The following is a 55,128-nucleotide window of genomic DNA, read 5'->3' on the forward strand; positions in this document are numbered from 1 at the left end:
CCCACGTCCGCGTCAGCTGCGGACCGTATGCTCCCGCGGGCACCGCTCCCGGCCGGCGGCTCGCAGCGCTCGCCGAACCCCCCGGCCGTCCACTGCCGGCTCCGCGGGACAAGCCCGAACGGGTCTATACGGCCCCACCTGACGCCCATCCTGACGCAACGTAACCAGCCAAACGGGCCAGACTTCGAGATCTAGCAGACTTAGGGTTGAAATAGCGCCCAAACTCTCCTAGATCTCGAACCTCGCGCCGCTCACACCCTCGTGGCGGTTACACGCAGCGACGACAACCCCATTGCATTCCCGGATCGCCGATCCGAGAACGGGCATTGTGGACAAACGTGGACCACCGCCTGGCGCGAGCCCCGTCACCCCGCCCCCCTTTTCCTGCCGGCCGGTTGCGCGCAGGGGTGAGCGCGACCAACGGCGGACGGGTGAGGCCGCGGGAGCACAGCAGCTCCGTCCACAGCGCCGAAGTCGACAGGCCATCGGCCGCGAACCCGGGGACGTGGGCTGGCGGCGCGGACCTGGCAGCGGAGGCCGGGGGTTTCGGCGAGCCCCGCGAGCCGCCGGCCGCAGCGGTCTCCGGCGGGAGCAACGGTCCGCCGCTGACCCGGACCCGGGAGACCTGGTTCGAGGAGAACCCCTGACTCCGCAAGGTGTCTAGTGCTGACGCGGAAGGGGCAAATCGCTGTGAAAGGGTCTAGATCCAGCCTTGTTGCCAGGCGTGGTGGGCGGCGGCGTGGCGGGAGCTGGCGCCGAGCTTGGTCATGGCCGACGAGAGGTAGTTGCGGACGGTGCCGGGGGCGAGGTGCACCTGGGCGGCGATCTCCCGCACCGACGCGCCCGTACGGGAGGCGCGGAGGACCTCAAGCTCGCGTTCGCTGAGCGGGCAGGCGTCTTCGGTGAGGGCGGAGGCGGCGATCTCCGGGTCGACGTAGCGCCGGCCGGCCGCGACGTCGCGGATGATCTCGGCGAGGCGGGTGGCCTCGGTGGTCTTCGGCACGAAGCCGCTCACCCCCGCGGCGAGTGCCCGCCGCAGCACGGCCGGCCGGGCGTGGCGGGTGACCAGCACGATCCGGGTGGGCAGCGCGGCCCGGATCTCCTCGGCGGCGCGCAGGCCGTCGGTGGGCGGCATCTCCAGGTCGAGTACCGCGATGTCCGGCCGGTGCTCGGCGGCCAGCCGCACCGCGTCGGTGGAGGTGGACGCCTCCGCGACCACCTCGATGTCGTCTTCCAGGCCGAGCAGTGCGGCCAGCGCGCCGCGCAGCAGGTCTTCGTCGTCGGCGAGCAGCAGGCGGATCACGGCGCACCCACCGGCAGTGTCGCCGCCACCTCGAAGCGGTCGCCCTCGTGCCGCCAGGTCAGGTCGCCGCCGGCCGCGGCCAGCCGGTCGGCGAGGGCCGCGAGGCCGGACGCCTTCCCGGCGGGCGCCACCGCGCCGTCGTTGCGCACGCTGAGCCGCGCGCGGTCGCCGTCCACGCGGTACTCCACGTCGGCGCGTGCCGCCCGGCTGTGCCGCAGCACGTTGGTCGTGGCCTCGCGCATCACCAGCCCCAGCAGGTGGCGGCCGGCGGCGGAGAGGCCGGGCGCGGGCGCGAGGTCCATCCGCGCGTCGATGTCGGCGGCGGCGAGCACCCGGGTGGCATTGGAGATCTCCTCCTCCAGCGTCGTACGGCGATAGCCCTGCACCAGCGCCCGCGTCTCGCGCAGCGCGTCGGCCGCGATCCGCCGCACGTCGCGCATCTCGCCGGCGGCGCGGGCCGGGTCGGCCTCGGCGAGGCGGGCGGCGAGCTCGCTCTTCAGCGCGATGACCTGGAGGTGGTGGCCCTGGACGTCGTGCAGGTCGGCGGCGAAGCGGAGCCGCTCGTCCTTGACCGCCAGCTCGGCTTCGAGCCGCCGCGCCGCGTGCAGCCGGCCGGCCACGTCCCACGCCCACAGCGGCCCGAGCACCGTCCACCCGCTGAAGAGCACCAGGCCCGCGGGGAAGAGCGCCGCGTAGAGCGTGCCGCCGTCGCCGGTCGCCCAGGACACCACCCATCCGGGTACCGCCGCGGCGGCGGCCGCCCCGGCCATCAGCCACCACTGGCCGCGCGGGGGCAGGAACATCGCGCCGATCGCCATCATGACCGCGGGGGCGACGACCCAGCGGCCGTACTCGCCGAAGCCGAGCTCGACCGCGCCCAGCAGCGCCGCGCCCGCTCCCCCGGCGGCCAGCCAGCCGCGCGGCACCGGGGCGGGTGTCGCGGCCAGGCGGCGGTGGAGCAGCACCACGCTCGCGGCGACCGCCACGCCCAGCGCGGCACCGCCGGCGAGTCGCGCCCAGGCCGGCGTGCCCGCCGCCACGAGCCACGCCCCGGCGAAGAGGACGAGCGCGGTCACGACCGCGGCGGCCAGCGTCCACCACGTGTACCGGCGGAGGCTCACCAACCCCGTCCCGTCCACCACGCGGCCATTGTCGCAGCTGGGCGACATGACAAGTGTCATGAGATCACGTGCGGAGAAGCCACTGGACCGGGCGGCCGATGTGCTCCAGTATGGACGGCAGGAGATATACCCCCACGGGGTACCAGTATCTGAAGGAGTCGCTCCGATGAAACGCTTCCTCTGGCACTACGTCGAAATGATCATCGCGATGGCCGCCGGCATGCTCGTGCTGGGCCTGGCCCGCGCCGGCCTCCTGGGGCTGCTTGACGTCGAGCTCTCCAGCGCGACGCAGCCCGAGCTCGCCGCCCTGCTGATGGCCTTCGACATGTCGGTCGGCATGGTCGTCTGGATGCGCTACCGGGGCCACGGCTGGCCCGGCACGCTGGAGATGGTCGCCGTCATGTTCGCGCCGGTGGTGCTCCTCGCGCCATTCACGCTCGCCGGCCTGATGTCCGGCCACGCGCTGATGATGGTCATGCACATCGCGATGCTGCCGCTCATGCTCGCCGTCATGCTCCGCCGCCGCGCCGAGTACACGCACGGCCGCGAGCACGCGGAGCTGGCCCGATGACCGCCGCGACGATCCCGGTTCCGCGACACCGGATGATCCGCGCCCTGGGCCGGCGGTGGCCGACGGCGCTGGGCGTCCTGACGGCCGTGGTGACCCTGGGCGGCGACGTGGCCGACCAGGTGACCGGCCTCGGCGAGACGCTGCTGTTCCTGCCCTGGATCTACCTGGTCGTGGCCCGCTCCGGCCGGCGCGGCCTCTCCTGGCCCGTGCTGATCGCGGTGTTCCCGCTGAGCGTCGTGCTGCGCGTCCTCGACGTGCCGGTGGTCGCGGTGGCGGTGCCGCTCGCGGCGGCGGCCCTCGCGTGGAGCGTCATCGGGCACGTGCCACGCCCCGCCACCGTACGCGTCCAGGCGCTGGGCATGATCGGCTTCGGCGCTCTCGCGCTTGTCGCGCTGGCCGTCGACACCGACCTCGGGCTCTACCTCGTGGCGGCGGGCTGGTTACTCCACGGCGTGTGGGACTTCGTCCACCTCAAGCTCGACCGGGCGGTGGCCCGCTCGTACGCCGAGTGGTGCGGCGTGCTCGACGTGCTGACCGCCGCCTACCTGCTACTGCTGGTCTAGCTCGTGCGCCAGCAACCGCTCCAGGCCGTCGAGGATTCGGGCATCGGCTCTACTTCCGCTCGAGCGCCCCGCACGGACGATGCCGTCGATCGATAAGCATCTCTACGATTCATCGACATGAGACTCTCCACCGCTCCCCTCTCCCGGATCGCCGGCCTCGCCGCGGCGGTCGTCGTGGGTCTGGGAGCGATCACCGTCCTGCCCGCACCGGCACACGCGGCGACCGCGACGTTCGCCAAGGAAAGCCAGTGGTCCACCGGCTACATCGGCAAGATGACCGTCCTCAACAACACCGGCAGCGCGATCACCTCCTGGCGGGTCGAGTTCGACCTGCCGGCCGGCACCACGGTCTGGTCGCACTGGAGCGCCCGCCTGACCCGCTCCGGCGACCGGTACGTCTTCACCAACGAGGCGTGGAACGGCACGCTCGCCGCCGGCGCCTCGACGAGCTTCGGCTGGATGGCGCGGGGCAGCGGCGAGCCGCAGGGCTGCACGGTCAACGGCGCACCCTGCTCCGGCCAGCCGCCCGCCGCCGACGTGACCCCACCCTCCGCCCCCACGAACATCCGCGTCACCGGCAGCAGCCTGCTCACGCTCACCTGGGACCCGTCCACTGACGACACCGGCGTGGTCGGCTACCAGATCTTCCACCGCACCACCCAGGTGGCCACCACGACCACACCGAGCTGGACGACGCCGGTCCCGCCGCCGATGGTCACGACCTACGGGATCCGCGCGGTGGACGCGGCCGGCAACCTCTCGCCGTTCCTGCCGTACCACTTCGGACGGCTGCCGGACACGACACCGCCGACCGCTCCCGCCAACCTGCGCATCACCGGCACCCTGCACCAGAACAACCTCGTCGTGCGGTGGGACCCCGCGACGGACGAGACCTTCCTGACCGGGTACGAGGTCTACCTCAACGGCGCGCTGATCACCAAGACCAGCGGCACCACCGCATACGTGCCGTACCGCGGCTTCGGGACGTACATCGTGCGAGTGCGCGCGTGGGACAGCTCGGACAACTTCGGCCCGTTCGCACAGTCGGGCATCGCGATCGACCCGCCCCCACCCACGACCCCGCCGGTGTCGCCACCGGCCCGCTGACGCGGCTTGACGGACGTGGCGTTCACCCTCCGGCGGTGGACGCCACGTCCGAGTAGCCTTCCTCCCCGTGCACGACGACGAGCCGACGCTCCACATGCCCTCCCCTGGCTCTGCCCCTCAGCGGGCGTCGATCAGGCCCGCGGCGCGCAGGTCGGACCAGACGGCCGGCGGCACCGGCGCGGCGAACGACGCGAGGTTGTGCCGCACCTCGTCGGCCGAGCGCATGCCCACCACGACCCCGGCCACCGACGGATGGGTCAGCGGAAACGCCATCGCCGCCTGGGGCAGCGTCACCCCGTGCGCCTCGCAGACGTCGGCGATGAGGTTGGCCCGCCGCAGCAGGTCGGCTGACGCCGGCGAGTAGTCGAAGCGCGCGCCCTCGGCCGGCCGCGGCGTGGCGAGTACACCGGAGTTGAAGATGGCGGCGGCGAGCAGCGACACCCCGCGCTCGGCGCAGGCCGGCAGCAGGGTGTCGAGGGCGGACTGGTCGAGCAGCGTGTACCGCCCGGCCAGCATGACCACGTCGACGTCGGTCTCGCGGACCAGCGTGGTCAGCTTCGCGGTGTCGTGCATGCCGGCGCCGATCGCGCGCACCACACCCTCGGCACGCAGCTCGGCCAGCGCCGGATAGCCGTCACGGAGCGCCTCGTCGAAGTGGGACTCGGCGTCGTGCAGGTACAGCACATCGACGCGGTCGAGGCCCATCCGGCCGAGCGACTCTTCGAGGCTGCGCCGCACGCCGTCGCGGCTGAAGTCCCAGACCCGGCGGTGGGTGGCCGGCACCGCGAAGTCGTCGTCCTGGCGCCCCGCCGGATCCTGCGGCACCAGCAGCCGCCCGACCTTGGTGGAGACGGTGAACTCCCCGGGCGGGCAGCCGCGCAGGAACGCGCCGATCCGCCGCTCGGAGTGGCCGATGCCGTAGTGCGGGGCGGTGTCGAAGTAGCGGACACCGCCCTCCCACGCGGCGGCGAGCGCACCGGCGGCCGTCTCGTCGTCCAACGGCGCGAACAGCCCGCCGAGCGGCCCGCCGCCGAAGCCGAGCGGTGAGAACACCTAACCTCAGCCCTGTGACGCGGTGATGTTGACGAGCCAGGAGATGCCGAACTTGTCGATGCACTGGCCGAACTCGTCGCCCCACACCTGCTTTTCCATCGGCATGGTGATCGTGCCGCCGTCGGAGAGCTTGTTCCAGTACCCGTGCAGGTCGTCACCGTCGTCGCCGCTGACGCTGATCGTGATGTTGTTGCCGGCGTCGACCTGCCACTCGGGCGTGGTGTCGGCGGCCATCAGCGTGAACCCGCGCGGGGTCTCCAGCTGGCCGTGCATGATCTTGTCGGCGACGGCCGCGTCGCCGCCGAACTCGCCGAACGTGTTGATCCGCAGCTCGCCGCCGAAGACGTCCTTGTAGAACTCCAGCGCCTGCCGCGCGGTGCCGTCGAAGTTGATGTACGGGTTGAGCCGAGAAGCCATCGTTCGCTCCAATGCGAAGGAGGACTGGACCTGTGCAGGCTAGCCCCGATCGTCCGACGACGGGAATGAACCGCCGTATCGTGACCATGTGTCGGCACGTTGGTGGCTGTTGCACGTCGACCTCGACCAGTTCGTGGCGGCGGTCGAGCTGTTGCGCCGCCCGGAGCTGCGCGGTCGCCCGGTGGTCGTCGGTGGCGGCGGCGACCCCACCCAGCCGCGGCAGGTCGTCGCGACCGCGTCCTACGAGGCGCGGGCACACGGCGTCCACTCCGGCATGCCGTTGCGCGCGGCGGCCCGCCGCTGCCCCGACGCGGTCTTCCTCCCCTCCGACCCGCCCGCGTACGAGGCGGCGTCCGCGCGGGTGATGGCGGCGCTGCGCGGCTTCCCGGTGCGGGTCGAGGTGTACGGCTGGGACGAGGCGTTCGTCGGCGCCGAGGTGGACGACCCGCTGGCGCTCGCCGCCGAGCTCCAGAAAGCCGTCTTCGACGCCACCGGCCTGACCTGCGCCATCGGCGTGGGCGACAACAAGAACACCGCCAAGATCGCGGCGCGCTTCGGCAAGCCGGGCGGCGTCTTCCAGCTGACGTCCGCCAACTGGATGGCGGTGATGGGCGAGCGCCCGGCCGCCGAGCTGTGGGGCGTCGGCCCGAAGACCGCGAAGAAACTCACCGAGCTGGGCCTGCACACCGTCGCCGACCTGGCCGCCGCCGACCCGGAGCCGCTGCTCGCGCGGTTCGGGCCGCGGATCGCCACCTGGTTGCGCGTGATCGCGCGGGGCGGCGGCGACACCGAGGTCGTGACCGAGCCGTGGGTGGCCCGCTCGCGCAGCCGGGAGACCACGTTTCCGCGCGACCTCACCGACCCCGACCAGATCGCCGGCAACGTGGCGGCGCTCGCCCGCGAGCTCGGCGCCGACGTGGTGGCCGACGGGCGGCGGGTCACGCACGTGGCGGTGAAGGTGCGGTTCGCGTCGTTCTACACCCCGACCCGGGAGATGAAGCTGCGCGACGGCGCTACGACCGACCTCGACGTCATCGAACGGGCCGCGCTCACGGTGCTGGAGAAGTTTCGCCTGGACCGACCGGTGCGCCTGCTCGGCGTGCGCGCCGACCTCGAAATGGACCCGTAGGTTCGGGCTACGGCGCGGCACCCGCCTGCGCGGCCAGGATCTCCCACGTGGCGTCGTCGTCCGCGTCGCCCGCGTGCGGCGCCCGAAAGCGGCTCGCCGCCGCGGCCAGGTCGGCCACCTCCCACCGCAGCCGGAAGAGCTCGACCATGCGCGGCCGCGGCACCACGCCGGTCGCCTCCGCGTACGCGGCCAGGATCGACCCGTCGCCCGGGTCGAGGTGCCACAGGTCGCGTTCGGGCGCCGCGCGCAGCACCGTGTCCCAGTCGATCAGCCGCCACCCGCGCGGCGTGCGGATCGTGTTGCCCGGGTGCGGCTCGCCGTGGGTGAGCACCGCCCGCGCCGGGTCGGCCTCGGCGGCCAGCGCGTCGTAGCGCGCGAGCATGTCGCGCACCCGGTGCGGGCGCGCGGCCAGCAGGTCGCGCATCGGCCGCGCGTACGGGCCGCCGTCGGGCACGTCACCCGCCAGCGCCGCCTCCAGGTCGGCACGGCCGGGCACGCGCAGGTCGTCCACCGCCGCCACCTCACCCGCCGCCGGCGGCGCGCCGTGAAGAGCCACCACCATTTCGAGTACCGACTGGCGGTGCCCGACCGCCCCGAACTCCCCCCACCCGAAACTCTGCCCGTCGACGAACTCGTAGAGCGCCACGGAAAACCGGCTGTCCACCCGCGACAGCGGTGCACCCTCCACTGTGGCCACCGGCGCGACCACGAAGTCCAGCCCGTGCGCGCGCAACGCGACCGCGGTGGCGAGTGAGGCGCGGAGCCGCGCGTACGCCCGGTCCAGTGGCTCGCCCGGCGCGGCCCGCTTGGTGTGCAGGTCGTCCACCGTCACGAACCACCGGGTGCCGCCGCCGTCGACGAGCTCCCAGTGGTGGCTGCCGAAGCCGACCGGCCGGTATACGAGCGAGCCGGCCGCCAGCCCCCAGCCCGCCGCGAGCGCGTACGCGAGCCGCTCCTCGGGCAGCTCCCGCGGCGGCGTGTTCACTCCGGCTCTCCCATCGGGCCGCGACGGTACAACGCCGGCCGCCGGTCGCGCATCCGAGTTCCGCGGGAACCGCCGGCGGTCGGGCGGCCTCTTCCCGATGTGAGAACGTTCAGCATGACCGTGGCCGCCGGCGCGCCCAGCCGTCCTCACACGACGTACCGCACCGACCTGGTGACCGCGCTGCTCAGCGGGTGGTTCACGGTCGGGCTGCTGCTCGACGCCTGGGCCCACAACAACGTGCCCGAGCTGGAGACCTTCTTCACGCCGTGGCACGCGGTCTTCTACTGGGGCTTCGTCGCCACCGCCGCGTGGATCGCGTGGACCTGCCGCCGCGCGCTCCGCTCCGGCCGCCCCGACCTGGCCGCGCTGCCGGCCGGATACCCGCCGGCGGTGTTCGCCGTGGCCGGCTTCGCGGTGGCCGGGATCGCCGACTTCACCTGGCACTCCGCGTTCGGCATCGAGCAGGACATCGACATCCTCTTCAGCCCCAGCCACCTCGGCCTGGCCGCCGCCATGCTCGTCATCGTCACCACGCCGCTGCGCGCCGCCTGGGCCGCCACGGACGCGCCGCCCGCGCCGGGCCTGCGCCGGCTGCTGCCCGCCGTGCTCTCGGTCGCCTTCGCCGGCACGCTGGTGCTGCTCTTCCTCCAGTACGCCAACGCGTTCTCGTACCTCGCCTCGGATGTCGTGTTCGGACTGTCCAATCTCGACGAATCCTGGACCGCCGAGCTGGTCTCCGCGATCCTGGTGACAAACCTCGTGCTGGTCGTGCCGCTGCTCGCGCTCGCCCGGCGCTGGGTGGTGCCGCCGGGCGCCGCCACGATCCTGTTCGCCTGCGCCGGCGGCCTCTCCGCCGCGGTGACCGGCTTCGCGAACACCGCGCTGGTGCTCGGCCTCGTCGGCGCCGGCGCCGCCGTCGACCTGCTCGCCGCCTGGCTGCGCCCCGGCCCGGAGCGCCCGGTGCGGGTCCGCGTGTTCGCCGCGCTCGCCCCGCTGGTCATCTGGAGCGTGTACCTCGTGACCGCGTACGTGGCCAGCGGCCGGCCCCGCTTTATCGGCCCGGACGGCACGGCGGCGGAGACGGCCGGGCTGGTCGAGCTGTACGCCGGCCTGCCGGTCGTCCAGTCGCTCCTCGCGCTGGTGGTGGCCCTGGCGCTGACCGCCCGGCCACCGGTGGTGGTGGCGACTCGCTAGGTTCGGGGGCCGGATGTCCGGCCCACCCCCGAAGGAGTAGCGATGTCCCAGCCGCCCGTCGCCGTCGCCGCACCGTTCGCGCCGCCTCCCCCGGCACGGCCGCCGGCCCGGTCCCGAGGGCTCCTCGCGCACGTGGGCTGGGAGGCGATCCTGTTGCTCCTGGTCCTGGTCACGGCCGCCGTGGTGGCCGCCACCGGCACGCTCTTCCGCGGCGGCTCGCCGTGGAACACCCTCGGCGCCACCGGCCTGCTCGCCACCGCGTTCGCCCTGTCGCTGCGCACCGCCACCCCCAACCTCGCGGTCGGCGCGATCGCCGTCCTGACCGGCGCCACCTACGCCAAGCTGACCCAGGAGGACGTCGCGGCCGTGCTGGCGGCCGTCGTCGCGGTGCTCGTCGCGCTCGTCGTCGGCCTCGTGCTCGGCCTGGTCTCCGGCCTCACCTCGGCGCCCGCCTGGGCGGTGACGCTCGGCGGCATGGCGGTGGCGCAGGCCGTCGTGTTCGCGCTCCTCGACGGGCAGACGTTGCGCGTCGCCGGCACCCCTGGCGGCACCGGCAGATCGATCCTCTGGACGCTGGTCTTCGTCGCCGTCTCGGTGGGCGGTGGCGTGCTGTGGCAGATCCCCGCCGTCCGCGCGGCACTCGGCGCCAACCGGGTGCAGGACGACCCGGTCCGCTTCCGGAGCGCCAAGCTGATGGGCGCGCTGGCCGGCCTCGGTGGGTCCAGCCTGCTCGCCGGCCTGAGCGGTGTGGTGCTCGTGACCTACCTCGGCGCCGCCTCACCGGTCGGCGGCGACAACCTTCTCATCGCGGTCGGCGCGGCCCTGCTCGGCGGCGTGAGCGCCTTCGGCGGGCGCGGCGGCATCGCCGGCACCGTCCTCGCCACGGCGCTGCTGGTCTTCGCCAACAGCGGCCTGATCCAGAACGATGCCCCGCGCTGGGTCACGTTCTACCTGCCCGCCGCGCTCGCCATCCTGGTCGGCGTCGTGGTGAGCCGGCTGATCGAGGCGATCTCCGGCCCGTACACGGCCGTGCCCGGGCTCGCCCCGCCACCGCCGCCGGCGCCGGGCTGGGTGCCGCCACAGCGCTGACCTGCGATCATCAAGAGGTCATGCCGCTGCGAAACAGGGTGACGCCCGAGGGCGAGATCATCGCGAACCCCGCACGCGGGCTCATGATGGGCAACCGCGGCTGCGCCCACCTCCGGACACGCGCGTCGAGCTGCTCACTCCGCCGGCGATCGTGGCCGTCCTCGGCGCCGGCTACCGCCCACTCCTGCACCCGAGTGCCAGCTCAGTCACATGATCTTGGGCGATCCCCGCCCTGGCTGGCAGACTCGGAGGCGTGCTGCCCGCCGACAACCACGTGCATTCGGAGTGGTCGTTCGACACGGGTCCACAGTCTTCGATGGATAAGGCGTGCGCCCGAGCCGTCGCGCTCGGCGTGCCCGCGGTCGCGTTCACCGAGCACCTGGAGTTCACCGACTGGCTCGACGGCGACGCCATCGCCGCCGACGCGCTCCAGCTGGGCTGGTGGTCACTGATCCGGCCGATCGACGTCACCGGCTACCTGGCGAGCGTCGAAGAATGCCGCGGCCGCTACCCCGACCTGCGCATCCGCACCGGCGTGGAGGCCGGCGAAGCGCATCTGTTCGGGGCGAGCGTGGCCCGCGTGCTGGCGAGCGGCCCGTTCGAGCGCGTGCTCGGCTCACTGCACGCCATCCCGTACGAAGGCCGGCTGGTCGCGCCGGACAAGCTCTTCGGCACGCTCGGCACGGGCGGTGTGATGCGGCATTACTTCGCCGAGATGGTCCGCATGATCAAAGACAGCGACGCCTTCGAGGTGCTCGCCCACCTGGACTACCCCCGCCGCTACTGGCCCGCGGACGCCCCGCCCTACCGCGAGGCCGACTACGAGGAGGAGTACCGCGCGGTGCTCCGCGCCCTGGCCGGCTCCGACCGCGTCCTGGAAGTCAACACCCGCAGCCCGATGGCCTCCGCCGACCTGCTCCGCTGGTGGCGCGAGGAGGGCGGCCGCGCCATCTCCTTCGGCAGCGACGCCCACCTGCCTTGGATCGTGGGTGACAAGTTCGACGTGGCGGTAGACGTGGCCGCGGCGGCCGGCTTCACCCACGGCCGCGACGCCCACGACTTCTGGCGCCGCTAGCCACGACGCCAAGCTCCCGGCAACCGTCTCCATCTCGGAGTCGGAGTGTCTCGTGTGCGGGCTTCGCACGATGGCCGCGGCTTGGGGGTGGCTGGCCGTGGTGGTCATGATCGGCGGATCGCCGGCCCACCTTCCCACTGTTTGGGGATGTGGCTCGGCATATGGGCGGCGTCATGACAGCGTCAGTGACGTAACGTCAGCGGGCCCGGGTGAGAACTTCGAGATCTAGGACGGTTAGGGTTGATATGGCGCCCTAACTCTCCAAGATCTCGAATCTTGGGCCGCGCGCACGGCGGCGGCGGTTACTCATGGCGACGAATTCCTTGTTGCGATCTCGCCGCCTGTTCGGCAACAGGCATTGTGGACAAACAACGCCGCACCGCGCGCGGGCCGCGCGTCCACGGAGGCACAGAGGTGACCGCGACCAGCAGCGGACGGGTGAGGCCGCGGGAGCGTACGGTCCGCAGGCGGCGCGGACGGGGGCAAGTCCGCTCTATCACGTCATGACGGGCGGTGATGCCCCCGATATGGCCGCGGGCTAGTCGGTGGGGATGTCGACGGAGATCTCGGTGCCGAGGGCGAAGCCGCCGGAAAGGGCCAGGTCGTCGCCGCTCCAGAAGCGGCCCGGGTCGTACCAGTTGGGGTCGCGGCCGGCCGGGAGCAGGCCCATGGCCTCGTAGGTGACGGCGACGACCTCGGCGCAGTAAGCGCTCTCCAGGCCCTCCTGCCGGAGGCGGCGGGAGCGGAGCGGCACCCGGCCGCGGGCCCAGCGCCAGGCCAGATGGGCGCTGGACGGAAAGGGTGTGCCGTCGAGCCGGGCGACGGTGCGCAGCACGGCGTCTTCCTGCGCGCGGCTGGGTGGCGGCTCGAGCTGGCGCAGCCAGGCGCGCTGGCCGTAGCGGCGAGCCCACACCAGGACCGCGGCGCGCAGGTCGTGGAGCTGGACGCCGCGGTGGTGGCCGCCGGACCACAGGTCGGGCAGCGCCTTGCCGAGCTCGGCGTGCCACATCATCGGCGGCATGTCTTCGATGACCACGGCCATGCCGACGTGGTTGACCGGGCTGTTGGTGGTCACCTGGATCGCGCGGTCGGCCCCCGAGCGGCCGCGAAACAGCCACAGGTCGCCGGTGCGCGTCAGGTCGACGGCTTGGTCCAGACCGAGGCTTGGCACGGCATTACCCTAGGCGCATGCGTTGGTGGAAGGTAGTCGGGCTCGCCGCGTTCGTCGGAGTCGCCGCGACCGGGGTGGCGGTCGCGCGGGCCGAGCGGCGCCGCCGTGCGTACACGCCGGAGGAGATCCGCGGGCGGCTGCGTGACCGGGTCGCGCGGTCCACTGAGGAGCCCTGATCGCGGGCAAGTTCGACCTGTCGCTGGAGTCGACGATCGGCCTCGCGCCCGCGCTCGCGGTCGGCCTCGTCATCCCGGCCGCCAGCAACGGCCTCGGCACCGACCTGCCGGTGGCGCTCGCGATCCCGCTCTGCCTGCTGACCGGGTTGGCGATCGGCGCGCTCAACGGGCTGCTGGTCGCGCGGGCAGGACTTGCGACGCGGGCCGGGCAGCGCAGGCGGGGGGTTTCGGCGAGCGCTGCGAGCCGCCCGCCGCGGCGGTCTCCGGCGGGAGCGGCGGTCCGCGGCTGACGCGAACCCGGGAAACCTGTCTCGAGCGGACCCCGACTCCTCAGGTCTCTAGTCCCCCCGACTCCTGCCCGTGGGGTTGAAATCTGCAACCACGGGTATAGAATTCTTGCGTTGGCCAGATCAAAGCCTGGTTCACCGAAGTCTCTTGGAGGTGTGTTGGTCATGCTTCTGCGTTTCGATCCGTTCCGTGACTTCGACCGGCTCGCCGGCGAGATGCTCGGCGCCGCGCGCACGCCGGCGCCCATGCCGATGGACTGCCTGCGGGTGGGTGACCGGTTCGTCGTCCGCTTCGACCTTCCCGGCATCGACGCCGACTCGCTCGACGTCTCAGCGGAAAACAACACGCTGACCGTGCGGGCCGAGCGACGCCGCAGCGATCCCGAGGACGCGGCCTACCTGGTGTCCGAGCGCCCCTCGGGGGTGTATAGCCGGCAGCTCGTCCTGGGCGACGGCCTCGCGGTGGACAGCATCGAGGCCGACTACAGCGACGGCGTGCTGACGCTGACCATCCCGCTCGCCGAGCAGGCCAAGCCGCGCAAGATCGAGATCAGCCGCTCCGGCGGTTCGTCGATCGGATCGCACGACGGGCACAAGATGATCGCCGGCGAGAGCACGCGGGCGGCGTCCTGACGCTCATGTCATCCGGTGGCCCGGCCAGTTTGGACCGGGCCACCGCCCATCGGAGGAGGTGGCGATGGCCGGACCGACGAGGCTGGGTGATGCCGACTTCCCCGGGTTCGCGATGGGGGCGGCGGCGGAGGCGCTCGGCGTGACGCCAGCGTTTCTGCGCGCGGCCGAGGCGGCGGGGCTCTTCGCGGCGCACCGGTCGAGCGGCGGCCACCGGCGCTACAGCCGAGACGACCTCCAGCGGGCCGACCGGGCGCGGCAGCTCGTCGACGACGGCGCGCGCCTCAACGACGCCGTGCGCATCGTCAGCTTGGAGTACCAGCTCGCGGCCGCTCAGGCGATGATCGAGATCCTGCGCCGTGACTCAGGCGGGTGAGCGAGACCGCGAGCAGCACCACGGCCATGCCCGCCAGGACGCGCGGGCCCAGCCGTTCGTCGAGCACCGCGGCGCCCAGCGCGACCGACACCACCGGCAGCAGGTAGCCGACCGTCGCCGCGCTCGTGGCCCCCTCGTCGGCGACGAGGCGGTAGCTCAGGTAGAAGGTGACACCGGTGCCGAAGACACCGAGCACTGCCACGGCCGCCAGACCCGTGGCGTCGGCGTGCGGGGCGCCGGCCACGGGTAGGGCGACCGCGCTCCAGCCGGTCGCGGCGATGAGCTGGGCCGCGGACAGCGCGATCGGCGCCGTGTCACGGCCGGTCAGCCACCGTCCCATGTAGACGAAGCCCACCCCGTAGCTCGCGGCGGCGACCAGCAGCGCCAGGGCGCCCCAGGAGACCCGTACGTGCCACGGCGCGAAGATGAGCAGCACGCCGCCGAAGCCGAGCAGCAGCCCACCCGCGCGGGCCGCCGAGAAGCGTTCGACGCCGGCCGCCAGCCCGATCAGCAGTGTCCACAAGGGAGTGGTCGCGTTCAGCACGCCGGCCAGTCCGGAGTCGACCGTCCGCTCGCCCACCGCGAAGAGGGCGAACGGCAGCGCGTTGCAGAACAGGGCCGCCACCGCCAGCCGGCGCCAGACGGTGGCCGAGCGCGGAAGGCGCTGCCGTGCCACCAGGGCCAGGCCGACGAGCACGGCCGCGCCCAGCACGCACCGGGTGATGGTGATCTGCACGGGCGTCAGCCCGTGGTTGAGCGCCACCTTGATCCACAGGAAGCCCGAGCCCCAGAGCAGGGCGAGCACGCCGATCCGTACCACTCCCCCACCGTGCCGCCCACCATCCATCAGGACAAGTGAAAGTTCGGGCACCTATCGTTAAGCTGAGCTACATGCTCGACGTTCGCCGGATGCAGGTCCTCCGCGCCGTGGTCACCAGCGGCTCGGTCACCGCCGCCGCCACCAACCTCGGCTACACCCCGTCCGCGGTCAGCCAGCAGGTCGCCGCGCTGGAGCGGCAGGCCGGCACGGCGCTGCTGGAGCGGGTCGGCCGGGGCGTGCGCCCGACGGCGGCCGGGCGGCTGCTGACCGAGGCCGCCGGCACGATCAGCGAGCGGGTCGCCGAGGCCGAGACCGCGCTGGCCGACCTGCGGGCCGGGCGCACCGGGCGGCTCGTCGTGCGCTACTTCGCCACCGCCGGCGCCGCGCTCGTGCCGGCGGCGCTGGCCCGCTTCCGGCGCGAGCACCCGGCCGTGGCCGTCGACCTGCGCCTGTCCGACCCGGACGACCCGCTGCCGGCGGTGGAGCGCGGCGAGGCCGACCTGGCGATCGTGGTGCGACCGGGGACCCGGACCGGCATCCACCTCACCCACCTGCTCGACGACCCGTACCGCGCGGTGCTCCCCAAGGGCCACCCGCTCGCCGCCAAGCGGGTGCTCGACCTGGCCGACCTCGCCGCCGAGCCGTGGGTCGACTGCGAGGGGCCAGCCGGCCCGTGCCGCGAGATCGTGCGCGACGCGTGCGCGGCCGCCGGGTTCACGCCGGGCGTCGCGGTGGAGAGCGACGACTACGCGACCGCGCAGGGCTTCGTGGCCGCCGGCCTCGGCGTCGCGCTCATGCCGGAGACCGGGCTGGGCAACCGCCACCCGTCGGTGGTCGCCCGCCGCCTCCGCCACCCCGAGCCGTCGCGGTCCATCTACGCCGCGGTACGCGAGTCCGCGCTGGACCAGCCGGCCCTCCGCGCCCTGGTGGCGGCGCTCGCGAAAAAATGATCCGCGGGATTGTCCAGAACCGGCGGAGGCCGTTCGTCCCTAGAGTGGAAGCCGGCGAGCGGCGCCGGCACCGACCTTGAGGAGCGAGCAATGCCCAAATACGTCGCACTCATCTACTCGCACGACGTCGACTGGACCCAGCCGGAGTTCGCCGAGGTGACGAAGGAGTACAACGAGTTCGGCGAGGCGGCCGCCGCGGTGCTGCGGGGCGGCGAGGTGCTGTACCCGACGACCAGCGCCACCACCGTCCGCGTGCCCGCCGGCAAGGGTGGCGACGCGGTCACCACCGACGGGCCGTACGCGGAGACGAAGGAGGCCCTGACCGGCTTCTACATCCTGGAGTGCGCCGACCTCGACGAGGCGGTGGCGACCGCCGCGAAGATCCCGGCGGCCTGGGACGGCGCCGTCGAGGTGCGGCCGGTGCTCGAGTTCGGCGAGTAGGGCGCGGATGCCGACCGGTGACGCGGTCGCGCGGCTGGTCCGCGAGGAGGGCACCCGCGTCCTCGCCACGCTCGCGCGCGTCACCGGCAGCATCGACCTCGCCGAAGACGCGGCGCAGGACGCCGTCGTGCGGGCACTGGAGACGTGGCCGCGCGACGGCGTACCCGACAACCCCCGCGCCTGGCTGCTGGTCACGGCCAAGCGGCGGGCCGTCGACATCATCCGCCGGGAGGCGCGGCGGGCCGGGAAGGAGGCCGAGGCGACGATGTTCTTCGAGCCCGAGGCCGACCCGCCCGAGGTGGTCCGCGACGACCTGCTGCGGCTGGTGTTCACCTGCTGCCATCCGGCGCTGTCGCTGGAGGCGCAGGTGGCACTCGCGCTGCGCACCCTCGGCGGGCTCTCCACGGCCGAGGTCGCGCGCGGCCTGCTGGTGCCCGAGGCGACGATGGCCAAGCGCCTCACCCGCGCCAAGCAGAAGATCGCGCAGGCGGGCATCCCCTACCGGGTGCCGCCGGCCGAGCAGCTGCCCGCCCGCCTGACCGGGGTAGCCACCACCATCTACCTGATCTTCAACGAGGGGTACGCGGCCGGCGCCGGCGCCGACCTCGTGCGGGTCGCCCTGACCGGCGAGGCGGTGCGGCTGGCCCGCCTGCTCGCCGAGCTGATGCCCGACGAGCCGACCGCGCTGGGCCTGCTCGCGCTGCTGTTGCTGCACGACGCGCGGCGCGGCGCCCGCCTCGACGGCGCGGGCGCGCAGGTGCTGCTCGCCGACCAGGACCGCGCGCGGTGGGACCAGGAGGCCATCAAGGAAGGGGTCGAGCTGGTCGGCCGGGCGCTGCGCCGCACACCCGACCGGCCCGACGGGTACGTGGTGCAGGCCGCCATCGCCGCCTGTCACGCGCTCGCGCCCAGCTACGCCGAGACCAACTGGGACGCCGTCATCTCCTGGTACGACGTGCTTCTCGCCCTGCGCGACAGCCCGGTCGTGCGCCTCAACCGCGCGGTGGCGGTGGCCGAACGCGACGGCGCGGCCGCCGGGCTCACGCTCGTCGACGGCATCACCGGCCTCGACGGCTACCCGTGGTGGCACGCCACGCGCGCCGAGCTGCTCCGCCGCGACGGCCGGCCGGACGCGGCGAAAGTGGCCTACGAGCAGGCGATCGCGCTCGGCCTGAGCGAGCCCCAACTCGCCCACCTGCGCCGCCGCCTGACCGAGCTGCCCCGGTGAGCCGCGGCCCCGATTCGAACACATGTGCGATGGGGTGGGTGGGTGCCCGAGACCCGTACGCAAAACCGGCAGGCCACCGTCGACCGGCTGCACCGCATCGCCGACGATCACGCCGGCGGCTACCGGCCGGGCCTGACCCGGGCCGATGCCCTGGCCGAGCTCTCCGCCACCTCGTCCGACCCCGACCTGCTCGCGGAGGCCGCGGCCGCGCACGCGATGGCCGACAACTGGTACGCCATCGTCGCGGTCGACCTGCTCATCGAGGCCGGCGCCGACGAGGAGCTGATCCAGCTGCACATCGCCGAGCTGGGCTGACCCCCACCGGGGCCGCCCGGGCGGCCCCGCCGGCCCGACCCGCAACGGCCAAGGCCACCCCGCCGCCTAGAACTCCGGCCGCCGTTGGTCAGGCGCGGCCAGCTTCGGACCGAGAGACCTTTCGGAGTCGGGTTCGCGGTCTGTCCGCGTGCCGCTTCGCTGACCGTGGGTGCGGCGTCCGTCGACAGATGTCGCGTATCGACCGCATCCACGGCACCCGTGTTGATCGCGCGCTGAGCGAACGGATAGCCCTCTCACGGTGACGGCGCCTCTGTCCGGCCCGTCGCTCACCGCCTCGGCACAGGGCATTGTGGACAAAACAACCAACCGTTACCGGCTGCGGACGGGTGAGGCCGCGAGAGCAGCGGCAAGGACCGCGGCGACCCTCGCTCTCGCGCCGGTCGGGCCGCTGAGGGCGCTCCCCACCGGGGTAAATGGGTGAGCGCGACCAGACGATCTGGGTGAGGCCGCGGGAGCGACGGTCGGGACCACGGCGGACATCGCGGTAGCTCAAGAATCTTTGGAACTTGATCTTTTCAACGGCCACGAAGGTCGCGAAGGCCGCCGCGTGGTGCCTCAGGTGTCTACGAAGGACGGTCCGGCCAGGGCGCGGAGGGCGTTGGGCAGCAGGCGGATGCGGACCGGGGTGCGGCCGTGCACCTCGCCGTCGACGTCGAGTGGCAGCGGCGGGTCGGTCTCGACCAGCAGGTCGTCGGTGGCCAGAAACGGGGGTGCGGTCGGGCGGCGCCGGCCCGCGAACGCCTGGCGCAGGCTCGCGGAGAGCAGCTGGCGCCGCAGGTGGCCGCCGAGTGGATACACGTGCAGGAGGCGATCGTCCACTGTGGCGTCGCTGGTGATCGGCTGGCCGGCCTGGAAGCGGCCGTTGACGATGTTCAGCTGGTGGGTGACCACCTCGTACTCGGCGCCGGCCGCCGTGATGCGGGCCCGAAACGGCCGGTGCCAGGCCAGCCGCGCGACCGCCGTCAGTGGATAGGCGGACTTGCCGATGTGCCGCTTGAGCCGTGCCGGCACGCGCACGCCGACCTGTGCGGAGAGGCCGACGTTGGCGTGGTTGGCGAAGATGGTGTCGCCGGCCTGCCCCAGGTCGACGTCGACGACGTGGCCCGCGGCGAGCACGCCCAGCGCGCCGGCCGGGCGGGGTGGGATGGCGAGCGCGCGGGCGAAGTTGTTGGTGGTGCCGAGCGGGAGCACGCCGAGCGCGATGTCGCGGTGTGCGAGGTGGCGCGCGGCCTCGCTGACCGTGCCGTCGCCGCCGCCGGCCACGAGCAGGTCGGGGCCGAGCGCGATCGCGTCGGCCAGCACGCCGCGCAGCTGGCCGGGGTGGTCGACCGGAAATGTGCCGAGGAGGTGAAAGCCGTCAAGCCGCTCGCGTACCACCTCGAAGAGCCGGCGGCCCCGGCGGGAGCGGGTGTTGACGACGAGAACGGTGCGCCGCTCGCGGCGGATCGCCTCCTGGAGCTCGGTCTTGCTGCGCATGCGCTTCCGCCGGTCGGGGGTTGGGTCTCGTGGAACGGTACAGGGTCGGCGAAACTGGGTACTGCGCGGACATGAGTACCGAGGAACACCGCCCCGGAATCGACGAGGAGTTGCGCGAGCAGGTCGCCGTCGAGCATGTGAAGCACGCACTGGCGAGCGACTTCGACGACCACCCGGCCACCGAGGTCGAGCAGGTCGTCGAGGAGGTTCGCGAGCAGTACGCGGACGCACCGGTCCGGGACTTCGTGCCCAACCTGGTCGAGCGCGACGCCCGCGACCGCCTCAAGGAGTCGGAGTAGCGGCGACGTCGGTGTCGGCGGGCGCGCGCTGCGCTCGGGAACGCGCCACGAAGGGCAGCGCCGCCACCTGCACGACCGACGAGACGAGGAACGAGGCCGGGTAGCCCCACACGTCGGCCGCCCGGCCCAGCAACGGCTGCGTCACGATCCCGCCCGTGTTCGACATCAGCGAGTCGAAGGACAGGATCGTGGCGCGCTGCTGCGAGGGGATCAGCCCGTTGAGGTACGCCTGCCGGATCGGCATCGCGGCCGCGAAGAGCAGCCCCCACGCGGCGACGAGCACGAGCGCCACCCAGAAGTTGGCGAGCAGGCCGAGCAGCGCGATCACGCCGGTGGAGAGCACCTCGACCGCGATCAGTGCCGAGGTGCGGCGGTGGAAGAGGCGGCGGATGGCCGGCGTGACGAGGCCGCCGACGATCTGGGCGCCGGCCACGAGCGCGGCGGCGAGCCCGGCCACGCCGTACGCCGAAGGGTCGCCGTACAGGTCGAGCAGGTGCGGCTGGAGCGCGTAGAAGACGTAGATGCCCACCCCACCGGTGAACGGGCCGGCGAGCATCAGGTACTTGACCGCGGGGATGCGCCAGCCGTACTCGACGGAGCTGGACACGATCTCGCGGATCTCGGCCACCGGCCGGGCGTCGCGCCGCGGGGTGAAGCCGATGTCCCGCATGAACAGCGACGCCGCCACGAACATCAGCGCGAGGATGGCCGCCCGCAGCACGAACGGCGCGCCGAGGTTGACCAGCTGGGCGATGTAGCCGCCGGCGACCGAGCCGACCAGCATGCCGCCGCCGCTGATCGCCTGCCCGCGGGCGAAGACGGTCTCCAGCTGGCCGGTGTATCCGGTCGCGGTGAGCGCGTCGACGAGCCAGGCCTCGACCGCGCCGGAGAAGAACGTGAAGCCGAGCCCGAGCAGCAGCGAGACCACCGCCCACTGCCAGAAGGGCGCCTCGACCTGCCACAGCAGCACGTACAGCCCGGTGGTGACGGCCAGCGTCACCGTGCCGAGCAGGAAAGAGGCGCGCCGCCCCCACAGGTCGGCGACCACCCCGGTCGGCACCTCGAAAAGCACCATGCCGGCGGTGAAGAAGGCATTGGCGGCGAATGCCTCCAGATTGGACAGGCCCGCGTCGAGCAGGAAGATCGTGTTGATGCCCCAGATGAGCGAGGCGGCCAGCGTGTTGCCCAGCTGGAGGGCGTAGTAGGTGCGGCGGACACCGGCGGACGTGGTGATCACGTCCCTACCTCACCACGGACCTCCGTCAAAATCGCTTCACGCGCGAGCCCGACTGAGCCAGCGGACCAGATATTTGATATAACTTACCGGCGCGTCCGGCGCTCGACGGAGGGAGGCACGTGACCGACCTCGTACCGGCTGAGGCGTTGTCCGCGCTGGTCGCGCGGCTTTTCGCCGCCGTTGGCGTGCCCGCGGACGGCGCCACCACCGTCGCCGAGGCCCTGGTCGACGCCGACCTGCGCGGCCTCGCCTCGCACGGCTCCCACCTGGTACCGGTCTACGTCGAGCGCCTCCGCCAGGGTTCGGTCAGCACCCGCACCGAGCCGAAGGTGCTCGTCGACGCCGGCGGCATCGCGGTCCTCGACGCCGGCCACGCGCTCGGCGTGCTCACCGCCGACCACGCGATGGCGTTCGCCACCGCCAAGGCGGCCGAGTTCGGTGTCGGGGCGGTCGCGGTGCGGCACGCGTTCCACTTCGGCGCCGCCGGCCGCTACGCGCGCGCCGCCGCCCGCGCCGGCTTCATCGGCATCGCCACCGCCAACACCCGCCCGATGATGCCCGCGCCCGGCGGCGGCCACCCGGTGGTCGGCAACAACCCGGTAGCGATCGGCGTTCCGGGCCCGGACCCGGACGAGCCGCTGGTGCTCGACATCGCGCTCTCCGCCGCGAACATCGGCCGCATCCGCCTGGCCGCCGGCAACGGCAACGGCATCCCGGACGGGTGGGCCACCGACGCCGAGGGCCGGCCCACCACCGACCCGGCCGCCGCGCTCGCCGGCATGCTGCTGCCGGCCGCCGCGCACAAGGGGTTCGGGCTGGCGCTCATGGTCGACGTGCTCGCCGGTGTGCTGGCCGGCGGCGGCTACGGCGAGCGGGTCAACGGCCTGTACGCGGACACCGCCGTACCCAACGAGTGCGGGCATTTCTTCCTCGCGCTGGACGTGGCGGCGTTCGGTGACATCGACGGGTTTGCCACCCGGCTGGCCAATCTGGAAGCCTCGGTGACCGCGCCGCCGTTCGCGCCAGGCGTCGACCGGGTGCTCCTGCCCGGCCAGCGCTCGGCCGAGCGGCTACGCGACGCCGTGCGGCGGGGCGTGCCGGTCGACCAGGGTGTGCTGGCGCGGCTGCGCGACCTCGCCGCGGACCTGGACGTTCCCTTACCGGAAGGACTCCCGAGGTGAACCTCTCCGAACCCGCCGCCTACTCCGGCGAGCTGCCCGACCGGGCCGCGGCCGGCGACCAGGGTGAGGCGCTGCGCCGGTTCCGCGAGATCATGGTGCAGACCGACGATCTGTCCTGGGTGGACAAGACGCTCGCCGGCCTGTCCCACAAGATGCTGTGGCGCGACGACGAGAGCGGCGCCTCGATCGCGCTCGTCCGCTTCGAGAAGGGCGCGGGCATCCCGTCGGCGCACGCGCACGCCTCCAACCAGTTCATGTTCTGCCTCAGCGGCCGGTACACGTACGAGCCCACCGGCATCACGCTCACCCCCGGCTCCTTCTACTGGAACCCGAAAGGCAGCGTGCACGGGCCGACCCGCGCCGAGGAGGAGTCGGTGCTGCTGGAGGTCTACGACGGGCCGCACTACCCGACCCAGCCCGACTGGTACACCAGCGAGGAAGACGCCCGCTGACATGCCCAAGGAGCCGCTCGTCGCGCCCGGCCTGGCCCCGCCCAACGGCCACTTCTCGCAGGCCACGGTGGCCGGGCCGGGCCGGTTCGTGTTCATCTCCGGGATGACCGCGCGGCGGGCGGACGGCACGATCGCCGGCGTCGGCGACATCACCGAGCAGACCCACCAGGTCTGCCGTAACCTCGCCGCCGCCGTCGAGGCCGCGGGCGGCACACTCGACGACATCGCGCGCGTCGACGTGTACGTGCGCGACATCCGCGACTTCGCGGCCATCCACGAGGTGCGGCGGCAGCATTTCACCGGCGAGCCGCCAGCGTCCACAATGGTCGAGGTGTCACGGTTCGTGCACGACGACTACCTGATCGAGATCAACGCGATCGCCGTGCTAAGGGGTGGGGCATGAGCGCCGGCGTGGATGTCCACACCCACCTGGCGCCGGTGCTCGACCGGGTGTACACGGTGGACGGGCCGCCCGACCTGGCCGACCCGGACCGCCTGGAGTCACACCTCGACGCGGCGAGCCTGGCGGGCGCGATCGTGTCGGTCCCGCCGCCGTACTACCGCCAGGACCTCACCAACGACGACGGCGTGGAGTGGGCCGCCGCCGTCAACACCGGCCTGGCCACCCGACTCGCGGGCCACTCCCGCCTGCGCGGGCTGGCCTTCCTCCCGCTCCACGACCCGGCGGCCGCGCTCCGCGCCTACCAGGCGACCGCCGACGGAGACTGGGTAGGCGTCGTGGCCGGCGCCGGCGGCCGCTGCCCGTCGCTCGCCGACCCCGCCTACGAGCCGCTGTGGCAGGCACTCGACGCGGACGGCCGCGCGCTGATGCTCCACCCGGCCCAGTCCCCCGACTACCGCCTGGCCGACTTCTACCTGCACAACCTGCTCGGCAACCCGGTCGAGACCGCCGTCGCCGCCGCCCAGCTGGTCTTCGGCAACGTGCTGGCCCGCCACCCCGCGCTCCGCGTGATCCTGGTACACGGCGGCGGCGTGGTGCCCGCACTGGCCGGCCGCTGGGCCCGCGGCGTCGAGACCACCCGCCCCGGCGTGCCCGAGCAGGAGCTGCCCGTCCGCGACGCGCTGCGCCGCTTCTGGGTCGACAGCCTCACCCACGACGCCACGATGGCCCGCGCGATGGTCGAGGTCTTCGGCGCCGACAAGGTCCTGCTCGGCAGCGACTGGCCCTTCCCGATGGGCACCCCGGACCCGACGGCCGCGCTCAACTCCTGCCCAGCCCTGGACGGCGTAGCCGCGAAGGCCGCCACCACCAACGCCACGGACGCCTTCGGCTGGCCCGGCGCCGGGATTTAGAGCCCTTTCGGAGTCGAGGTGGGCGGGCGCTGATTCCTTTAGGACAAAGATGTGAGCTACCGCGATGTCCGTCGTGGTCCAGACCGCTGCGCGGGGCCCCCGGGGAAACGTGGAGCGCAGCGGAGCGTTTTCTTGGGGTGCATTTCCCGCGGCCTCACCCGTCCGCCGTTGGTCGCGCCCGGCGGTGGTCGACGTTTGTCCACAATGCCGGATCGGCGATCCAGGAAAGCAACGGGGTTTCGTCGCCGCGAGTAACCGCCGCGGCGGTGTGAGCGGCGCGAGACTCGAGATCTAGGTCACGAAGAGTTCGTCGACGCGGGTGAGGGTTTCGCGGAGGTTGTCGGGGCCGGCGAGCTTCTGGGCCTCCGGGATGGAGAGCCAGCGCAGGTCGGCGCCGGGCTTCTCGGGGCGGGCCGCCTCGGGCGAGTCGGTGGCGAGGACGAAGCGCAGGTCGGCGTGTTCGTGTGCGGGCTCGGTGGCGGACGGGGTGACCGAGACCACCGCGACGTGCACGAGCTGGGCGTCGGGCCAGGGCACCAGGTCGTCCAGGCCGGTTTCCTCGCGGCCCTCGCGGAGGGCGACCGCGAGTGGGGCGGTCTCGCCCGGGTCGCCGTGGCCGCCCACCTGGAGCCAGGCCTGCTGGCGGGCGTGCCAGCGGAGCAGCGCGCGGCGCGTCGGCGGGTGGACGATGACGGCGGACGCGGTGACGTGCAGCGGCGTGGCGCGGGACCATGGGTCTCCGGCCAGCAGGTCGCGGACGCGGGCCACGTCGGTGGCCTCGGTGTCGGTGCGCGGCTTGTAGCGGTCGAGGACCTCGGCGAGTGACTCCAGCACCCGCCCACCCTAAACGCGGGAACCCGCGACCATGCGCGCGACTCGGAGCGGGCATGAGACGCATCGCGGCGGTCGCCGCCGTCCTGGTCCTGGCGGCGTGCGACTCGACTCAGCCCGCGGCGGCCCCACAGACGTCCGCGCCCGCGCCGGCGGCAGCTGTCGAATCCCTCCCCAACTGCGCGGCCGACGTGCCGAGCCGGGTGTTGCCGGAGTGGGCGCGGACCGGGTTCAGCGAGAAGGAACCGCGGATGCCGTACGTGCTCGGCGAGCGCGGCGACATCGTGGCGATCATCTTCGGGTACCCGCTGCACCAGCCGCCGCTGCCGGACCGCAGCAACAAGATCCTGTGGGTGTCACGGGCGCCGCTGGAGACCGGGAGCCCGCTGGTGATCGAGGGGCGGCTGGACGGTGTGGGCGAGGTCACCACGCGGGAGGTCGGCGGCGGTCCCGGGCCGTCGATCATCGACCTGCCGCGGCCGGGCTGCTGGCACCTCGACCTGAAGTGGTCCGGCCACACCGACACGATGCGGCTGACGTACCAGAAGAAGTAGGAAGAAAGCGGCGGCCCGGGAGGTTGCACGATCTTGTGATCGACGTACCCCTGTCCGTCCTCGACGTCGCGCCCGTCGCCGCCGGCGCCTCCTCCGGTGACGCCCTGCGCGCCACCACCGACCTGGCCCGCGCGGTCGAGCGGATGGGCTACCACCGGTTCTGGGTGGCCGAGCACCACAACATGCCGGCGATCGCGAGCTCGGCGCCCGCGGTGCTGATCGCCCACCTCGCCGCCGCCACTTCGACGATGCGGATCGGCTCGGGCGGTGTGATGCTGCCCAACCACGCTCCGCTTGTGGTGGCCGAGCAGTTCGGCACGCTCGCCGCGCTCCACCCGGGCCGGATCGACCTGGGCATCGGGCGGGCGCCCGGCACCGACCAGGCCACCGCGCTGGCGCTGCGCCGCACGGTCGAGGGTTTGTCGGCGGAGCAGTTCCCGCAGGAGCTGGGCGAGCTGATCAACATGTTCACCGGCGAACAGCCGCGCCGGATCGTGGCCACGCCTGGCCTCGGCGAGAGCCCGGCGGTGTGGCTGCTCGGGTCGAGCGGGTTCAGCGCGCGGCTGGCCGGGCTCCTCGGGCTGCCGTTCTCGTTCGCGCACCACTTCAGCGCGGCCAACACGCTCCCCGCCCTCGCCCTGTACCGGGAGAGCTTCCGGCCCTCGCGGTGGCTGGACGAGCCGTACGCGATGGTGGCCGTCGCCACGGTCGTCGCCGACACGGACGAGCGGGCGCGGTGGCTGGCGCGGCCGAGCGCGCTCTCGTTCCTGCGGCTGCGGCAAGGGCGCCCGCAGGCGCTGGCCACGCCGGAGGAGGCGGCCGCGTATCCGTACACGGACGTCGAGCGGGAGTTCATGGCCGAGCGCTGGGAGGGGCAGGCCGTCGGGTCGCCGGAGACCGCCCGCCGGGCGCTGGAGGAGCTCCAGGCGAAGACGCGGGCCGACGAGCTGATGCTCACCGCGCTCGTCTACGACGTCGAGGACCGCATCCGCTCGTTCGAGCTGGCGAAGAAGGCAGTCACCGAGAGCTAACACCCCGAAACAACAACGTCATCGATACGTCACCGGCCCGCACCAGGGACGCCTCTACTCTTCTAGGAGTGGGCGCGGGGCAGCCGGAATCGTGGGGCCGGCGAAACGCGAACACGGTGCGTAAACGCACCGCGGTGGCGGCGGGGATAGGTGCCCATCCCCGCCGCCACATTCGCGTCTAGCGCAGGTAGACGTTCGGCTGAGCCGGAGTCGCCATCCCGTTTCCGATGAAGAAGCTCGGGTGCGGCGGCTGGTTGTAGGCGGTGTTCTGCCACGCGATCGCGACCCGGTACTGCGCGTCGTGCATCAGCGTGTGGATCTTCCGGTCGGTGACGACCGGCGTGGAGTAGATCCGGAGCGCGGAGTTGCTGGACGTACGCCAGATGACCTCCTCGCGCCAGTCGCCGAGGATGTCACCGGAGAGCGCGGGCGTGGCCTTGGTGCCGTTGTTCGACGCCACGCCCGAGCCGTCGAGCAGCCGGGCGTCCGAGGACGTGCCGTACTTGTCGATCCGGGTCTGGTCGAGCAGCTCGCGCACCGGGTCGCCGTCCCACCAGATCAGGAAGTTGGCCGAGGACGGCTTGCGCCCGACGTTGGCGCCGCTGGTGCTGCGCAGCCCGTCGACGCCGGAGGACCACATCTCCGCGCCGGCGTTCCCGGCGTACACGTCGCCCGCCACGCCACGGCCGTTGTCGCAGCCGCAGACCGGCGCGGTCCAGATGTTCTGCCCGGTGCCGGCGTGGATGTCCATCGCGGGCTGGCTGGTCGACTCGTGCACGGTGAAGATCTCGATGCCGGCCCGCGACGGGACGAGGTCGCCGACGTGCAGCGCGTCGCCGTGGCCGAAACCGGTGCGGTACATGAACGCGCCGTTGTCGTCGATCGTCGCCGAGCCGTAGACGACCTCCTGGCGCCCGTCGTTGTCGACGTCCGCGATGGAGAGGTTGTGGTTGCCCTGGCCGTAGGCGCCGACGTTGCTGTTGCCCGAGTCGTACGTCCACCGCCGCACCAGGCTCCCGTTGCGGAAGTCCCAGGCCACGACCACCGCGCGGGTGTAGTAGCCGCGGGCCATGATGAGCGAGGGCCGGGTGCCGTCCAGGTACGCGGTGCCGGCGAGGAAGCGGTCCACCCGGTTGCCGTACGAGTCGCCCCACGAGGAGACGGTGCCGCGCGGCGGCTCGTAGTTCACGGTGGACAGCGCGGCGCCGGTGCGCCCGTCGAACATCGTCAGGAACTCCGGCCCGGTGAGGATGTAGCCGTCGCCGTTGCGGTGCACCGCGGACGCGTTGCCGATCACCTGGCCGGTGCCGGAGCGGGTGCCGTCGGCGGTCTTCATGGCGACCTCGGAGTCGCCGTCACCGTCGTAGTCGTACACCTGGAACTGGGTGTAGTGGGCGCCGGCCCGGATGTTGGCGCCCAGGTCGACGCGCCACAGGCGGGTGCCGTTGAGCCGGTACGCGTCGACGAAGACGTTGCCGGTGACGCCCGCCTGCGAGTTGTCCTTGGCGTTGTCCGGGTCCCACTTGAGCACGATCTCGTACTGCCCGTCGCCGTCCAGGTCGCCGACCGACGCGTCGTTGGCGACGTACCCGCTGCCGGGTGACTGGATCGGCACGTCGAGGTACCCGTTCGCGAACGACAGCGACGCCTCCGACGCGCCCTGCTCGGCACCGTTGACGACCGCCCGCACGGTGTACGACGAGTTCGCCGCCGCCCCGCTGTCGAGGTAGTTCGTCGAGTTGGTGATCGGGGTGGAGTTGACCTTGGTGCCGCCCCGGTAGACGTTGAAGCCGGTGCTCGCCGCCTCGGTGCCGAGCAGCCGCCACGAGACGAGGTTGCCCGAGCCGGACCGCACGCTGATCAGGCCGCGGTTGAGGTCCTCCGCCTGCTTGGCGCCGGCCGGCGGCGGCCCCGTCGTGGGCGGCGGGGTGGTCGGCGGCGGCGCGGTGGTCGGGTTGGACGAGGTGGGCGGGGCGCCGGTCGTGGGAGAGACGGGCGCCCCGGTGCACGTTGTCCCGTTGAGGGCGAATGACGCGGGCACCGGGTTGGCGCTGTTGTTCCACGAGCCGTTGAACCCGAACGACGCGGTCCCGTTCGTGGCGATCGCGGCGTTGTAGCCCGCGTCGCCGGCGGTGACCTGCGCGCCGCTCTGGGTGACCGTGGCGTTCCAGGCCTGGGTGACGGTCTGGCCGGCGGCGTACGACCACACCAGCGACCAGCCGTTGACCGGGTCGCCGAGGTTGGTGATGGTCACGCTCGCGCCGAAACCGCCCTGCCACTGGTTGGTGACGGCGTAGTCGACCCGGCAGCCGGCGGCCGCGGACGCGGAGGTCGCGACCACGGCGGCGAGGACGCCGGCACCGGCCACGGCACCGGCGAGCGTGGAGGAGAGCAGCGCGACGCGCCGCCTGGAAGTAAGCATGTGAGGACTCCAGAGGAAGCGGGCGGCGTGCCCGGCGCCACCACAGACGAGGAGTCGGCTCCCAACGTCTCCGGCGATCCTAAGGCAAGGGCTTTCCTCAGGACAATATCGAAGGGCTTCAGTAAGTCTCCCGAACGACCACCCATCCGCCGGCGGGGACCTCGGCGGCCGGCTTGCCGGTCATCAGGTCGGTGCCCTCCGTCTCCACCGCGCGGGCCGTCGAGCCGTGGTTGAACGCGAACAGCCAGCTCGCGTGCCGGCCGGTGCGGCGGACCAGCTCCAGCTCCGCGGCGCCCTCGCGCACCGGGATGCCGGCCGCCTCCGCCAGCAGCTCGCCGTACGCCGCGTCGTCCAGGCGGGTCGAGACGTACCACGCCGTGCCGGCCCCGAAACGGTGCCGCGTGACGCCCGGTCTCACGAAAGCCGCCCCGGCCAGGTGGACGTCCTCCGACCACCCCGCCTCGGTGGGGCGGAACTCCTCGACACGTACCCCCAGCACGTCGCGGAGCGCGCCGGGATAGCCGCCCAGCCGCACCCGCCCGTACTCGTCGGCCACCCCGGACAGGTACGTCGCGACGAGGCGGCCGCCACCGTCCACGTAGGTCCGCACCGCCGCGGCCTCCGCGTCGGACATCAGGTAGTGGGCGGGGAGCACGAGCAGCTGGTACGGCAGGGGTCCGCCCTGTGCCAGCGACACGAAGTCGGCCGTGATGCCCGCCCGCCACAGCGCCCGGTGGGCCGCGCGCACCTCGGCGAGGTAGTCGATGCCGTCCCAGGGCAGGCCCGGCCCCGAAAGCGCCCACCACGACGGCGCGTGCCAGGCGACCGCCACCGACGCCTCGACCGCGCCGGCGTCCACTTCGCGCAGCCCGCCCAGCGCGGCGCCGAGCTCCACGGCCTCCCGGTACACGCGGCTGTCCGGCCCGGCGTGCGGGACGAGCGCGGAGTGGAAGCGCTCGGCCCCGCCGCGCGGCGCCCGCCACTGGAAGAACATCGCGCCGCGCGAGCCGCGGGCCACGTGCGAGAGGCTGTGCCGGGCCATCCGGCCGGGCTCCTTGGCGTGCATGCGGCCGCCCGCGTAGATCAGGTTGGGCGCGCTCTCCATGAGCAGCCAGGGCCGCCCGCCGGCCCACGACCGGGCCAGGTCGGCGCCGAACGCGGTCTCCTCCTCGGCCCCGGGCCCCGCGTCGGACGGGTAGTGGTCGATCGCCACCACGTCCACCTCCCGGGACCAGCGCGCGTGGTCGACCGGCACCCACCCGCCGAAGACGAAGTTGGTGGTGATCGGCACGTCCGGCGTGGCCGCGCGGAGGATGTCGCGCTGTTCGGTGTACGCGGCCAGCAGCTCGTCCGACCAGAACCGCTTGAAGTCGAGCACCTGCCCCGGGTTGTGCAGGTACTGGGTGGCGCGCGGCGGGAAGACGTAGGACCAGTCGGCGTAGTGCTGGCTCCAGAACGCCGTGGTCCACGCGTCGTTGAGCGCGTCGAGCGTGCGGTAGCGGCCTTGCAGCCAGGCCCGGAAAGCGCCCGCCGCGTGGTCGCAGTGGCACGTCGTCCCGTACTCGTTGTGCACGTGCCACAGCGCCACGCCCGGGTGGTCCGCGTACCGGCGGGCCAGCTCGCGGGCGATCCGCCGGCACGCCTCCCGGTAGGCCGGGGCGCTCGCGCAGTAGGTGTCCCGGCTGCCGTGCAGCAGGCGGGTGCCGTCCGCACGCACCGGCAGGGCGTCGGGGTGGGCCAGGCTGAACCACGGCGGCGGCGAGGCGGTGGGCGTGGCCAGCGCGACCTTGACGCCGCCGGCGTCGAGGAGGTCGAGCACCCGGTCCAGCCAGTCGAAGGTGTACCGCCCCTGCTCCGGCTCCAGCCGCGACCAGGCGAACACGCCGACGCTGACCAGGTTGACGCCGGCCCGCCGCATCAGCGCGACGTCCTCCCGCCAGACGTCTTCGGGCCACTGTTCGGGGTTGTAGTCCCCGCCGTAGCACAGTCCCTCGACCCCGCGCGGCCACTCCATCGGCGCTCCTTGAGGCGTTGACAGTTTGTTGGGTTAGACGAAAAACTAACCCACATGCCGTACCGACCGCCGCTGGTGCCCTTCGAGACGTTCGTCGCCGACCCGCCGGACCTGCCCGTCCGGGCGCCCGGCGAGCAGGGGCTCTCGGCCGTGACCAGGGCCGAGCTGGTCACCACCGACGCCTCCGGCGTGTCGGTGAAGGCCACGACGTCCGACGGCGGGACGCTCGCGATCCAGATCGGCGCCGCCGGCGAGGGCATCCTGCGGGTACGGCTGAGCGAGGCACCCGACGCGCGCGGCCGCTCGGCCCGCGCGCTCGCACTGGTACGGCCCGAGACGCACCCGGCGACCGTGACCGTGGCCGGGCCCGTCGTGCGGGTCAGCGCCGGCGCGGTGACCGCCGAGCTCACCCTCGACCCGTGGCACCTGCGCTTCGTCGACCCGGCCGGCCGCGTGCTGCTGGAGGAGAGCCCCGGCGAGCGGGACATCAGCGGCCGCATGCGCACGCTCCCCTTCGGCCGCTCGCTCGTCGACGGCACCGTCGCGGCGTACCACGAGAGCTTCACCGCGCCCGCCGACGAGCGGTTCGTGGGCTTCGGCGAGAAGTTCACCCCGCTGGACAAGCGCGGCCAGCGCGCCCTGATGTGGAACTTCGACGCGTTCGGCACCGAGTCCGACCGCTCGCACAAGACCGTGCCGCTCTACCTCTCCAGCCGGGGGTACGGGGTGCTGGTCGACAGCGGCATGCCGGTCGAGTTCGACATGTGCCAGTCGACGCACAGCTGCGTGCAGATCCTGGTGCCGGACGACGTGCTCGACTACTACGTGATCGCCGGGCCGGCGCCGGCGGACGTGCTCGACCGGTACAACCGGATCACCTGCCGGCCGCTGCTGCCGCCGAAGTGGGCGTTCGGCGCGTGGATGTCCTCGGGGTTCTATGTGGACACCCAGGAGAAGGTGCTGGACCGGGCGCGGCGGCTGCGCGAGCGCGGCATCCCGTCGGACGTGCTGCACCTCGACTGCTACTGGCAGGTGGCCGGGCACTGGTCCGACCTGCGGTGGGACGCGGACAACTTCCCCGACCCGGCCGGCATGCTGCGCGCGTTGGCCGAGCAGGGCTTCAAGGTGTGCCTGTGGACCAACCCGTACATCAGCCACGGCTCCCCCGCCTTCGCCGAGGCGTCCGAGGCCGGTTACTTCCTGCGGCGGGCGGACGGCTCGACGTACGTGGCCGACGTGTGGCACGGCTCCCACCCGGCGTCCGGGATCGTCGACTTCACCAACCCGGCCGCGGTCGCCTGGTTCGTGCGGCTGCTGCGGCCGCTGCTGGAGCAGGGCGTGGCCGCGTTCAAGACGGACTTCGCCGAGGGCGTGCCGGCCGACGCGGTGGCGCACAACGGGATGACCGGCACCGAGCTGCACAACGTGTACGCGCTGCTCTTCAACGACACCGTCTCGGCGGTCACCCGCGAGGTCGCCGGCCACGGGCTGGTGTGGGCGCGCTCGTCGTACCTGGGCGGCCAGCGGCACTCGGCCCAGTGGGGCGGCGACGTCGCCTCCACCTACCCCGCGATGGGCAGCACGCTGCGCGGCGGCCTCTCGCACGGGCTCTCCGGCGTGCCGTTCTGGAGCCACGACGCGGGCGGCTTCCACGGCACGCCGACGCCCGACCTGTACGTGCGGTGGGCCCAGTTCGCCGCACTCTCCCCGCTCGTGCGCTTCCACGGCACGACGAGCCGGCTGCCGTGGGACTTCCCCGCCGACGCCGAACGGCTCGCCGTCGAGGCGCTGCGGCTGCGCTACCGGCTGATGCCGTACATCTACTCGTGCGCCGTCGAGTCGTCCCGCACCGGCGTCCCGCTGATGCGCGCGCTGCTCGTCGACCACCCCGACGACCCGGCCGCGTGGGGCGCCGAGCTTGAGTACCTGCTCGGCCCCGACCTGCTCGTCGCGCCGATGCACGACCCGTCCGGCGAGCGCGACGTCTACCTGCCCGCCGGTCGGTGGGTGGACCACTGGACCGGCGAGACCCACGAGGGTGGGCGGTACCTGCGGGTGTCGGCCCCGCTCGAGCGCATCCCGCTCTTCGTGCGGCACGGCGCGCTGATCCCGGTACTGTCCGATCAGGACACCGTGGGCGAAGGCCCGTTCGACGGTGTCACTGTGGTCAGCTGGGGCGGCACCGACGCCCGCACCGTGGTGCGGGACGTCGACGGCGACACCGAGCTCGTCGCCGTCCGCGAGGGCGACACCCTCCGCGTGACCCGTGAGGGTCCTTTGCGGGTACGGGACGCGACCCTCGCGTTTGGACGTGGTCAGGGCGTACCGCACGTGGTTTTGACGCCTTGATCGCTCTGCGCAGGCGTGGTGCCATGGTGGGGGTGCCACGCCTGCGCCCCATACGCTCCTGGTAGTACCAGTTTGGTATTAGCATCGAGCCATTTAGATGCAATAACGTGATGCGTCCATTGTCGGTCCCCAAAAGGAGTCCGTCGTGCGCATCCGCCTGCTCCTGGCCACCACGGCCACCGCCCTCGCCGGCGCGCTCGTCGCGCCGAGCATCGCCTCCGCCGCCCCGCCGCAGCCATTCATCATCGGCGGCGGCACCGTCTCCTCCGCCCCCTGGGCCGCGGCCGTCTTCAGCGGCGGCTCGTTCACCTGCTCCGGCTCGATCATCGCGTCCCAGTGGGTGCTCACCGCCCGCCACTGCCTGGGCGGCAGCATGTCCGTCCGCGTCGGCAGCGTGATGTACGCGTCCGGCGGCCAGACCCGCACGGTCACCTCGACCGCCGGCCAGAACGACCTGGCGCTGCTCCGCCTCAGCTCCGGCGTCTCGACCACGTACGTGACGCTGGCCAACAGCAACCCGCCCGTCGGCTCGACCAACAACATCTACGGCTGGGGCCGCACCTGCACCAACTGCCCCGCCTCGCCCCAGCTCAAGACCGCCACCGTGACGGTCTCCAGCCTCAACGCCACCGACGCCTACGGCGGCCCCGCGATCCGCAGCACCCGCGGCAACGGCGTAGCCTGGCGCGGCGACTCCGGCGGCCCGCAGTTCTACAATGGACAGCAGGTCGGTGTCTGCTCGACCGGCAACGGCTCCACCTACCAAAACTACGGCAGCGTGGCGGCCAACCGCTCCTGGATCCGCTCGGTAGCCGGCGTCTGACCCTCGAGATCCAGGGGAGCTGGCGCAGATCCAGCTTCCCTGGATCCCCCAGCGGATGCCGCACCCGCCGGAGGCGCCGCACTGGAGACCTTTCGGGGTCAGGGTCGCCGCTCGTCGTGGCGTTGCTTCGAGGCATATTTGCCCACGTCCGCGTCAGCCGCGGACCGTGTGGACAAACGTCGACCACCGCCTGGCGCGAGCTCCGTCACCCCGCACCCTTTCCTGTCGGCCGGTTGCGCACAGGGGTGAGCGCGACCAACCGCGGACGGGTGAGCCCGCGGGAGCATGCGGCGCGCGACCAGACGCGGACGTGGGCAAATATGTCAGCCCTTGATGGCTCCTACGATCACGCCCTTGACGAAGTGGCGCTGGATGAAGGGGTAGACCAGCACGATCGGGGCCACCGTCACCACCACGACCGCCATCTTGATGGCCTGTGTCGGTGGCAGGGAGCCGACCGCCTGGCCGGAGAAGTTGGGCGACTGGCCCTGGATGACCATGCTGCGCAGGATGTTCTGGATGGGGAACTTGTCGTTGCTGTTGATGTACAGCAGCGCGTTGAACCAGACATTCCAGTAGCCGACCGCGTAGAAGAGGCCCACCACGGCGATGACCGGGCGGCTGAGCGGCATCACGATGCGCCACAGGATGCGAAACTCGCCGGCGCCGTCGATGCGTGCGCTGTCCATGAGCTCTTGAGGTAGGCCCTGGAAGAAGCCGCGGACGACGACGAGGTTGAAGACGCTGATGGCGCTCGGCAGGATCAGCGCCCACAGGCTGTCCTTGAGGCCGACGCCGGTGACCACGAGGTAGCTGGGCACCAGGCCGGGGTAGATGAGGAACGTCAGCAGGAAGAAGAACAGCAGCGGGCGGTGGCCGACCGAGCCGGGGCGGGACAGGCCGTACGCGGCGAGCACCGTCAGCGTGAGGCTCACGATCGTGCCGGCGACGGTGACCATCGTCGAGACCCAGAGTGCGCGGGTGACGATGCCGCCGGAGAAGATCGTCACGTAGGCGGACGCGTCTATGCCCTTCGGCACCATCACCATGCCGCCGGCGTCGTTGATGGTCTTGCGCGAGGAGAAGCTGGTCACCAGCACCGACCACAGTGGAATCAGCACGACCAGGGCCATCACGGTCAGGACCGCGCCCTTGCCGGCCAGGCCGGCGGCCGTCGGCTTCTCCTCCCAGGGAGCGCGTTTGGCGGTAGTCATTGCTTGGAGATCAACCCCCGCTCACCGATCATGTGGGCGACCTTGTTGGCGGCCAGGATCAGTACCAGGCCCACCGCTGCCTTGAAGAGGCCGGCAGCGGCGCCGAAGCCGAAGTTGCCCGTGGTGATGGACTGGTAGTACACGAACGTGTCGAGCACCTCGGCGGCGTCGCGGCCGACCGCGTCGCGCTGGAGGAGGAACTGTTCGAAGCCGACCGACAGCGCGTCGCCGAGGCGCAGGATGAGCAGCAGCACGATGACCGGTCGCAGGCCGGGCAGCGTGACGTGCCAGAGGCGTCGCCAGCGGCCGGCGCCGTCGACCGCGGACTGCTCGTAGAGGCTGGGGTCGATCATCGCCAGCGCGGCCAGGAAGACGATCATGCCCCAGCCGGCGTCCTTCCAGACCGACTCGGCGGTGACCAGCACGATGAACGTGTCCGGGTTGGTCATGATGCCGGGCGGCTCGATGCCGGCCTGGCGCAGCTCCTGGGACAGCAGCCCGGCGCCGCCGAGCATCTGCACGAAGAACGTCACCACCAGCACCCAGCTGAAGAAGTGCGGAAGGTACACGATCGTCTGGATGAACGCGCGCAGCTTGCCCGACATCACGCTGTTGAGCAGGATCGCCAGGGCGATCGGGATCGGGAAGAAGAAGACCAGCTGGAACGCGGTGATGGTGAGCGTGTTCCACAGCGCGTCCCAGAAGGCGGGGTCGCTGAAGAGGTCGTTGAAGTTGCCGAAGCCGATCCACTCGCTGGCCAGGAACGCGGACAGCGGCCCGTCGCCCGCGTACGGGTTGTAGTCCTGGAACGCGACCACGTTGCCGAGTGTGGGCAGGTAGTGGAAGACCAGCAGCAGGAGCGCGGCCGGCGCGGCCATCAGCAGCAACGGCCAGTCTCGCCGGAGGCGCGCCCTCAGCGGCACCCGCGCGCGCCGCCTCTTCCTGGGCGGCGACGGCGGGGCGGGCGGCCGGGCCAGCTCGTCGCTGGCCCCGGCCGCCACGGGTGCTTCGGTACTCATTTGCCGGCGTCGCTCCGCGCCTTGGCCAGGAAGTCGCGGGCCTCGTTGCCGCCGCCCGCGCTCTTCCATTCGTTGAGGAGCCCGTCGAACTCGGTCAGCGCGCGGCGCCCGCGCACGATGTCAGTGATCTTGTCTTCGAACGGGATGGTCTGCGACTTGTACGTGGCCGGGAACTCCAGCTTGATCCCGTCCCACGGGTTGGTCTCCATAAACTTGACCATCGCGTTGGAGTAGGTCAGCAGGTCCGGCACGTACTTCGGCGTCTCGGGCCACGGCTGGACGACCGGGCTGCGGCCGCTCACGAAGAAGTACTGGTTACCGATCTCCTTGAAGCCCAGGTCGGTCTTGACCGGGCCGTCCGGCGTCATCGTGTGGTGCTTGCCCTCGATGCCGTACTCGCGCAGGTGCCACTCCTTGCTGCCGAACGGCGCCGAGCACCAGTTGACGATCTTGAGCAGCTCCTCGACGCGCTCCTTGCCGAGGCCCTTCTTGACGAACGTGTACGAGATCGGCTTGTCGTCGCCCCACACCAGCGGGTCGCCGCCGGTCGCCGAGAAGATCGGCACCGGTTGGAGGTTGAAGCCGGGCGTGACCTTCTGCTGCTGGGCCTGCATGCCCTGCCACGCACCCGGGCCGTCCTGGTGGAAGATGATCCGGCCGCTCTCCAGGAGCTTCTTGGCGTCGCCGCCCTTGCTGGACACCAGGTCCGGGTGGACGAGCCCGTCCTTGTAGATCCGGGCCATGACCTCGAGGGCCGCCTTGAACTCCGGCGTCTCGTACTTGTGCTCCGGCGTTCCGTCGGACTTGAGCCGCCACCCGGTCTCCGAGCCCGGCGACTTGTGGAACATCTGCACCATCGCGAAGATGTCGCTGAACGCCCAGACGCCCTTCTTGGTGTCGGTCACCTGCTTGCCGATGCTGAGCAGCTCGTCGATCGTCTTCGGGTACGTGAGGCCCTTCGCGTCGAGCAGGTCCTTGCGGTAGAAGAGCGCCCACGGGAAGGGGCCGTCGGTCGGGTTGGGGACCGCCATGAGGCGCTCGTTCCACACCGCGTTCTGCCACGCGCCGGTCGGGAAGGTGGCGAGCATCGGGTAGGCGTTGACCTTGTCGCCGGACAGGTAGTCGGTGAGGTCCTCGAAGAGCGCCTTGACCGCGTCGGTGAAGCGGGGCAGCTTCTCCACCTCCCACTGCGGCACGCACAGCAGCTCGGGCACGTCACGGGCGCCGAGCATCGCGTTGAGCTTGTCCGCGTAGGTCAGGCCGTCCTGGATGGAGAAGTTGATCGGGGTGCCGAGCTCCGTGTTGACGGCGGTGAGGTAGGCGTTCTGCCCCAGGCCGGGCGGCGCCGGCCCCCACGCCGGCGTCATGGCGCTGATCTCCTTGCCGCTGCTGCCGGGCTTTTCGGCGATCAGGTCGACGAGGTTCGACGGGTACTTGTTGTAGCCGTCGGGGATCGGCCGGGTGCTCGTGATGTCCGGCTGCGGGATGCCGCTCGGCAGCTTGCCCTGCGCCGGCAACACGCCGGTGACCTTGCCGGTGTCGGTCGCGGTGCCCTTGTTGCCGCTCCCTTCCCCACACGCGCTGAGCAGGCCGCCACCGGCGATCGAGACGGCGCCGAGGCCCGTGAGGCCGAGGAATCTTCTGCGGTTGGTCGCCGCGCCCGCGAGGGGTGGAGTCACGGCGCACTCCCTTCTATTGGCAAAAAGTGGTATGACTGTAGTTAGTTCGTCTACCGACTAAACAAAGTCTCGCGAATCACAAACTAGACCAACGGCGACCGCCGCCACAAGGGCGGACCCGGTACGGCATGATGGGCAGGCCAGCCCGGGGCACCACCTGACCGACGCCGGAAACGGGGCTGACTTGATCACGATGCAGAGCGGGCCGCAGCCGGCCGACTTCGCCGACGTGCGAGCCACCAACCTCGCCGTCGTCCTCCGCCATGTGCGCACGCACGCGCCATGCTCGCGGGCCGACATCGCGGCCGCCACCGGGCTCAACAAGGCCACGGTCTCGAGCCTCGTCGCCGACCTCATCGAGCGGCGGCTGCTGCGCGAGACCGGGCTCGCCGAGCACCGGATCGGCCGCCCGGCGACGATGCTGGTGCTCGACGGCCAGCCCTACGCGGCGATCGGCATGGAGGTCGCCGCGGACCACCTGACCGCCGTCGCGGTCGACCTCGCCGGCGAGCAGCTGCTCTCCTGGCGACGGGCGTTCACGGGCACGGAAACGGCGGCCGGCAAGGCGGTCAGCACGATCGCCGCGCTCGCCGCCCGGGCCGCCTCGCGCGTCGCCGCACAGGGTCGCCAGGTGCTCGGCGTGACCGTCGGCGTGCCCGGCCTCGTCGACGCCGACGGCGCCGTGCGGCTCGCCGCCGGCCTCGGGTGGCGCGACGTCGAGCTCCGCGCCGACCTCGTGCGCGCGCTCCGCGACCCCAAGTACGACGTGGCCGTCGACAACGACGCCAACCTCTCCGCGCTGGCCGAGCACCGCTACGGCGCGTACGCCGGCACGGCCAACCTCGTCTACCTCACCGGCGAGCTGGGCATCGGCGCCGGCGTGGTGGTCGACGGGCGGCTGCTGCGGGGCGGGCGAGGCTTCAGCGGCGAGGTCGGCCACCTCCAGCTAGACCCGACTGGCCCACCGTGCCCCTGCGGCCGCGTCGGCTGCCTGGAGGCACTCGCCGGCGTACGCGCGATCATCCGCCGCGTGCTGCCCGACGCCGAGGCCGACGGCCCGGTCACCGACTTCGCGCCGGAGATCGAGGAGGTAGTCCGCCGCGCCCGCCGCGCCGACGCCGCCACGCTCGCGGCACTCACCGCGGTCGGCCGGCACCTCGGCCACGGCGTGAGCATCCTGGCCAACCTGGTCAACCCCGACGTGGTCGTGCTGGGCGGCAACTTCGTCCCGCTCGCGCCGTGGCTCCTCCCCGCGGCGGAGTCCGAGCTGGCAACCCGCGCGGTGGCCCCGGACGCCGGCGGGTGCAAGCTCGTCGCCTCCGCCCTAGGCCCAAGCGCCGCGGCGACCGGCGGCGCGGCCCGCGCCCTGGCCGCCGTCGACGCCGGCCACCTCCCTCCACTGCCCGCCTGAACCCGTTCACACCGCCCGCGACCCCTCCTGCTCGCACGCCGCACGGGCCTCGACGCGGCTGCCGCACTGCTCGGAGGGGCCAGGATGGCCTTGCCGGCTGGATAGCGTCGATCGGCCGGACTTGCCGTGGAACCGGCGGGTCTTCGCGGTTGGGCCGGTGGACCTCGATTACCTCGACGTTCTGCTCGCGGGCGCCGGTCCCCTCCTCCACCACCACCGGGCGCAGGCGTCCGTGCCGGCGCGTCCAGACCAGCAGGGGAACGTATCTGGTGGATGTCGACGCCACCGACGACCTCGATGACGGCAGGGTCGCGCTTCGCTTGACGACGGTGGGCGGGGCGCCACCGGTAACAACGGCGGACCGCGTTTCCGAGCCACCGTCGCATGTGCGGTCGGACGCCGTATTGGCGAGTTGTTTGGACAATGGATCGCTATTTTCGCCGCGACATCAATCGCAGAGGTGATCGGCCGGTGATTTGCTTGCGGCGGACGCGGCATGGAATGCGACCGACACCCGAGGCCAGAGGCAGTTCGGCCGGATAACGGCGGTGATGGATGAGGCCGTGATCTTACCGGCGGGCGTTCACTCGGCGCGGATATTGGCCCTTGTGACGACTCGGTGTGTTCGCGACTGTTGCCCTGCCCAGCAGGCGGACCTTGCCTGGCCGGGCATTCCGGGTGTCGCTGCTCGAGCGGGGTGGGCATCGACCGGGTCGGTTCTTCCCGCAGGCCCGCCGCTGGAGTCGCGCGAGAAGTGTTGCGCAGGTGGCGTAGACGCTGCCCGCGGCGCTGAATCAGACCCCAGGCGCGGTCCCGCTGTTGCTCGCGACGAAACTCCTCACCCGCGGGAGAATAGTTACGCGACTTGGTGCGGTCACGCATCCCAGCCAATTCGGCCGTAGTGAACAACTGAAGCTGCCGCACGCAATAATTATCTCGCAGCCGCCGGAAAAATGCTGCCCCAAACGGTGATCGATCAGGTCCCGTTTCGTAGGTGAACCGCAAATTTCGACATTCTAAGATTCCGATACGCGCGACAGCCTAAATTCGGGGCGGGCCACACTTTCCGCCACGGCGCACGCCGCCTGTGCCATCCGGCGTCCCTGGTGCGGTGACCGCAAACGTTGGCCGGCTTCGCGGGCCCGGGCGAGCGACGACCGAAGGCCGCGCTGGGCCTCCGGCATCTGGGGCTTGCACAGCGAGACCTGGCAGTGGACGGTCGGGGGGCGGCTCGCTCTGCGAGCCGCCGGCCGGGAGCGGTGCCCGCGGGAAGCACCCCACGAAAACGCTCCGCTGCGCTCCACGTTTCCCCCGGGGACCCCGCGCATACGGTCCGCAGCTGGCGCGGACGCGGGCAAATCCGCCCGGAACGCCTCGCCGCCAGCGCGCCCCCGACGCCCCGGCAGCAGCCGCCTGACCTGTGGGGTAGCGCTTTCCTGGCAAAACTTGGGAGCGCTCCTATTGACCTGAGCCGCTATGTGGTGCGAGTCTCAGAGGGCTCCGGGCGTTAACACAGCCGAAACCCCGTTAACGCGGCGGAGTTTTCTTCGACGGCTTGTCGAAGCGCTTCGAGCAGACAGACCTCCGCGGTTCTCCCCCGCGACGTTGGCTCCTCGAAGCGCTTCGAAGTCCATAGAGGATGGTTGATAGCGATGACAGAGCCGTATCGCGACCCCGACCAGCCACTCGACGCCCGGGTGGCCGACCTGCTGGGGCGCCTCAGCCTGGGCGAGAAGGTCGCACTGCTGCACCAGCATCAGGCGCCGGTCCCCCGACTGGGGGTCGGCCCGTTCCGCACCGGCACCGAGGCGCTGCACGGCCTGGCCTGGGTCGGGCCCGCCACGGTCTTCCCGCAGGCCGTGGGCCTGGCCAGCACGTGGGACACCGAGCTGGTCCGCGCGGTGGGCGCGGCCGTGGGCGACGAGGTCCGCGGCTTCCACCACAAGGACCCGTCCCGGGTCGGCCTCAACGTATGGGCGCCCGTGGTCAACCCGCTGCGCGACCCGCGCTGGGGCCGCAACGAGGAGGGGTACGCCGAAGACCCCTGGCTCACCGGCGAGATGGGCACCGCCTACGCGTCCGGACTGCGCGGCGACCACCCGACCTACCTGCGCACCGCGCCCACGCTCAAGCACTTCCTGGGGTACAACAACGAGACCGACCGCCACCTCACGTCCAGCAACCTGCCGCCGCGGGTGCTGCACGAGTACGAGCTGCCGGCCTTCCGGGCGCCCATCGAGGCGGGTGCGGCGGTGGCGGTGATGGCGTCGTACAACCTGGTGAACGGGCGGCCGGCCCACCTCAGCCCGCTGATCGACGGCGAGCTGCGCCGGTGGACCGACGGCGAGGTGCTGGTGGTCAGCGACGCCGCCGCCGCGTCCAACATCGCCGGCGGCCAGGGCTACTACGCCGAGCACGCCGCCGGATACGCGGCCGCGCTGCGGGCCGGCATCGACAGCTTCACCGAGGACGACGGCGACTCGGGGCCTACCGTCGCGCGGCTGACCGAGGCGCTGGAGCGCGGTCTCGTCGACGAGTCCGATGTGGACCGCGCGGTGCGGCGGGTGCTCACGACGCGGTTCCGGCTGGGTGAGTTCGACCCGGCGGAGCGCAACCCGTACGCGGCGGTGACCGCCGACGTCGTCAACTGTGCCGCGCATCAGGAACTGGCGCGGGAGGCGGCCCGCCAGTCGATCGTCCTGCTCAAGAACGAGGACGAGCTGCTCCCCCTCCACGGCGGCACGGTCGCGGTCATCGGGCCGCTGGCCGACACGCTGCACGAAGACTGGTACAGCGGCACGCTCCCCTACGCGGTCACCGCGTACGGCGGGCTGGCCGCTCGCGTGCATGCCACCTTCCACGAGGGCGTCGACCGCGTCGCGCTGCGCGGCCCGGACGGGTACGCGTGGGCGGACGAGACCCTCGTAGTGCGGGCGGACGCCGACGCGCCCAGCCGCCCGACCTACTTCGACCTCTTCGACTGGGGCGAGGGTGTCGTCGCGCTGCGGGCCGTCGCCAACGGCATGCACGTCGGCGCGGACGACAACGGCGTGCTCGTCAACGACCGCGCCCAGCCCGGCGGCTGGGTGGTGCGGGAGACGTTCCGCCTCGTGGAGCGGGCCGCCGGTCAGGTCGTGCTGCACCACCTCGCCACCGGGCGGTACGTGACAGCCGGCACCGACGGGGTGCTGCGCGCCGAGGCGGAGGAGGTCGAGGGCGGCACGCCGTTCACGGTCGAGCTCGTCGCGGACGGGGCGCGCGACGCCGCGGCCGCCGCCGCCGACGCGGACGTGGCCGTCGTGGTGGTCGGCAACCACCCGATGATCAACGGTCGGGAGACCGAAGACCGCGCCAGCCTCGCGCTGCCGCCCGCCCAGGAAGCGCTGATCCGCGCGGTCCGTGCCGCCAACCCGCGCACCGTGCTCGTGGTGACGAGCAGCTACCCGTACGGGATCGGCTGGGCCGACGACCACGTGCCGGCTGTGCTGTGGTCGTCGCACGGCGGGCAGGAGTACGGCAACGCGCTCGCCGACGTGCTCCTCGGCACGGCCGACCCGGGTGGGCGGCTGACCCAGACCTGGTACCGCGACGCGGCCGAGCTGCCCGACCTGCTCGACTACGACGTGATCGCCAGCGACGCCACCTACCTGTACTACCGCGGCACGCCGCTCTACCCCTTCGGGCACGGGCTGAGCTACGCCTCGTTCGCGTACGAAGACCTGCGACTCTCCACCGTGGAGGTGGGCGTGGACGGCACCGTCGAGGTGTCGGTCGACGTCACCAACACCAGCGAGCGGGCCGGCGAGGAGGTCGTGCAGCTGTACACCCGCCAGCGCCGTTCCACGGTCAAGCAGCCGCTGCGCCGCCTCCGGGCGTACCAGAAAATCAGGCTGGACCCCGGCGAGACGGTGACCGTCACGTTCACGTTGCGGGCGGCGGACCTCTGGTTCTGGGATGTCACCCGCGGCGCGCGCGTCGTCGAGACCGCGCGGCACACCGTCCAGGTCGGACGGTCCAGTGCGGACATCGCGCTGACCGCGACGCTGTCGGTGCGCGGCGAGGAGGTCGGCCCGCGCCGGCCGCTCGACCGTCCTTTGTGGGCGGTCGACCACGACGACTACGCCGGCACCGTGCTGCTCGACGACGAGCCGCGCCGCGCGGACGCGGTGGGTGCGGCCGAGCCGGCCGGCTGGATCGGGTTCCAGCGGGTCGACTTCGGCGCGGGTGCGGCGGCGGTGGCGGCGCGGGTCACCAGCCGCACCAGGGAGGCGGCCGGCGCCCGCGTCACACTGCGCCTCGACGACCCGCTCTCCGGACCGGTGGCCGGCAGCATCGTCGTGCCCACCGCCAACGACCGCCACGACTGGGTCGAGGTGCGCGCCCCGGTAAGCGGCGCGGCCGGTGTCCGGGACCTCTACCTGTCGTTCGAGGCGCCAGGCGCTACGGTGAGCTGTCTGACGTTCACCAGTGGCGGGATGGAGGCGTCGAGTGACTGAACACGGCGGCGCCAAGCGCGCCGACATGGTCACCATCACGGACGTGGCGCGGCACGCCGGCGTGGCGGTGAGCACCGTGTCATACGTGCTGAGCGGCAAGCGGGCGATCTCCGCGACCACCCGGCAGCGCGTGCTGGCGAGCATCCGCGCGCTCGGCTACCACCCGAACGCGGGCGCCCGGGCCCTCGCGAGCAAGCGGGCCAACGTGATCGCGCTCGTGCTCCCGCTGCGCTCGGGGATGCACCTGCCGGTGCTGATGCAGTTCGCGACGGCGGTGGTGACGACCGCCCGCCAGTTCGACCACGACGTGCTGCTGGTGACCGCCGACGAAGGCGCCGACGGGCTGCGGCGGATCGCGGCCAGCGCGATGGTCGACGGCATCGTGCTGATGGACGTGGAGATGCACGACGCGCGCGTGCCGCTGCTGCGCGACCTGGAGCGGCCGAGCGTGCTGATCGGCTTCCCCGCGGAGGCGGAAAACCTCACCTGCGTCGACCTCGACTTCTACCGGGCCGGCGCGGCCTGCGTCGACCACCTCGCCGCGCTCGGCCACCGCGAGATCGCGCTGCTCGGCGCGCCCGCGGTGGTGTACGAGCGGGACACCGGCTTCGCCCACCGCACCCGCGCCGGGTTCACCGAGACCGCCGAGCGCTACGGCATCGCGGCGACCGCCCAGCCGTGCGAGGAGAGCTTCGACGCGGTGCGGCAGGAGCTCGCCGGCCTGCTCGACCGCCAGCCCGGCTTGACCGCGCTGGTGGTGCACAACGAGGCGGCCGTGGCCCACCTGCTCGCCGCGCTCCCCCTGCTCGGCCGCCAGGTGCCGCACGACATCTCGGTGATGGCGATCTGCCCCGACGAGGTGGCCGAGCGGGCCAGCCCCGCGCTCACGTCGGTGCTCATCCCCGCCGAAGACGTCGGGCACCAGGCGGTCACCCTGCTCATGCGCAAGCTCGAAGGCCAGCAGGTGCCGGCCGCCACGCTCCTCGACCCCCGCCTGACGGTGCGCGCGTCAACTGCTTCGGCCGATCCAGCCGCAATCCGGGCAAATACTGCTGTAATGGGGTAATGGCGAACACCCGCTCGCTGGCACCCTGGTGGCTCTTCCTGGTCACCGGCATCCTGTGGATCGTCTACGCCTGGATCGTGCTCCGCTTCGACAACGCGTCGGTGGCGGCGGTCTCGGTCCTGGCCGGCCTGGTCGTCCTCTTCGCGGCGGCGTCCGAGCTGATGATGGCCTTCTTCGCGCCCGCCTGGCGGTGGCTGCACGCCCTGCTCGGCGCACTCTTCGCCATCACCGGCATCATCATCCTCTTCCGTCCCGGCACCGGCTTCGCGTGGCTGGCCGCGTTCGTCGGCTGGTACCTGCTCGTCAAGGGCTTCTTCGACGTCGTGCTGGGCTTCGTCACCAAACCCGTCAACGACGCCTGGTGGCTCTCCGTCCTCGTCGGCGTGGTCGAGGTACTGCTCGGCTTCTGGGCGGCGGGCAGCTGGGTACGCTCGGCGTTCCTGTTGGTCGCCCTCGTGGCCGGGGTGGCACTGGCGCACGGCATCGCGGACATCGTGCTGGCGTTCCGGCTACGCGGCAGCATCTCCGGCTTCACCGGCCGGGGCGCCGCCGCCCCCGGCCCCGCCGCACCCTAGAAACAGCCGCCGGGCGCGACCGGTCACGCACCTGCCCACCGCCGCGGCGGTCCGCGATTCGATCTCCGGACCGCCGCGGCCCGCGCGTCTCGTCAAACGCTTCGCCCCGCGCGACCGCGCCTCCCGATGGCCTGGAGTCCAGGTGGGGCGCGGCCTCGAAACCGAGATTCAAAAGCAAATCTGAGCTACCGCGACGCCCGTCGTGGTCCAGACCGCTGCTCCCGCGGCCTCACCCGTCCGCCGCCGGTCCCGCTGACCCCTCCCGCCCCTGCCCTCAAGAGCGCACGCCGCCCCCGCCCTGCCCTCAAGAGGGCACCGCGCCTCCCGCCCTGCCCTCAAGAGGGCAGCCCTGTCACCGTCTGGGCGGGTATACGGAACCCCTGCCGGGAATTCACGCCCAAGAGGGCTGCCCTCTTGGGGCAAGGGTGGGGGCTTGGCGCGCGGAGCCGGCAGTGGAGGCCGGGGTTTCGGCGAGCCCTGGCGAGCCGCCGGCCGGAGCGGTGCCCGCGGGAGCATACGGTCTGCAACTGGCGCGGACGGGGGCAAATATCCTAAAAGCGGTGGTTTGACGCTTTACGCCGCGTCCAGGACCGGCACTCGTTCCTCGGCGGAAGCGGCGGCGGCCGGCGTGGTCGCGCGGGTGCGGCGCAGGACGCGCACGGCCAGGTAGATCGCGGCGGCCCAGGCGGCCACGATCGCCAGGTAGACCGCGGGACGGAGGGCGGAGGGTGCGTCGACGGCGCGCATGATGGTGCGGGAGTTGGTCAGCACGATCAGGCCGCCCACCGCGGCGCCGAGCAGCTGGGCCGGCACGATGCGCACCAGCCAGGCGGCGAGCGGGGCGGCGATCAGGCCGCCTACCAGCAGCGCGGCCACGGTCGGCAGCACGAAGCCTTCGGAACCGAGGCCGATCAGGAAGCCGACGCTCGCCGCGCCCGCTACCACGAACTCCGAGGTGTCGACCGAGCCGATCACCTTGCGGGGCTCCATCCGGCCGGAGACCAGCAGCGACGGGGTGGCCACCGGGCCCCAGCCACCGCCGCCGGTGGCGTCGACGAAGCCGGCCGCCAGGCCCAGCGGCGCGAGGAAGCGGCTGCCCAGCGGGCGGCGGGTGCGGCGCTGGGCGAGCGGGCGGGTGAAGCGGATCAGCAGGTAGACGCCGAGGGCCAGCAGGATGCCGGCCATCCACGGCGCGGCGGCCTCGGTGGAGATCGAGCTCAGGAACGTGGCGCCGGCGAACGCGCCGATGCCGCCGGGGAGGGCGATGCGGCGGACGACGCGCCAGTCGACGTTGCCGAAGCGCCAGTGTGCGGCGCCCGAGGCGAGCGTGGTGCCCAGCTCGGCCAGGTGGACCGAGGCGGAGGCGGACGCGGGAGCGAGACCGGCGACGAGAAGCAGTGAGGAGGAGGTGACCCCGTAGGCCATGCCGAGGGCGCCGTCGACGAGCTGCGCGGCGAGCCCGACCAGGGCGAGAACGATCAGCTTCCGCACTTTGTCCACCTCCTCGGTAATTCCGGTCAACTTAGTCGAGAATCAGGGATATGACGGCCGCCGTCAAGCCGGTACCGGAAAGTGAGAGCCGCGCCCCGCGGTCAAAGCTCCTCTCAAGCGGTTAGAACTGCTTGAGAGGAGCTTTGATCACAGGGGCTCAGGCCCAGGCGCGCGGGTCGGCGACAAGCTCGCGCACCCGCTCGGGGAGCGTGCCGGTCGCGACGTCCGCGATCGTGACCAGCTCGAGGATCTGCCGCTCGCTGGCCCGCAGCGCGATCCACACCTCCTGGAGCGCGGCGGCCGCGCCGTGGTAGCCGAGGTCCTCCGGGCGCTGGCCGCGCACGTGCGCGAGCGGGCCGTCGATGATGCGGATGACGTCGGCGAGCGTGATCTTGTCGGCCGGGCGGGCCAGCCAGTAGCCGCCCTCCGGGCCACGCTGGGCGTGCACCACGCCGCCGCGGCGCAGCTGGAGCAGGATGCTTTCGAGGAACTTGGGCGGGATCTCCTGAGCCTTCGCGATGCGCTCGGCGGTCAGCGGGCCCTCGACGGCGGTGGCGAGCTCGACGACGGCGCGCAGCGCGTAGTCGACCCGGGCAGACAGTCGCATGAATCCCATTATCCCGGTCGAGAATGCCGACCGGTCATCCACCTACTCGGCGGAGCAGACCCTCCTGCACGGCGGTCGCGACGTGCCGGCCGTCCTCGGTGAACATGCGACCGGTGGCCAGCCCGCGCGCGCCCGAGGCGGACGGGCTCCAGCAGTCGTAGAGGAACCACTCGTCGGCGCGGAACGGCCGGTGGAACCACAGCGCGTGGTCGAGGCTCGCCCCCACCACCCCGCCCGGACCCCACACCTCGCCGTGCACCGAGAGCACCGAGTCGAGGAGCGTGAGGTCGGAGGCGTAGGTGAGCGCGCAGGCGTGCAGCAGCGGGTCGTCGGGCAGCTTGCCGTCGATGCGCATCCACACCCGCTGATAGGGGTCGGCCGGGCGGTCGCCGGGCGCCACCCAGCCGGGCTCGCCGACGTAGCGCACGTCGATCGGGCGCGGGATGGCCGCCCAGATGCCGGCCCGATCGGCGTAGCGCGCGAGGCGGTCGGCCATCGTCGGCACGTCGTCCGGGCGCGGCACGTCGGGCGGGGCCGGCGCGTGGTGGTCGAGCCCCTCCTCCTGGCGGTGGAACGAGGCGGACATGAAGAAGATCGTGCGGCCGCCCTGCATCGCCACCGAGCGGCGCACCGAGAACGAGCGGCCGTCGCGGATGTTTTCCACCTGGTACTCGATCGGCTCGGTCGGGTCGCCCGGCCGCACGAAGTAGCCGTGCAGCGAGTGGACCAGCCGCGCCGGGTCGACCGTGCGGCCGGCCGCGACCAGCGCCTGGCCGGCGACCTGGCCGCCGAAGACCCGCTGCGGACCGACCCGCGGGCTGATCCCCCGGAACCTGAACGGGCCCAGCTCCTTGAGGTCGAGCACCTCCAGGAGCTGGTCGACGGCCGCCTGGCCGACGACCGCGTCGCTCACGATGTCTCCGGGCGTGCCCGCTCGCCGCGCTCGCTCACTTAACGCCCGCTGTTTCGGGCCGCCGTCGCCGCGTCGACCAAAGAACCGAGCTGGTGCACGCGCAGCGTGTTGGTGGAGCCGGGCGCGTTGGGCGGGCTGCCGGCGACGACCACCACGTAGTCGCCCGGGTTGGCCAGGCCGATGCCCAGCAGCGCCAGGTCGACCTGCCGGAACATGTCGTCGGTGTGCTGCACGAACGGCACCAGGAACGTCTCGACACCCCAGGAGAGGGCGAGCTGGCTGCGCACCTCCGGCACCGGCGTGAACGCCAGCAGCGGCAGCTCGCAGTGAAGCCGGGAGAGGCGGCGGACCGTGTCGCCGGTCTGCGAGAAGGCGACGAGCGCCTTGGCGCCGATGTTGCGCGCGATCTGCGAGGCGGCCACGGTGAGCGCGCCGCCGTGGGTGCGCGGGTCGTGCTGGAGGCGGGGCACGCCGATCGAGCCGGACTCGGTGGTCGTCACGATCTTGGCCATCGTGCTGACCGTGAGCACCGGGTACTTACCCACGCTCGTCTCGCCGGAGAGCATGACCGCGTCGGCGCCGTCGAGCACCGCGTTGGCCACGTCGGAGGCCTCGGCGCGGGTCGGGCGCGAATTTTCGATCATGGAGTCGAGCATCTGGGTGGCGACGATGACCGGCTTCGCGTTTTCCCGGCAGAGCTGCACCGCGCGCTTTTGCACCAGCGGCACCTGGTCGAGCGGCAGCTCCACGCCGAGGTCGCCGCGGGCCACCATCACGCCGTCGAACGCGTCGACGATCGCCTCCAGGTGGGTCACCGCCTCCGGCTTTTCCACCTTGGCGAGCACCGGGCGGCGCACGCCCTCCTCGTCCATGATCGCGTGAACAAGCTTGATGTCGTCGGGCGAGCGCACGAACGACAGCGCGATCATGTCGGCGCCCAGGCCCAGCGCGAAGCGGAGGTCGGCGGCGTCCTTTTCGGACAGTGCCGGCACGCTCACCGCCACGTTGGGGAGCGAGACGCCCTTGTGGTTGGAGACCGGGCCGCCCTCGACCACCAGGCAGCGGATGTCTTCGCCGTGGACGGCGGTCACCTCGACGGCCACCTTGCCGTCGTCGATCAGGAGGCGGTCGCCGACCTTGACCTCGTGCGGCAGCTTTCGGTAGGTGCAGGAGACCCGGTCGGCCGTGCCCAGCACGTCGTCACCGGTGATCACCACGGTGTCACCGGTGCGCCACTCGACCGGCGCCTCGGCGAACTTGCCGAGGCGGATCTTGGGCCCCTGGAGGTCGGCGAGCACGGCGACGGCGCGGCCGGCGGCCTCGGCCGCCTCGCGCACCCGGTGGTAAACCGACTCGTGGTCCTCGTGGGAGCCGTGGCTGAAGTTGAGGCGGGCTACGTCCATCCCGGCGTCTACGAGGCCCCGGATGCGCTCCGGAGAAGAAGTGGCGGGGCCAAGGGTGCAGACAATTTTCGCACGGCGTGTCACGGTCATCAGGCTAGTCCCTCCGCCGGATCGGCTGTCCGGCCGACCCCTGTCGGACGTTTGGTGGCGGCGGGCGTCGGCGACCGTCACCGCGCAGCTTAGTACCGCCGCTCCCACGATGACGTCCCCCACCAGAGGGCCGCACGAGTCCTCCTAAAGGGGTGTCTACTCCGCCCCGGTGAGCACGGCCGCCACGGCGTCGAGCGCCTCGGCCGCGTCCGGGCCGGTGGCCCGCAGGGTCACGGTGGTGCCGGCGGTGGCGCCGAGTGCCATCACGGCGAGCACGCCGCGCGCGTTGGCGACCTTCCCGCCGTACTCGATCTCGACGTCGGCCTGGAACCGCGCCGCCGCCTGGACCACCTGGCCGGCCGGGCGCGCGTGCAGGTGGGCCGGGAGCACCACGGCGGTCTCAGAGCTTACGGACATCGCGCGCCTCCTCCGCGGCCGCGACGGCGGCCGCCAGGTCGGCGCCGGTGGCCGCGATGACCGCGGCGGCCATCGCGCCCTCCACGAACGGCGCGTCGACGATCACCGCGCCGGGCGCGTCAAGGTCGTCGAGCACCGCCCGCGCGGTCAGCACCGAGCTGCCCAGGTCGGGGAGCACGAGCACGCCGGCCCCGCCGTCCGCCTTCTCGATCGCCGCTCGCACCAGGTCGTAGCTCGTGCCGATGCCACCCTCGTCGGTGCCACCCGCCGTCTCGATCGTGAGCGACCGCCCACCCACCTGCAACAGCAGCTCCCGCAGGCCAGCGGCGAGCTCGGCGCTGTGCGAGACGAGTACGATGCCCACGAATCTCGTCATGACCGAAAATGGTATGTTCAGAAACACCGTTCGGCAATACTGAACTCGAGCGGAGAGGCGGCCACATGGCGGTGCAGTCGGTAGCGCGGGCGATCGAGATCCTGCGCGTGCTCGGCACCGCCGCCCGGGGCGCGGGCGTCACGGAGGTGGCCGAGCGCATCGGCGTCGCCAAGCCCACCGCGCACGCGCTGCTGCGCACGCTCGAGGCCGGCCAGCTCGTCGCGCAGGACCACGAGACCGGCAAGTACCGGCTGGGCCCCGCCCTCCTCGAGCTCGGCAACGCGTACCTGGAGACCCACGAGCTGCGGGTCCGCTCGGTGGCCTGGGCCGACGGCCTGGCCAACCGGGCCAACGAGGCGGTGTGGGTGGGCGTGCTCTCGGCCGACCACGTGCTCGTCGTGCACCACGCGTTCCGCCCGGAGGGCGCGGTGCAGATCCTGGAGGTGGGCGCGGTCATCCCGTGGCATACCTGCGCGATGGGCAAGGCCATCGTCGCCCACCTGCCCGAGGCGGACCGCGCGGCGTTGCTCCGCGAGCCGCTGGCCGCGCTCACCGGCGCCACGCACACGGAGCCGTCCGCGCTGACCCAGGAGCTGGATGGGGTACGGGCGACGGGCTACGCGGTCGAGGACGGCGAGGCGGCCATCGGCGACGCGGGCATCGCGGCACCGGTTTTCGACCACACCGGCGATGTGGTCGGCGCGATCGGGGCGGTCGGTCCGGTGGAGCGACTGCTCGACGACGAGGTCCGCGACGGGCTCGCCGTGGCGGTCCGGGAGACCGCCCGCCACCTCTCCCGCGACCTCGGCGCCGGCCGCCCGGCGACCCGCCGTTGGGTCGCCGCGGCGTCCTGAGTCCGACGCTTGACACACGCTCGTAACGCGGACTACGTTCCGAACACACTTCAGCATTGCTGAACGACGTCTCAGCCTCCGGAAGAGGAGCGCGGCCGTGAAGAAGTTCGTCAATGACCCCGCGGCGGTCGTCCGCGAAGCGCTGGCCGGCGTCGCGGCCGCACACCCCGACCTCCGCGTCGACATCGCGCAGCAGATCGTGGTCCGCGGTGACGCGCCGCGGCAGGGCAAGGTGGGCGTCGTCTCCGGCGGCGGTTCGGGTCACGAGCCCCTCCACGGCGGCTTCGTCGGCCTCGGCATGCTGGACGCCGCCGTACCCGGCGAGGTGTTCACGTCGCCGGTCCCCGACCAGATCCTCGCCGCCACCCAGGCCGTCGACGGCGGCGCGGGCGTGGTCCACATCGTGAAGAACTACACCGGCGACGTCATGAACTTCCAGATGGCCGCCGAGCTCGCCGGCGACGAGGGCATCGAGGTGCAGACGGTGCTCGTCGACGACGACGTCGCGGTCGAGGACTCCACCTGGACCGCCGGCCGCCGCGGCACCGGCGCGACCCTGATCGTGGAGAAGGTGACCGGCGCGCTCGCCGAGACCGGCGCCTCGGCCGCCGCGGTCGCGGCCGCGGGCACCCGGGTCAACGAGCAGTCCGCGTCGTTCGCGGTCGCGCTCACCGCGTGCACGACGCCGGCGGCCGGCAAGCCCGGCTTCGACCTGCCCGACGACGAGATGGAGGTCGGCGTCGGCATCCACGGCGAGCCGGGACGGCGCCGTGAAAAGCTGCGGCCGGCCCGCGAGATCGTCGCGATGACCATGGACGCCATCCTCGGCGCCAAGCCGCTCGCCGCCGGCTCCGAGGCGATCGTGATGGTCAACGGCCTGGGCGGCACCCCGCTCGTCGAGCTCTACCTGCTGTACGGCGAGGTGGCCGCGGTGCTCGACAAGGCCGGCGTGCGGGTGGCGCGCAACCTCGTCGGCAACTACGTGACCAGCCTGGACATGGCCGGCATGTCGGTTACGGTGTGTCGAGCGGACGCGGAGATCCTGCGCCTGTGGGACGCGCCGGTCCGCACCCCGGCGCTGCGCTGGGGCGTGTAGCACTGGCCCGCTCCCCAGGGAGGTCAACGTGGACGTCGCGCTCGCCCGCTCGTGGATAGCCGCCATCGCGGCGGCGGTCACCGAGCAGGCCGACTACCTGACCCAGCTCGACTCGGCGATCGGCGACGCCGACCACGGGGTCAACCTCAACCGCGGGTTCACCGCCGTGGTGGCCGCGCTGGAGGCGGCCGACCCGACGTCGGTGGGCGACGTCCTCGTCAAGACCGGCACCACGCTTGTGTCCAAGGTGGGCGGTGCGGCCGGACCGCTCTACGGCACCGCGTTTCGCGCGATCGGCAAGGCACTGCCCGCCGAGAGTGCCACAGTGGACGCCGCCGAGCTGGGCGCGGCGCTGCGGGCCGGGCTGGCCGCGGTGCAGAAGCTCGGCGCGGCGGTGCCCGGCGACAAGACCATCGTCGACGCGTACGGCCCGGCGGTCGCCGCGTTCGAGAAGGCGGCCGACGACGGGCTGCCGGCCGCGGCACGCGCGGCGGCGGAGGCGGCGGCCGACGGCATGCGGGCGACCATCGAGCTGCACGCCCGCAAGGGACGCGCGTCGTACCTGGGCCCGCGCAGCGTCGGCCACCAGGACCCGGGCGCCACCTCGACCTGGCTCGTCTTCAAGGCCCTGGCGGACGTCACAGCATGAACTACACCGGCGTGCTCGGCGCGCCCGGGGTCGGCGTCGGACGGATCCGCTGGGTGGGCGACCACCCGCCGTCCGATGTAGACGGGGGGAATGAGGGCGCCGGTGCCGGCTTGTCTTCCGGGGTGGGAGACGGCACCGGCCTCCTCGCCGCGTTCGACGTCGTGGCGGCGCGGCTGCGCAAGCGGGCGGACGCCCTCCGGGCCGACGGCCACGGCGAGCCGGCGGACATCGTGGCCACGATGGCGCTGATCGCCGACGACCCCGACCTGCGCGGCGCGGCGACGGCCGAGCTGGCCGCCGGTCGCACCCCCGCCGAGGCGGTGACCGCGGCGGCGTCGACCTACGCCGACCTGCTGGCCGCCCTCCCCGACCCGACGCTGGCCGGCCGCGCGGCGGACGTACGCCAGGTGGGCCGCCGCGTCGTCGCCGCGCTCCACGGCGACCCCGGCGCCACTGTGGACGGTCCGGTCATCCTCGCCGGTCACGAGCTGGGCGCCGACGACCTGCTGGAGGTGGCCGACGACCTGGCCGGCGCGGTGTCCCAACTCGGCGGCCCGAACGCGCACGTCGCCATCGTCGCCCGCGCGCTGGGCGTGCCGCTGGCCTTCGGCATCACCCCCGACGCGGCCGACGGCGTGCCCGCCGTACTCGACGGGGCGACGCTGACCCTGGACCCCACCGCCGCGCAGGAGCGGGCCGCCCGCGAGGCCATGCGCGCGGCCGCGCGGCACCGCGCCGACCTCGCCGCCGGCCGCACGCTGCCGGCGGTCACCCGCGACGGCCAGACCATCACGCTGCTCGCCAACCTGGCCACGGCCGAGGAGTCACGGGCCGCGGTCGCGGCGGGTGCGGAGGGCGCCGGCCTGGTGCGGACCGAGCTGCCGTTCCTCACCGCGCCTGGCTGGCCGGACGAGGCCGCCCACCTGGCCGCGCTCCGCCCGGTGCTGGGCCCGCTGGCCGGCCTGACCGCCACGGTGCGCACGCTCGACTTCGCGCCGGACAAGCTGCCACCGTTCCTCGACGGACGGTCCTACGCGGGCCAGCCGCCCCGCGACGCGCTGGCCGACCAGCTGCGGGCGATCGTCGCCACCGGCTCGCGGACCCGGCTGCGCGTGATGCTGCCGATGGTCCAGTCGGCCACGCAGGTCCACGAGATCCGCGCACTGCTGCCCGCCGACGTGCCGTTCGGGGCGATGGTGGAGACCGGCGCCGCGGTGGAGGCGATCGACGAGATAGCGGCGGCGGCCGACTTCCTCTCCATCGGCACCAACGACCTCTCCGCGTCGCTGCTCGGTCTGGGCCGCCTCGATCCCGCCCTGACCCCGGCCCGCGCGGCCGACCCCGTGGTGCTGCGCGCGATCGCGGCGACGGTAGCCGCTGGCGAGCGCCACGGGCGCCCGGTCTCGGTCTGCGGCGACGCGGCCGCCGACCCGCATGCGATCCCGCTGCTGGTCGGCGTCGGCTGCCGCATCCTGTCGGTGGCACCGTCCGCTTTGGACGCTGTCCGCGCCCAGATCCGCACCCTCGACACGGCCGAGTGCACCGCCGCCGCGGCGGCCCTCCTGTCCTGAACCGCCAGCCCTCTGCTGGAGGGGCCCGAGTCATAGAGATGTGGGCTACCGCGATGTCCGCTGTGGTCCATGCCGTTGCTCCCGCGGCCTCACCCGTCCGCCGCTGGTCACGCTCACCCCGCGTAGTTCGTTTGTCCACAATGCCCCGTGCCGAAGCGACGGGCAACAGACCGGACAGATGCGCCGTCACCGCGAG

General features: G+C 72.6%; 52 protein-coding genes. 31 read left to right on the plus strand and 21 right to left on the minus strand.

Going from position 1 to position 55,128, the window contains the following annotated elements:
• Positions 1-700 precede the first annotated feature (700 nt).
• Both ACTMTJ_RS43340 and ACTMTJ_RS43345 read right to left on the minus strand, forming a co-directional pair.
• Positions 701-1,303, minus strand: a complete 603-nt coding sequence (locus tag ACTMTJ_RS43340) for a response regulator transcription factor (protein WP_441224686.1) — start codon at positions 1,301-1,303, stop codon at positions 701-703.
• Positions 1,300-2,445 (minus strand): sensor histidine kinase, encoded by a 1,146-nt coding sequence (locus ACTMTJ_RS43345; protein WP_441224688.1) that lies wholly within the window; start codon positions 2,443-2,445, stop codon positions 1,300-1,302. The genes ACTMTJ_RS43340 and ACTMTJ_RS43345 overlap by 4 nt, the downstream gene beginning before the upstream one ends.
• A gap of 145 nt (positions 2,446-2,590) precedes the next feature.
• On the opposite strand from ACTMTJ_RS43345, the gene ACTMTJ_RS43350 reads away from it, so the two are divergent.
• From ACTMTJ_RS43350 to ACTMTJ_RS43360, 3 genes are all read left to right on the plus strand, one after another.
• Positions 2,591-2,995 (plus strand): hypothetical protein, encoded by a 405-nt coding sequence (locus ACTMTJ_RS43350; RefSeq protein ID WP_441224690.1) that lies wholly within the window; start codon positions 2,591-2,593, stop codon positions 2,993-2,995.
• Complete coding sequence (locus tag ACTMTJ_RS43355; RefSeq protein ID WP_441224692.1) at positions 2,992-3,558, plus strand: hypothetical protein; 567 nt, start codon at positions 2,992-2,994, stop codon at positions 3,556-3,558. Before ACTMTJ_RS43350 ends, ACTMTJ_RS43355 begins: the two co-directional genes overlap by 4 nt.
• A 117-nt stretch (positions 3,559-3,675) precedes the next feature.
• Positions 3,676-4,665, plus strand: coding sequence for a cellulose binding domain-containing protein (locus ACTMTJ_RS43360; protein WP_441224693.1), 990 nt, complete (start codon positions 3,676-3,678; stop codon positions 4,663-4,665).
• Between the two features lie 117 nt (positions 4,666-4,782).
• On the opposite strand, the gene ACTMTJ_RS43365 is transcribed toward ACTMTJ_RS43360, so the two are convergent.
• Both ACTMTJ_RS43365 and ACTMTJ_RS43370 read right to left on the minus strand, forming a co-directional pair.
• On the minus strand, positions 4,783-5,718 hold the full coding sequence (locus ACTMTJ_RS43365) for an aldo/keto reductase (RefSeq protein ID WP_441224695.1): 936 nt from the start codon (positions 5,716-5,718) through the stop codon (positions 4,783-4,785).
• A 6-nt stretch (positions 5,719-5,724) separates the two neighbouring features.
• Entirely contained in the window at positions 5,725-6,135 is a 411-nt protein-coding gene (locus ACTMTJ_RS43370) for a VOC family protein (RefSeq protein ID WP_441224697.1), read from the minus strand.
• An 88-nt stretch (positions 6,136-6,223) separates the two neighbouring features.
• Between ACTMTJ_RS43370 and ACTMTJ_RS43375 the strand changes: the two genes are divergently transcribed.
• A complete protein-coding gene (locus ACTMTJ_RS43375; RefSeq protein WP_441224698.1) occupies positions 6,224-7,264 on the plus strand; it encodes a DNA polymerase IV in 1,041 nt (346 codons plus the stop codon).
• A 7-nt stretch (positions 7,265-7,271) separates the two neighbouring features.
• On the opposite strand, the gene ACTMTJ_RS43380 is transcribed toward ACTMTJ_RS43375, so the two are convergent.
• Positions 7,272-8,249 (minus strand): phosphotransferase family protein, encoded by a 978-nt coding sequence (locus tag ACTMTJ_RS43380; RefSeq protein WP_441224700.1) that lies wholly within the window; start codon positions 8,247-8,249, stop codon positions 7,272-7,274.
• Positions 8,250-8,363: 114 nt separating this feature from the next.
• On the opposite strand from ACTMTJ_RS43380, the gene ACTMTJ_RS43385 reads away from it, so the two are divergent.
• The 3 genes from ACTMTJ_RS43385 (at position 8,364) to ACTMTJ_RS43395 (ending at position 11,607) form a co-directional block, all read left to right on the plus strand.
• Positions 8,364-9,443, plus strand: a complete 1,080-nt coding sequence (locus tag ACTMTJ_RS43385; protein WP_441224702.1) for a hypothetical protein — start codon at positions 8,364-8,366, stop codon at positions 9,441-9,443.
• A gap of 42 nt (positions 9,444-9,485) precedes the next feature.
• Positions 9,486-10,532, plus strand: a complete 1,047-nt coding sequence (locus ACTMTJ_RS43390; protein WP_441224704.1) for a hypothetical protein — start codon at positions 9,486-9,488, stop codon at positions 10,530-10,532.
• Positions 10,533-10,785: 253 nt separating this feature from the next.
• On the plus strand, positions 10,786-11,607 hold the full coding sequence (locus tag ACTMTJ_RS43395; protein ID WP_441224705.1) for a PHP domain-containing protein: 822 nt from the start codon (positions 10,786-10,788) through the stop codon (positions 11,605-11,607).
• A 538-nt stretch (positions 11,608-12,145) separates the two neighbouring features.
• Here the strand turns inward: ACTMTJ_RS43395 and ACTMTJ_RS43400 are convergent.
• Positions 12,146-12,778, minus strand: coding sequence for a hypothetical protein (locus ACTMTJ_RS43400; RefSeq protein WP_441224707.1), 633 nt, complete (start codon positions 12,776-12,778; stop codon positions 12,146-12,148).
• Positions 12,779-12,795: 17 nt separating this feature from the next.
• Here ACTMTJ_RS43400 and ACTMTJ_RS43405 point away from each other — a divergent pair, with 17 nt between their 5' ends.
• The 3 genes from ACTMTJ_RS43405 to ACTMTJ_RS43415 all read left to right on the plus strand — a co-directional run bounded on the left by ACTMTJ_RS43405 (position 12,796) and on the right by ACTMTJ_RS43415 (position 14,247).
• On the plus strand, positions 12,796-12,954 hold the full coding sequence (locus ACTMTJ_RS43405) for a hypothetical protein (protein WP_441224708.1): 159 nt from the start codon (positions 12,796-12,798) through the stop codon (positions 12,952-12,954).
• A 452-nt stretch (positions 12,955-13,406) separates the two neighbouring features.
• Positions 13,407-13,874, plus strand: coding sequence for an Hsp20/alpha crystallin family protein (locus ACTMTJ_RS43410; protein WP_441224710.1), 468 nt, complete (start codon positions 13,407-13,409; stop codon positions 13,872-13,874).
• Positions 13,875-13,938: 64 nt separating this feature from the next.
• On the plus strand, positions 13,939-14,247 hold the full coding sequence (locus ACTMTJ_RS43415; protein WP_441224712.1) for a MerR family transcriptional regulator: 309 nt from the start codon (positions 13,939-13,941) through the stop codon (positions 14,245-14,247).
• Here the strand turns inward: ACTMTJ_RS43415 and ACTMTJ_RS43420 are convergent.
• Positions 14,177-15,094, minus strand: coding sequence for a DMT family transporter (locus tag ACTMTJ_RS43420; protein ID WP_441224714.1), 918 nt, complete (start codon positions 15,092-15,094; stop codon positions 14,177-14,179). The genes ACTMTJ_RS43415 and ACTMTJ_RS43420 overlap by 71 nt on opposite strands.
• Positions 15,095-15,138: 44 nt before the next feature.
• Here ACTMTJ_RS43420 and ACTMTJ_RS43425 point away from each other — a divergent pair, with 44 nt between their 5' ends.
• From ACTMTJ_RS43425 to ACTMTJ_RS43440, 4 genes are all read left to right on the plus strand, one after another.
• Positions 15,139-16,017 (plus strand): LysR family transcriptional regulator, encoded by an 879-nt coding sequence (locus ACTMTJ_RS43425; RefSeq protein ID WP_441224716.1) that lies wholly within the window; start codon positions 15,139-15,141, stop codon positions 16,015-16,017.
• A gap of 90 nt (positions 16,018-16,107) precedes the next feature.
• Positions 16,108-16,458: a YciI family protein gene (locus ACTMTJ_RS43430; protein WP_441224717.1), complete on the plus strand. Its 351-nt coding sequence runs from the start codon at positions 16,108-16,110 to the stop codon at positions 16,456-16,458.
• A gap of 7 nt (positions 16,459-16,465) precedes the next feature.
• Complete coding sequence (locus ACTMTJ_RS43435; protein WP_441224719.1) at positions 16,466-17,686, plus strand: RNA polymerase sigma factor; 1,221 nt, start codon at positions 16,466-16,468, stop codon at positions 17,684-17,686.
• Between the two features lie 42 nt (positions 17,687-17,728).
• On the plus strand, positions 17,729-18,001 hold the full coding sequence (locus tag ACTMTJ_RS43440; RefSeq protein ID WP_441224721.1) for a hypothetical protein: 273 nt from the start codon (positions 17,729-17,731) through the stop codon (positions 17,999-18,001).
• 576 nt (positions 18,002-18,577) lie between these two features.
• Here ACTMTJ_RS43440 and ACTMTJ_RS43445 read toward each other — a convergent pair.
• On the minus strand, positions 18,578-19,498 hold the full coding sequence (locus tag ACTMTJ_RS43445) for a diacylglycerol/lipid kinase family protein (protein WP_441224723.1): 921 nt from the start codon (positions 19,496-19,498) through the stop codon (positions 18,578-18,580).
• Positions 19,499-19,569: 71 nt separating this feature from the next.
• Between ACTMTJ_RS43445 and ACTMTJ_RS43450 the strand changes: the two genes are divergently transcribed.
• A complete protein-coding gene (locus ACTMTJ_RS43450; RefSeq protein ID WP_441224725.1) occupies positions 19,570-19,797 on the plus strand; it encodes a three-helix bundle dimerization domain-containing protein in 228 nt (75 codons plus the stop codon).
• On the opposite strand, the gene ACTMTJ_RS43455 is transcribed toward ACTMTJ_RS43450, so the two are convergent.
• Positions 19,781-21,034 carry an MFS transporter gene (locus tag ACTMTJ_RS43455; protein WP_441224727.1) on the minus strand — a complete coding sequence of 418 codons (1,254 nt, stop codon included), beginning with the start codon at positions 21,032-21,034 and terminating at the stop codon, positions 19,781-19,783. The two genes, ACTMTJ_RS43450 and ACTMTJ_RS43455, sit on opposite strands and share 17 nt — an antisense overlap.
• A 119-nt stretch (positions 21,035-21,153) precedes the next feature.
• Between ACTMTJ_RS43455 and ACTMTJ_RS43460 the strand changes: the two genes are divergently transcribed.
• From ACTMTJ_RS43460 to ACTMTJ_RS43475, 4 genes are read left to right on the plus strand one after another with little or no spacing between them, the layout of a single operon-like run.
• Entirely contained in the window at positions 21,154-22,215 is a 1,062-nt protein-coding gene (locus ACTMTJ_RS43460; RefSeq protein WP_441224729.1) for an Ldh family oxidoreductase, read from the plus strand.
• Positions 22,212-22,667: a cupin domain-containing protein gene (locus tag ACTMTJ_RS43465; RefSeq protein WP_441224731.1), complete on the plus strand. Its 456-nt coding sequence runs from the start codon at positions 22,212-22,214 to the stop codon at positions 22,665-22,667. The genes ACTMTJ_RS43460 and ACTMTJ_RS43465 overlap by 4 nt, the downstream gene beginning before the upstream one ends.
• 1 nt (position 22,668) lies before the next feature.
• Positions 22,669-23,070, plus strand: a complete 402-nt coding sequence (locus tag ACTMTJ_RS43470) for a RidA family protein (protein ID WP_441224733.1) — start codon at positions 22,669-22,671, stop codon at positions 23,068-23,070.
• A complete protein-coding gene (locus ACTMTJ_RS43475; RefSeq protein ID WP_441224735.1) occupies positions 23,067-23,981 on the plus strand; it encodes an amidohydrolase family protein in 915 nt (304 codons plus the stop codon). Before ACTMTJ_RS43470 ends, ACTMTJ_RS43475 begins: the two co-directional genes overlap by 4 nt.
• Positions 23,982-24,272: 291 nt before the next feature.
• Here ACTMTJ_RS43475 and ACTMTJ_RS43480 read toward each other — a convergent pair whose 3' ends face one another.
• Entirely contained in the window at positions 24,273-24,815 is a 543-nt protein-coding gene (locus tag ACTMTJ_RS43480; protein ID WP_441224737.1) for an NUDIX hydrolase, read from the minus strand.
• A 53-nt stretch (positions 24,816-24,868) separates the two neighbouring features.
• On the opposite strand from ACTMTJ_RS43480, the gene ACTMTJ_RS43485 reads away from it, so the two are divergent.
• Positions 24,869-25,366, plus strand: coding sequence for a hypothetical protein (locus ACTMTJ_RS43485; RefSeq protein WP_441224738.1), 498 nt, complete (start codon positions 24,869-24,871; stop codon positions 25,364-25,366).
• Positions 25,367-25,401: 35 nt separating this feature from the next.
• Positions 25,402-26,397: an LLM class flavin-dependent oxidoreductase gene (locus ACTMTJ_RS43490; protein ID WP_441224740.1), complete on the plus strand. Its 996-nt coding sequence runs from the start codon at positions 25,402-25,404 to the stop codon at positions 26,395-26,397.
• A 178-nt stretch (positions 26,398-26,575) separates the two neighbouring features.
• On the opposite strand, the gene ACTMTJ_RS43495 is transcribed toward ACTMTJ_RS43490, so the two are convergent.
• Positions 26,576-28,819 (minus strand): cellulose binding domain-containing protein, encoded by a 2,244-nt coding sequence (locus ACTMTJ_RS43495; protein WP_441224741.1) that lies wholly within the window; start codon positions 28,817-28,819, stop codon positions 26,576-26,578.
• 118 nt (positions 28,820-28,937) lie between these two features.
• Positions 28,938-30,833, minus strand: a complete 1,896-nt coding sequence (locus ACTMTJ_RS43500) for a beta-galactosidase (RefSeq protein ID WP_441224742.1) — start codon at positions 30,831-30,833, stop codon at positions 28,938-28,940.
• Positions 30,834-30,887: 54 nt separating this feature from the next.
• Between ACTMTJ_RS43500 and ACTMTJ_RS43505 the strand changes: the two genes are divergently transcribed.
• Both ACTMTJ_RS43505 and ACTMTJ_RS43510 read left to right on the plus strand, forming a co-directional pair.
• The gene (locus ACTMTJ_RS43505) at positions 30,888-33,182 is read left to right on the plus strand and encodes a TIM-barrel domain-containing protein (protein ID WP_441224743.1); all 2,295 of its coding nucleotides are present in this window, start codon (positions 30,888-30,890) and stop codon (positions 33,180-33,182) included.
• 145 nt (positions 33,183-33,327) lie between these two features.
• Complete coding sequence (locus ACTMTJ_RS43510) at positions 33,328-34,005, plus strand: S1 family peptidase (protein ID WP_441224744.1); 678 nt, start codon at positions 33,328-33,330, stop codon at positions 34,003-34,005.
• 323 nt (positions 34,006-34,328) lie between these two features.
• Here the strand turns inward: ACTMTJ_RS43510 and ACTMTJ_RS43515 are convergent, their stop codons facing one another.
• Genes ACTMTJ_RS43515 through ACTMTJ_RS43525 form a run of 3 tightly spaced genes read right to left on the minus strand, consistent with a single transcriptional unit; the run spans position 34,329 to position 37,917 of the window.
• Positions 34,329-35,219 carry a carbohydrate ABC transporter permease gene (locus ACTMTJ_RS43515; protein ID WP_441224746.1) on the minus strand — a complete coding sequence of 297 codons (891 nt, stop codon included), beginning with the start codon at positions 35,217-35,219 and terminating at the stop codon, positions 34,329-34,331.
• Positions 35,216-36,238: an ABC transporter permease gene (locus ACTMTJ_RS43520; RefSeq protein WP_441224748.1), complete on the minus strand. Its 1,023-nt coding sequence runs from the start codon at positions 36,236-36,238 to the stop codon at positions 35,216-35,218. The genes ACTMTJ_RS43515 and ACTMTJ_RS43520 overlap by 4 nt, the downstream gene beginning before the upstream one ends.
• The gene (locus ACTMTJ_RS43525; protein WP_441224750.1) at positions 36,235-37,917 is read right to left on the minus strand and encodes an extracellular solute-binding protein; all 1,683 of its coding nucleotides are present in this window, start codon (positions 37,915-37,917) and stop codon (positions 36,235-36,237) included. The genes ACTMTJ_RS43520 and ACTMTJ_RS43525 overlap by 4 nt, the downstream gene beginning before the upstream one ends.
• Before the next feature lie 193 nt (positions 37,918-38,110).
• Between ACTMTJ_RS43525 and ACTMTJ_RS43530 the strand changes: the two genes are divergently transcribed.
• From ACTMTJ_RS43530 to ACTMTJ_RS43545, 4 genes are all read left to right on the plus strand, one after another.
• Positions 38,111-39,328 (plus strand): ROK family transcriptional regulator, encoded by a 1,218-nt coding sequence (locus ACTMTJ_RS43530; protein ID WP_441224775.1) that lies wholly within the window; start codon positions 38,111-38,113, stop codon positions 39,326-39,328.
• 1,652 nt (positions 39,329-40,980) lie between these two features.
• Entirely contained in the window at positions 40,981-43,824 is a 2,844-nt protein-coding gene (locus ACTMTJ_RS43535; RefSeq protein ID WP_441224752.1) for a glycoside hydrolase family 3 C-terminal domain-containing protein, read from the plus strand.
• A complete protein-coding gene (locus tag ACTMTJ_RS43540) occupies positions 43,817-44,890 on the plus strand; it encodes a LacI family DNA-binding transcriptional regulator (protein ID WP_441224753.1) in 1,074 nt (357 codons plus the stop codon). The genes ACTMTJ_RS43535 and ACTMTJ_RS43540 overlap by 8 nt, the downstream gene beginning before the upstream one ends.
• Entirely contained in the window at positions 44,890-45,465 is a 576-nt protein-coding gene (locus ACTMTJ_RS43545; RefSeq protein WP_441224755.1) for an HdeD family acid-resistance protein, read from the plus strand. The genes ACTMTJ_RS43540 and ACTMTJ_RS43545 overlap by 1 nt, the downstream gene beginning before the upstream one ends.
• A 573-nt stretch (positions 45,466-46,038) precedes the next feature.
• Here ACTMTJ_RS43545 and ACTMTJ_RS43550 read toward each other — a convergent pair.
• The 6 genes from ACTMTJ_RS43550 to dhaM form a co-directional block, all read right to left on the minus strand.
• A complete protein-coding gene (locus tag ACTMTJ_RS43550; RefSeq protein WP_441224756.1) occupies positions 46,039-46,956 on the minus strand; it encodes a sulfite exporter TauE/SafE family protein in 918 nt (305 codons plus the stop codon).
• 157 nt (positions 46,957-47,113) lie between these two features.
• Entirely contained in the window at positions 47,114-47,563 is a 450-nt protein-coding gene (locus ACTMTJ_RS43555) for an RrF2 family transcriptional regulator (protein ID WP_441224758.1), read from the minus strand.
• A gap of 34 nt (positions 47,564-47,597) precedes the next feature.
• Entirely contained in the window at positions 47,598-48,476 is an 879-nt protein-coding gene (locus tag ACTMTJ_RS43560; protein WP_441224760.1) for an acyl-CoA thioesterase, read from the minus strand.
• 38 nt (positions 48,477-48,514) lie between these two features.
• On the minus strand, positions 48,515-49,969 hold the full coding sequence (gene pyk, locus ACTMTJ_RS43565) for a pyruvate kinase (RefSeq protein ID WP_441224762.1): 1,455 nt from the start codon (positions 49,967-49,969) through the stop codon (positions 48,515-48,517).
• 156 nt (positions 49,970-50,125) lie between these two features.
• Positions 50,126-50,386, minus strand: a complete 261-nt coding sequence (locus ACTMTJ_RS43570; protein WP_441224764.1) for an HPr family phosphocarrier protein — start codon at positions 50,384-50,386, stop codon at positions 50,126-50,128.
• Complete coding sequence (dhaM, locus tag ACTMTJ_RS43575; RefSeq protein ID WP_441224766.1) at positions 50,370-50,762, minus strand: dihydroxyacetone kinase phosphoryl donor subunit DhaM; 393 nt, start codon at positions 50,760-50,762, stop codon at positions 50,370-50,372. Before dhaM ends, ACTMTJ_RS43570 begins: the two co-directional genes overlap by 17 nt.
• A gap of 65 nt (positions 50,763-50,827) precedes the next feature.
• Here dhaM and ACTMTJ_RS43580 point away from each other — a divergent pair, with 65 nt between their 5' ends.
• The 4 genes from ACTMTJ_RS43580 to ACTMTJ_RS43595 all read left to right on the plus strand — a co-directional run bounded on the left by ACTMTJ_RS43580 (position 50,828) and on the right by ACTMTJ_RS43595 (position 54,932).
• The gene (locus ACTMTJ_RS43580) at positions 50,828-51,616 is read left to right on the plus strand and encodes an IclR family transcriptional regulator (protein WP_441224768.1); all 789 of its coding nucleotides are present in this window, start codon (positions 50,828-50,830) and stop codon (positions 51,614-51,616) included.
• Between the two features lie 97 nt (positions 51,617-51,713).
• A complete protein-coding gene (dhaK, locus tag ACTMTJ_RS43585; protein ID WP_441224770.1) occupies positions 51,714-52,712 on the plus strand; it encodes a dihydroxyacetone kinase subunit DhaK in 999 nt (332 codons plus the stop codon).
• Between the two features lie 28 nt (positions 52,713-52,740).
• Positions 52,741-53,361, plus strand: coding sequence for a dihydroxyacetone kinase subunit DhaL (dhaL, locus tag ACTMTJ_RS43590; RefSeq protein ID WP_441224771.1), 621 nt, complete (start codon positions 52,741-52,743; stop codon positions 53,359-53,361).
• Complete coding sequence (locus ACTMTJ_RS43595; protein ID WP_441224773.1) at positions 53,358-54,932, plus strand: putative PEP-binding protein; 1,575 nt, start codon at positions 53,358-53,360, stop codon at positions 54,930-54,932. The genes dhaL and ACTMTJ_RS43595 overlap by 4 nt, the downstream gene beginning before the upstream one ends.
• The last annotated feature ends 196 nt before the right edge of the window (positions 54,933-55,128 follow it).

Source organism: Phytohabitans sp. LJ34 (assembly GCF_052068095.1).
GTDB lineage: Bacteria > Actinomycetota > Actinomycetes > Mycobacteriales > Micromonosporaceae > Phytohabitans.

Coding starts and splice junctions, on each gene's coding strand:
- ACTMTJ_RS43350 (WP_441224690.1), top strand. CDS start 2,591: ATGAAACGCTTCCTCTGGCACTACGTCGAAATGATCATCGCGATGGCC.
- ACTMTJ_RS43355 (WP_441224692.1), top strand. CDS start 2,992: ATGACCGCCGCGACGATCCCGGTTCCGCGACACCGGATGATCCGCGCC.
- ACTMTJ_RS43360 (WP_441224693.1), top strand. CDS start 3,676: ATGAGACTCTCCACCGCTCCCCTCTCCCGGATCGCCGGCCTCGCCGCG.
- ACTMTJ_RS43370 (WP_441224697.1), bottom strand. CDS start 6,135: ATGGCTTCTCGGCTCAACCCGTACATCAACTTCGACGGCACCGCGCGG.
- ACTMTJ_RS43385 (WP_441224702.1), top strand. CDS start 8,364: ATGACCGTGGCCGCCGGCGCGCCCAGCCGTCCTCACACGACGTACCGC.
- ACTMTJ_RS43390 (WP_441224704.1), top strand. CDS start 9,486: ATGTCCCAGCCGCCCGTCGCCGTCGCCGCACCGTTCGCGCCGCCTCCC.
- ACTMTJ_RS43405 (WP_441224708.1), top strand. CDS start 12,796: ATGCGTTGGTGGAAGGTAGTCGGGCTCGCCGCGTTCGTCGGAGTCGCC.
- ACTMTJ_RS43410 (WP_441224710.1), top strand. CDS start 13,407: ATGCTTCTGCGTTTCGATCCGTTCCGTGACTTCGACCGGCTCGCCGGC.
- ACTMTJ_RS43415 (WP_441224712.1), top strand. CDS start 13,939: ATGGCCGGACCGACGAGGCTGGGTGATGCCGACTTCCCCGGGTTCGCG.
- ACTMTJ_RS43420 (WP_441224714.1), bottom strand. CDS start 15,094: ATGGATGGTGGGCGGCACGGTGGGGGAGTGGTACGGATCGGCGTGCTC.
- ACTMTJ_RS43425 (WP_441224716.1), top strand. CDS start 15,139: ATGCTCGACGTTCGCCGGATGCAGGTCCTCCGCGCCGTGGTCACCAGC.
- ACTMTJ_RS43430 (WP_441224717.1), top strand. CDS start 16,108: ATGCCCAAATACGTCGCACTCATCTACTCGCACGACGTCGACTGGACC.
- ACTMTJ_RS43435 (WP_441224719.1), top strand. CDS start 16,466: ATGCCGACCGGTGACGCGGTCGCGCGGCTGGTCCGCGAGGAGGGCACC.
- ACTMTJ_RS43445 (WP_441224723.1), bottom strand. CDS start 19,498: ATGCGCAGCAAGACCGAGCTCCAGGAGGCGATCCGCCGCGAGCGGCGC.
- ACTMTJ_RS43450 (WP_441224725.1), top strand. CDS start 19,570: ATGAGTACCGAGGAACACCGCCCCGGAATCGACGAGGAGTTGCGCGAG.
- ACTMTJ_RS43470 (WP_441224733.1), top strand. CDS start 22,669: ATGCCCAAGGAGCCGCTCGTCGCGCCCGGCCTGGCCCCGCCCAACGGC.
- ACTMTJ_RS43475 (WP_441224735.1), top strand. CDS start 23,067: ATGAGCGCCGGCGTGGATGTCCACACCCACCTGGCGCCGGTGCTCGAC.
- ACTMTJ_RS43485 (WP_441224738.1), top strand. CDS start 24,869: ATGAGACGCATCGCGGCGGTCGCCGCCGTCCTGGTCCTGGCGGCGTGC.
- ACTMTJ_RS43495 (WP_441224741.1), bottom strand. CDS start 28,819: ATGCTTACTTCCAGGCGGCGCGTCGCGCTGCTCTCCTCCACGCTCGCC.
- ACTMTJ_RS43500 (WP_441224742.1), bottom strand. CDS start 30,833: ATGGAGTGGCCGCGCGGGGTCGAGGGACTGTGCTACGGCGGGGACTAC.
- ACTMTJ_RS43505 (WP_441224743.1), top strand. CDS start 30,888: ATGCCGTACCGACCGCCGCTGGTGCCCTTCGAGACGTTCGTCGCCGAC.
- ACTMTJ_RS43515 (WP_441224746.1), bottom strand. CDS start 35,219: ATGACTACCGCCAAACGCGCTCCCTGGGAGGAGAAGCCGACGGCCGCC.
- ACTMTJ_RS43520 (WP_441224748.1), bottom strand. CDS start 36,238: ATGAGTACCGAAGCACCCGTGGCGGCCGGGGCCAGCGACGAGCTGGCC.
- ACTMTJ_RS43530 (WP_441224775.1), top strand. CDS start 38,111: ATGCAGAGCGGGCCGCAGCCGGCCGACTTCGCCGACGTGCGAGCCACC.
- ACTMTJ_RS43535 (WP_441224752.1), top strand. CDS start 40,981: ATGACAGAGCCGTATCGCGACCCCGACCAGCCACTCGACGCCCGGGTG.
- ACTMTJ_RS43545 (WP_441224755.1), top strand. CDS start 44,890: ATGGCGAACACCCGCTCGCTGGCACCCTGGTGGCTCTTCCTGGTCACC.
- ACTMTJ_RS43555 (WP_441224758.1), bottom strand. CDS start 47,563: ATGCGACTGTCTGCCCGGGTCGACTACGCGCTGCGCGCCGTCGTCGAG.
- pyk (WP_441224762.1), bottom strand. CDS start 49,969: ATGACCGTGACACGCCGTGCGAAAATTGTCTGCACCCTTGGCCCCGCC.
- ACTMTJ_RS43570 (WP_441224764.1), bottom strand. CDS start 50,386: ATGTCCGTAAGCTCTGAGACCGCCGTGGTGCTCCCGGCCCACCTGCAC.
- dhaM (WP_441224766.1), bottom strand. CDS start 50,762: ATGACGAGATTCGTGGGCATCGTACTCGTCTCGCACAGCGCCGAGCTC.
- ACTMTJ_RS43580 (WP_441224768.1), top strand. CDS start 50,828: ATGGCGGTGCAGTCGGTAGCGCGGGCGATCGAGATCCTGCGCGTGCTC.
- ACTMTJ_RS43595 (WP_441224773.1), top strand. CDS start 53,358: ATGAACTACACCGGCGTGCTCGGCGCGCCCGGGGTCGGCGTCGGACGG.